At 59.0% G+C, this 57,395-nt stretch carries 51 protein-coding genes and 3 pseudogenes (2 of these 54 only partly in view); 34 read left to right on the forward strand and 20 right to left on the reverse strand.

Annotated elements, in window-relative coordinates:
• Together AC3WLP_RS06730 and purE are read right to left on the reverse strand one after the other, a co-directional pair.
• On the reverse strand, positions 1-242 hold the beginning of the coding sequence (locus AC3WLP_RS06730; RefSeq protein ID WP_010955825.1) for a 5-(carboxyamino)imidazole ribonucleotide synthase. It extends 841 nt beyond the left edge of the window; only the first 242 of its 1,083 coding nucleotides appear in the window; the start codon lies at positions 240-242; its stop codon lies beyond the left edge, outside the window.
• Between the two features lie 10 nt (positions 243-252).
• Positions 253-744: a 5-(carboxyamino)imidazole ribonucleotide mutase gene (purE, locus tag AC3WLP_RS06735; RefSeq protein ID WP_003253304.1), complete on the reverse strand. Its 492-nt coding sequence runs from the start codon at positions 742-744 to the stop codon at positions 253-255.
• 269 nt (positions 745-1,013) lie between these two features.
• Between purE and AC3WLP_RS06740 the strand changes: the two genes are divergently transcribed.
• Positions 1,014-1,640, forward strand: a complete 627-nt coding sequence (locus tag AC3WLP_RS06740) for a zinc-dependent metalloprotease family protein (protein ID WP_088512623.1) — start codon at positions 1,014-1,016, stop codon at positions 1,638-1,640.
• On the opposite strand, the gene AC3WLP_RS06745 is transcribed toward AC3WLP_RS06740, so the two are convergent.
• The gene (locus AC3WLP_RS06745; protein ID WP_003253299.1) at positions 1,632-2,549 is read right to left on the reverse strand and encodes a LysR substrate-binding domain-containing protein; all 918 of its coding nucleotides are present in this window, start codon (positions 2,547-2,549) and stop codon (positions 1,632-1,634) included. The genes AC3WLP_RS06740 and AC3WLP_RS06745 overlap by 9 nt on opposite strands.
• 182 nt (positions 2,550-2,731) lie before the next feature.
• On the opposite strand from AC3WLP_RS06745, the gene aspA reads away from it, so the two are divergent.
• The 4 genes from aspA to AC3WLP_RS06765 all read left to right on the forward strand — a co-directional run bounded on the left by aspA (position 2,732) and on the right by AC3WLP_RS06765 (position 7,822).
• Positions 2,732-4,156 carry an aspartate ammonia-lyase gene (gene aspA / locus AC3WLP_RS06750; RefSeq protein ID WP_003253297.1) on the forward strand — a complete coding sequence of 475 codons (1,425 nt, stop codon included), beginning with the start codon at positions 2,732-2,734 and terminating at the stop codon, positions 4,154-4,156.
• A 230-nt stretch (positions 4,157-4,386) separates the two neighbouring features.
• On the forward strand, positions 4,387-5,379 hold the full coding sequence (locus AC3WLP_RS06755; protein WP_003253295.1) for an AraC family transcriptional regulator: 993 nt from the start codon (positions 4,387-4,389) through the stop codon (positions 5,377-5,379).
• Positions 5,380-5,675: 296 nt separating this feature from the next.
• Complete coding sequence (locus AC3WLP_RS06760) at positions 5,676-6,719, forward strand: histone deacetylase family protein (protein ID WP_012054125.1); 1,044 nt, start codon at positions 5,676-5,678, stop codon at positions 6,717-6,719.
• Positions 6,719-7,822 carry a polyamine ABC transporter substrate-binding protein gene (locus AC3WLP_RS06765; RefSeq protein WP_010955830.1) on the forward strand — a complete coding sequence of 368 codons (1,104 nt, stop codon included), beginning with the start codon at positions 6,719-6,721 and terminating at the stop codon, positions 7,820-7,822. Before AC3WLP_RS06760 ends, AC3WLP_RS06765 begins: the two co-directional genes overlap by 1 nt.
• Before the next feature lie 31 nt (positions 7,823-7,853).
• On the opposite strand, the gene pdxR is transcribed toward AC3WLP_RS06765, so the two are convergent.
• The gene (gene pdxR / locus AC3WLP_RS06770) at positions 7,854-9,383 is read right to left on the reverse strand and encodes a MocR-like pyridoxine biosynthesis transcription factor PdxR (RefSeq protein ID WP_012054126.1); all 1,530 of its coding nucleotides are present in this window, start codon (positions 9,381-9,383) and stop codon (positions 7,854-7,856) included.
• Positions 9,384-9,472: 89 nt separating this feature from the next.
• Between pdxR and AC3WLP_RS06775 the strand changes: the two genes are divergently transcribed.
• Genes AC3WLP_RS06775 through AC3WLP_RS06785 form a run of 3 tightly spaced genes read left to right on the forward strand, consistent with a single transcriptional unit; the run spans position 9,473 to position 11,239 of the window.
• Positions 9,473-10,102, forward strand: coding sequence for an FMN-binding negative transcriptional regulator (locus AC3WLP_RS06775; RefSeq protein WP_003253288.1), 630 nt, complete (start codon positions 9,473-9,475; stop codon positions 10,100-10,102).
• A gap of 11 nt (positions 10,103-10,113) precedes the next feature.
• On the forward strand, positions 10,114-10,560 hold the full coding sequence (locus tag AC3WLP_RS06780; RefSeq protein WP_012054127.1) for a GNAT family N-acetyltransferase: 447 nt from the start codon (positions 10,114-10,116) through the stop codon (positions 10,558-10,560).
• A gap of 7 nt (positions 10,561-10,567) precedes the next feature.
• Entirely contained in the window at positions 10,568-11,239 is a 672-nt protein-coding gene (locus AC3WLP_RS06785) for a GNAT family N-acetyltransferase (protein WP_004575198.1), read from the forward strand.
• A 161-nt stretch (positions 11,240-11,400) separates the two neighbouring features.
• Here the strand turns inward: AC3WLP_RS06785 and oadA are convergent, their stop codons facing one another.
• Both oadA and AC3WLP_RS06795 read right to left on the reverse strand, forming a co-directional pair.
• A complete protein-coding gene (gene oadA, locus AC3WLP_RS06790; RefSeq protein ID WP_003253282.1) occupies positions 11,401-13,209 on the reverse strand; it encodes a sodium-extruding oxaloacetate decarboxylase subunit alpha in 1,809 nt (602 codons plus the stop codon).
• Between the two features lie 11 nt (positions 13,210-13,220).
• Positions 13,221-14,636 carry an acetyl-CoA carboxylase biotin carboxylase subunit gene (locus AC3WLP_RS06795; protein ID WP_003253279.1) on the reverse strand — a complete coding sequence of 472 codons (1,416 nt, stop codon included), beginning with the start codon at positions 14,634-14,636 and terminating at the stop codon, positions 13,221-13,223.
• Between the two features lie 189 nt (positions 14,637-14,825).
• On the opposite strand from AC3WLP_RS06795, the gene AC3WLP_RS06800 reads away from it, so the two are divergent.
• Positions 14,826-15,788, forward strand: coding sequence for a LysR family transcriptional regulator (locus AC3WLP_RS06800; RefSeq protein WP_003253277.1), 963 nt, complete (start codon positions 14,826-14,828; stop codon positions 15,786-15,788).
• Here the strand turns inward: AC3WLP_RS06800 and AC3WLP_RS06805 are convergent.
• Both AC3WLP_RS06805 and hexR read right to left on the reverse strand, forming a co-directional pair.
• Positions 15,730-15,948, reverse strand: coding sequence for a PA3496 family putative envelope integrity protein (locus tag AC3WLP_RS06805; RefSeq protein WP_003253275.1), 219 nt, complete (start codon positions 15,946-15,948; stop codon positions 15,730-15,732). The two genes, AC3WLP_RS06800 and AC3WLP_RS06805, sit on opposite strands and share 59 nt — an antisense overlap.
• Positions 15,949-16,160: 212 nt before the next feature.
• Positions 16,161-17,027, reverse strand: coding sequence for a transcriptional regulator HexR (gene hexR, locus AC3WLP_RS06810; protein WP_003253273.1), 867 nt, complete (start codon positions 17,025-17,027; stop codon positions 16,161-16,163).
• Positions 17,028-17,130: 103 nt separating this feature from the next.
• Between hexR and zwf the strand changes: the two genes are divergently transcribed.
• The 4 genes from zwf to AC3WLP_RS06830 all read left to right on the forward strand — a co-directional run bounded on the left by zwf (position 17,131) and on the right by AC3WLP_RS06830 (position 22,480).
• Entirely contained in the window at positions 17,131-18,573 is a 1,443-nt protein-coding gene (zwf, locus tag AC3WLP_RS06815) for a glucose-6-phosphate dehydrogenase (RefSeq protein WP_003253271.1), read from the forward strand.
• A gap of 214 nt (positions 18,574-18,787) precedes the next feature.
• Positions 18,788-20,974, forward strand: a complete 2,187-nt coding sequence (gene uvrD, locus AC3WLP_RS06820) for a DNA helicase II (RefSeq protein ID WP_004575197.1) — start codon at positions 18,788-18,790, stop codon at positions 20,972-20,974.
• 130 nt (positions 20,975-21,104) lie between these two features.
• Positions 21,105-21,959 (forward strand): Tim44 domain-containing protein, encoded by an 855-nt coding sequence (locus AC3WLP_RS06825; protein ID WP_041168564.1) that lies wholly within the window; start codon positions 21,105-21,107, stop codon positions 21,957-21,959.
• 113 nt (positions 21,960-22,072) lie between these two features.
• Entirely contained in the window at positions 22,073-22,480 is a 408-nt protein-coding gene (locus AC3WLP_RS06830) for an SMI1/KNR4 family protein (RefSeq protein ID WP_003253266.1), read from the forward strand.
• A gap of 158 nt (positions 22,481-22,638) precedes the next feature.
• Here the strand turns inward: AC3WLP_RS06830 and AC3WLP_RS06835 are convergent, their stop codons facing one another.
• Positions 22,639-24,399, reverse strand: coding sequence for a cation:proton antiporter (locus AC3WLP_RS06835; protein ID WP_003253264.1), 1,761 nt, complete (start codon positions 24,397-24,399; stop codon positions 22,639-22,641).
• Positions 24,400-24,738: 339 nt separating this feature from the next.
• Here AC3WLP_RS06835 and AC3WLP_RS06840 point away from each other — a divergent pair, with 339 nt between their 5' ends.
• The gene (locus AC3WLP_RS06840) at positions 24,739-25,224 is read left to right on the forward strand and encodes an acyl-CoA thioesterase (protein WP_003253263.1); all 486 of its coding nucleotides are present in this window, start codon (positions 24,739-24,741) and stop codon (positions 25,222-25,224) included.
• Here the strand turns inward: AC3WLP_RS06840 and pdxY are convergent.
• A complete protein-coding gene (gene pdxY / locus AC3WLP_RS06845) occupies positions 25,221-26,093 on the reverse strand; it encodes a pyridoxal kinase PdxY (RefSeq protein WP_003253261.1) in 873 nt (290 codons plus the stop codon). The two genes, AC3WLP_RS06840 and pdxY, sit on opposite strands and share 4 nt — an antisense overlap.
• 120 nt (positions 26,094-26,213) lie before the next feature.
• Here pdxY and AC3WLP_RS06850 point away from each other — a divergent pair, with 120 nt between their 5' ends.
• A complete protein-coding gene (locus tag AC3WLP_RS06850) occupies positions 26,214-26,606 on the forward strand; it encodes a DUF3301 domain-containing protein (RefSeq protein WP_003253259.1) in 393 nt (130 codons plus the stop codon).
• Here AC3WLP_RS06850 and AC3WLP_RS06855 read toward each other — a convergent pair whose 3' ends face one another.
• Genes AC3WLP_RS06855 through zigA form a run of 3 tightly spaced genes read right to left on the reverse strand, consistent with a single transcriptional unit; the run spans position 26,607 to position 29,450 of the window.
• On the reverse strand, positions 26,607-27,578 hold the full coding sequence (locus tag AC3WLP_RS06855) for a CobW family GTP-binding protein (protein WP_012054129.1): 972 nt from the start codon (positions 27,576-27,578) through the stop codon (positions 26,607-26,609). It abuts the gene before it with no gap.
• Positions 27,579-27,618: 40 nt separating this feature from the next.
• Entirely contained in the window at positions 27,619-28,245 is a 627-nt protein-coding gene (locus AC3WLP_RS06860; protein WP_012054130.1) for a DUF1826 domain-containing protein, read from the reverse strand.
• Positions 28,242-29,450 carry a zinc metallochaperone GTPase ZigA gene (zigA, locus tag AC3WLP_RS06865; RefSeq protein WP_012054131.1) on the reverse strand — a complete coding sequence of 403 codons (1,209 nt, stop codon included), beginning with the start codon at positions 29,448-29,450 and terminating at the stop codon, positions 28,242-28,244. The genes AC3WLP_RS06860 and zigA overlap by 4 nt, the downstream gene beginning before the upstream one ends.
• Before the next feature lie 114 nt (positions 29,451-29,564).
• On the opposite strand from zigA, the gene AC3WLP_RS06870 reads away from it, so the two are divergent.
• Complete coding sequence (locus AC3WLP_RS06870) at positions 29,565-29,945, forward strand: hypothetical protein (protein WP_004575191.1); 381 nt, start codon at positions 29,565-29,567, stop codon at positions 29,943-29,945.
• Between the two features lie 272 nt (positions 29,946-30,217).
• Here the strand turns inward: AC3WLP_RS06870 and AC3WLP_RS06875 are convergent, their stop codons facing one another.
• On the reverse strand, positions 30,218-30,745 hold the full coding sequence (locus AC3WLP_RS06875; RefSeq protein WP_003253248.1) for a DUF3617 domain-containing protein: 528 nt from the start codon (positions 30,743-30,745) through the stop codon (positions 30,218-30,220).
• Positions 30,746-30,877: 132 nt separating this feature from the next.
• On the opposite strand from AC3WLP_RS06875, the gene cls reads away from it, so the two are divergent.
• Positions 30,878-32,317, forward strand: a complete 1,440-nt coding sequence (cls, locus tag AC3WLP_RS06880) for a cardiolipin synthase (protein WP_012054132.1) — start codon at positions 30,878-30,880, stop codon at positions 32,315-32,317.
• Positions 32,318-32,479: 162 nt separating this feature from the next.
• On the opposite strand, the gene cfaB is transcribed toward cls, so the two are convergent.
• Complete coding sequence (gene cfaB / locus AC3WLP_RS06885; RefSeq protein ID WP_088512624.1) at positions 32,480-33,664, reverse strand: C17 cyclopropane fatty acid synthase CfaB; 1,185 nt, start codon at positions 33,662-33,664, stop codon at positions 32,480-32,482.
• A gap of 207 nt (positions 33,665-33,871) precedes the next feature.
• On the opposite strand from cfaB, the gene lpdA reads away from it, so the two are divergent.
• The gene (gene lpdA, locus AC3WLP_RS06890; protein ID WP_088512625.1) at positions 33,872-35,272 is read left to right on the forward strand and encodes a dihydrolipoyl dehydrogenase; all 1,401 of its coding nucleotides are present in this window, start codon (positions 33,872-33,874) and stop codon (positions 35,270-35,272) included.
• 111 nt (positions 35,273-35,383) lie between these two features.
• Here lpdA and AC3WLP_RS06895 read toward each other — a convergent pair whose 3' ends face one another.
• From AC3WLP_RS06895 to AC3WLP_RS06910, 4 genes are all read right to left on the reverse strand, one after another.
• Positions 35,384-36,391, reverse strand: a complete 1,008-nt coding sequence (locus AC3WLP_RS06895; RefSeq protein WP_088512626.1) for a transketolase family protein — start codon at positions 36,389-36,391, stop codon at positions 35,384-35,386.
• On the reverse strand, positions 36,388-37,236 hold the full coding sequence (locus AC3WLP_RS06900; protein ID WP_019752825.1) for a transketolase: 849 nt from the start codon (positions 37,234-37,236) through the stop codon (positions 36,388-36,390). Before AC3WLP_RS06900 ends, AC3WLP_RS06895 begins: the two co-directional genes overlap by 4 nt.
• Positions 37,237-37,254: 18 nt before the next feature.
• Positions 37,255-38,556, reverse strand: coding sequence for an MFS transporter (locus AC3WLP_RS06905; RefSeq protein WP_064491862.1), 1,302 nt, complete (start codon positions 38,554-38,556; stop codon positions 37,255-37,257).
• 67 nt (positions 38,557-38,623) lie between these two features.
• Positions 38,624-39,373 carry an SDR family NAD(P)-dependent oxidoreductase gene (locus AC3WLP_RS06910; RefSeq protein ID WP_014754902.1) on the reverse strand — a complete coding sequence of 250 codons (750 nt, stop codon included), beginning with the start codon at positions 39,371-39,373 and terminating at the stop codon, positions 38,624-38,626.
• Between the two features lie 195 nt (positions 39,374-39,568).
• On the opposite strand from AC3WLP_RS06910, the gene AC3WLP_RS06915 reads away from it, so the two are divergent.
• The 16 genes and pseudogenes from AC3WLP_RS06915 (at position 39,569) to arsJ (ending at position 56,495) form a co-directional block, all read left to right on the forward strand.
• Entirely contained in the window at positions 39,569-40,486 is a 918-nt protein-coding gene (locus AC3WLP_RS06915; RefSeq protein WP_088512627.1) for a LysR substrate-binding domain-containing protein, read from the forward strand.
• Positions 40,487-41,430: 944 nt separating this feature from the next.
• The gene (locus AC3WLP_RS06920) at positions 41,431-42,759 is read left to right on the forward strand and encodes an IS110-like element ISPpu9 family transposase (protein ID WP_004577239.1); all 1,329 of its coding nucleotides are present in this window, start codon (positions 41,431-41,433) and stop codon (positions 42,757-42,759) included.
• Between the two features lie 175 nt (positions 42,760-42,934).
• Entirely contained in the window at positions 42,935-43,117 is a 183-nt protein-coding gene (locus AC3WLP_RS06925; protein ID WP_088512629.1) for a hypothetical protein, read from the forward strand.
• Positions 43,118-43,146: 29 nt separating this feature from the next.
• On the forward strand, positions 43,147-44,064 hold the full coding sequence (locus tag AC3WLP_RS06930; protein WP_088512630.1) for a PstC family ABC transporter permease: 918 nt from the start codon (positions 43,147-43,149) through the stop codon (positions 44,062-44,064).
• A gap of 37 nt (positions 44,065-44,101) precedes the next feature.
• Positions 44,102-44,929 (forward strand): helix-turn-helix domain-containing protein, encoded by an 828-nt coding sequence (locus AC3WLP_RS06935; protein WP_088512631.1) that lies wholly within the window; start codon positions 44,102-44,104, stop codon positions 44,927-44,929.
• A 186-nt stretch (positions 44,930-45,115) separates the two neighbouring features.
• On the forward strand, positions 45,116-46,690 hold the full coding sequence (locus AC3WLP_RS06940; protein ID WP_223843574.1) for an ABC transporter substrate-binding protein: 1,575 nt from the start codon (positions 45,116-45,118) through the stop codon (positions 46,688-46,690).
• Positions 46,691-46,862: 172 nt separating this feature from the next.
• The gene (locus AC3WLP_RS06945; RefSeq protein ID WP_088512633.1) at positions 46,863-47,879 is read left to right on the forward strand and encodes an ABC transporter permease; all 1,017 of its coding nucleotides are present in this window, start codon (positions 46,863-46,865) and stop codon (positions 47,877-47,879) included.
• Positions 47,876-48,760: an ABC transporter permease gene (locus AC3WLP_RS06950; protein WP_088512634.1), complete on the forward strand. Its 885-nt coding sequence runs from the start codon at positions 47,876-47,878 to the stop codon at positions 48,758-48,760. Before AC3WLP_RS06945 ends, AC3WLP_RS06950 begins: the two co-directional genes overlap by 4 nt.
• Entirely contained in the window at positions 48,760-49,791 is a 1,032-nt protein-coding gene (locus AC3WLP_RS06955) for an ABC transporter ATP-binding protein (protein WP_088512635.1), read from the forward strand. Before AC3WLP_RS06950 ends, AC3WLP_RS06955 begins: the two co-directional genes overlap by 1 nt.
• Positions 49,792-49,815: 24 nt before the next feature.
• The gene (locus AC3WLP_RS06960) at positions 49,816-50,772 is read left to right on the forward strand and encodes an ABC transporter ATP-binding protein (RefSeq protein WP_088512636.1); all 957 of its coding nucleotides are present in this window, start codon (positions 49,816-49,818) and stop codon (positions 50,770-50,772) included.
• A gap of 5 nt (positions 50,773-50,777) precedes the next feature.
• Positions 50,778-52,016 carry a serine hydrolase domain-containing protein gene (locus AC3WLP_RS06965; protein ID WP_088512637.1) on the forward strand — a complete coding sequence of 413 codons (1,239 nt, stop codon included), beginning with the start codon at positions 50,778-50,780 and terminating at the stop codon, positions 52,014-52,016.
• 247 nt (positions 52,017-52,263) lie between these two features.
• Positions 52,264-53,445: a hypothetical protein gene (locus AC3WLP_RS06970; protein ID WP_088512638.1), complete on the forward strand. Its 1,182-nt coding sequence runs from the start codon at positions 52,264-52,266 to the stop codon at positions 53,443-53,445.
• 140 nt (positions 53,446-53,585) lie between these two features.
• Positions 53,586-54,209 carry a trimeric intracellular cation channel family protein gene (locus AC3WLP_RS06975; RefSeq protein ID WP_207238204.1) on the forward strand — a complete coding sequence of 208 codons (624 nt, stop codon included), beginning with the start codon at positions 53,586-53,588 and terminating at the stop codon, positions 54,207-54,209.
• Between the two features lie 434 nt (positions 54,210-54,643).
• Positions 54,644-54,984: pseudogene (locus AC3WLP_RS06980) on the forward strand (arsenic resistance protein); the annotation flags it as partial.
• Positions 54,970-55,254 (forward strand): annotated as a pseudogene (locus AC3WLP_RS06985) (type I glyceraldehyde-3-phosphate dehydrogenase); the annotation flags it as partial. The pseudogenes AC3WLP_RS06980 and AC3WLP_RS06985, both read left to right, overlap by 15 nt.
• A 9-nt stretch (positions 55,255-55,263) precedes the next feature.
• Positions 55,264-56,495, forward strand: a pseudogene (gene arsJ / locus AC3WLP_RS06990) (organoarsenical effux MFS transporter ArsJ).
• 23 nt (positions 56,496-56,518) lie between these two features.
• On the opposite strand, the gene AC3WLP_RS06995 reads toward arsJ, so the two are convergent.
• A protein-coding gene (locus AC3WLP_RS06995) for an ArsO family NAD(P)H-dependent flavin-containing monooxygenase (protein ID WP_088512640.1) crosses the window boundary here: on the reverse strand, positions 56,519-57,395 show its 3' portion. It continues 200 nt past the right edge of the window; only the last 877 of its 1,077 coding nucleotides appear in the window; the start codon falls outside the window, past its right edge — the gene reads right to left on this strand; the stop codon is at positions 56,519-56,521.

The raw sequence follows: 57,395 nt of genomic DNA on the forward strand, positions 1-57,395 counted from the left end.
TGCGAGAGGAAGGCCACAGTCTCGGCCGGGACGCTTTCGAACTCGAAGGTGACCAGGTCGACTTCGTCGGCCAGCTGACGCAGGTGGTCCTGATCGCCGTAGTCGGCACGCAGGTGCTCGCCCAGGGGCGCAGCGCAGGCGTCCGGTGCCGGGTCGAGGAAGGCGAAGTTCATGCCCAGCGGGGTACCCGCCAGGGCCAGCATGCGGCCCAGCTGGCCGCCACCGATTACACCGATCTTCATGGGTTGAGCCTCAAGCCTGGCGCGGGTCTGGGTTGTCCAGCACGGTGTCGGTCTGTTCCGTGCGGAACTGCTTCAACGCCGCGTGGTACTGCGGGTACTTGGCGCCCAGAATGCTGGCCGACAACAGGGCAGCGTTGACCGCACCGGCACGGCCGATGGCCAGGGTGGCAACCGGCACACCGGCTGGCATCTGCACGATCGACAGCAGCGAATCGACGCCCGACAGCATCGACGACTGCACCGGCACGCCCAGCACCGGCAGGTGGGTCTTGGCGGCGCACATGCCTGGCAGGTGGGCTGCGCCACCGGCACCGGCGATGATCACCTCGATGCCACGGCCCTCAGCCTCCTCGGCATACTGGAACAGCAGATCCGGGGTGCGGTGGGCGGAAACCACCTTCACTTCGTAGGGAATGCCGAGTTTTTCCAGCATATCGGCGGTGTGGCTAAGGGTGGACCAATCGGACTTGGAGCCCATGATCACGCCAACCAGTGCACTCATCGTCGAGCCTCTCCTGCAAGCGCCTTCTGGCGCGCTAAAAGCAACAAGCCACGCAGGTGGGCCGGCGTGGCTTGTCATACGGATTCTGAATCGACCAGGTCGGCCGAAGGCGCGGGATTGTAACGTATTTAAAGGCTGGCCGCCCACCCCTACAAGCACATGCCGGATCAAAGGGCAAGCTGTCTCGTGGGACAACTTTTTCCTGCTGCCTCGGGGTCGACGAGTGCTGCACGCTCGCAGCCCTTACTCGCGCACTTTGGTACGTCTACATGAAAACTCCATGCTTTTTCGCACTTTCGTTTGGCCTGGTACTCGGCTTGCAATTGCCAAGTGCTTCGGCGGCCCACTCGCTCACCGTCACCGTCTATGTGCACGACGACCTGGCCGATATGCACGACGGGAAATTGAACGAAGACTTCTTCCAGCATTGGCTGAACGAAATGCGCAGTTTCAGCCAACATCCCATCGAAGTGATATTTCAACGCAATGTAAAACACATAACCGATATTGCTTATGCAGGAATGCCGTCCGAAAAGCTCCTGGAAGCTTTCAGCCAGCAGGTGTATGCACAACAGCGACACCGGCTCTACTCTCTCATGGACAAACATCTCCTGCTCACTCGCAACAGCTACGATCATAGCGGCCTGAACTACAACGCCGGCTTGGCCTATTTCAAGCAGAAAACGGCCATTGCCTCTGTGGCCGCATACGGTGCTGCAGCTCATGAAATTGGCCATCTGCTAGGCGCCACGCATGAAGACGCCGAACTGAAGTTCAATGGCTGGGTGTGCGAAACGTACACGCACCCCCGTGTACCGGCACGATCCAACTGCTACCGCTACAGCGACAGGAATCGTGCAAATATCACTGATTACCTGAAATACAACTCAAATTGACGCTTCACCTTGTGCGCCAGACGACTCCAGCTTGCGCCATAGCAAGCGGACGTTAGCCTTACGAACCAAAGCACAGCGGTACAGGCGGATTTCCAGCGGCACATGCCATTGGCTACCGCCGCAGATCGCCAGCTCACCGCGTTCGAGCTCGCCACGCATCGACAGGCGCGGCACCCAAGCGATGCCCATCCCCTCCAGGGCCATGCTCTTGAGGCTGTCGGCCATGGCGGTTTCGTAGACGGTGGTATAACGCAGGTTGCGCTGGCGCAACAGCAAGTTGACCGAGCGGCCGAGGAATGCGCCGGCGGTGTAGGCTAGCAACGGCACACTGCCCTCGCCCTCCAGGTCGAACAACGGCTTGCCATCGGCATCCACGGCGCACACCGGCAGCATTTCAGTGGTGCCCATGTGCAGCGACGGGAAGATCTCGGCATCCATCTGCAAGGCCGCGTCCGGGTCGTAGAACGCCAGCATCAGGTCGCAGCCGCCTTCGCGCAGTGCATGTACGGCATCTCCGACGTTAGTCGCAACCAGGCGGGTGGCGATGTTCAAACCGTCGTTGCGCAGCTGGGCCACCCAACGGGGGAAGAAACCCGACGCCAAGGAGTGCGCCGCAGCTACCTGCACCACTTCGCCCTGCCCGCCTTCCAAGTGATGCAAATGGCGGAGAATTTCGCTCAACTGGTCGACAACAGTACGTGCTGTGACGAGAAATAGCTGACCCGCCTCGGTCAACTCGATGGGTGTGCGAGAGCGGTTCACCAGTTGCAGGCCCAACGCCGCCTCAAGGCTGCGAATGCGCCGGCTGAAGGCCGGTTGGGTCACGAAACGCCGCTCTGCGGCCTGGGAAAAACTGCGGGTAGCGGCCAGAGCACTGAAGTCTTCCAGCCATTTGCTTTCAAGGTTCACGAAGCACATCTCCCGGCGCGCACCAAAATGGAACACGCTCGAATATCAATTGGCGTCACATGAAACACTATGCCGTTTGTGCATAGGTTAGCGTGCAATAGCATTGGCCGCAAAAACACCTTCAGGCCTAGGATTGGCGCCATTCCGGCATGTGCCGGGTCAAAATCGAGATGATATACATCATGTCCTCTGCTGCATCGTTCCGCGTCGAAAAAGACTTGTTGGGTACCCTTGAAGTTCCTGCAGATGCCTACTACGGCATCCAGACCCTGCGCGCTGCCAACAACTTCCACCTCTCCGGTGTTCCGCTGTCGCACTACCCGAAGCTGGTCGTGGCCCTGGCCATGGTCAAGCAGGCCGCTGCCGACGCCAACCGTGAGCTGGGTCACCTGAGCGATGCCAAGCATGCTGCCATTTCCGCAGCCTGCGCCCGCCTGATCAAAGGCGATTTCCACGACCAGTTCGTGGTTGACATGATCCAGGGCGGCGCTGGTACTTCTACCAACATGAACGCCAACGAAGTCATTGCGAACGTTGCGCTGGAGGCCATGGGCCACCAGAAGGGTGAGTACAAGTACCTGCACCCTAACAACGACGTGAACATGGCGCAGTCGACCAACGACGCCTACCCGACCGCAATCCGCCTGGGCCTGTTGCTGGGTCACGACGCGCTGCTGGCCAGCCTTGATAGCCTGATCCAGGCCTTCGCTGCCAAGGGTAAAGAATTCGACCACGTACTGAAGATGGGCCGTACCCAACTGCAGGACGCCGTACCGATGACCCTGGGCCAGGAATTCCGCGCCTTCGCCACCACCATGACTGAAGACCTGCAGCGCCTGCGCTCGCTGGCTCCGGAACTGCTGACCGAAATCAACCTGGGCGGTACCGCCATCGGTACTGGCATCAACGCCGACCCTGGCTACCAGGCCTTGGCCGTACAGCGCCTGGCCACCATCAGCGGCCATCCGCTGGTACCCGCTGCCGACCTGATCGAAGCCACCTCCGACATGGGCGCCTTTGTGCTGTTCTCCGGCATGCTCAAGCGCACCGCGGTCAAGCTGTCGAAGATCTGCAACGACCTGCGCCTGCTGTCCAGCGGCCCGCGTACCGGCATCAATGAGATCAACCTGCCAGCGCGTCAGCCAGGCAGCTCGATCATGCCAGGCAAGGTCAACCCGGTTATTCCAGAAGCTGTGAACCAGGTGGCCTTCGCCATCATGGGCAACGACCTGGCCCTGACCGTCGCCGCCGAAGGTGGTCAGCTGCAGCTGAACGTGATGGAGCCGCTGATCGCCTACAAGATCTTCGACTCGATCCGCCTGCTGCAACGCGCCATGGACATGCTGCGCGAGCACTGCATCGTCGGCATCACCGCCAACGAACAGCGCTGCCGTGAACTGGTCGAGCACTCGATCGGCCTGGTTACCGCACTGAACCCGTACATCGGCTACGAGAACGCCACCCGTATCGCCCGCGTTGCCCTGGAAAGCGGCCGCGGCGTACTGGAACTGGTGCGCGAAGAGAAGCTGCTGGACGACGCGATGCTCGACGACATCCTGCGTCCGGAAAACATGATCGCTCCACGTCTGGTTCCGCTGAAGGCGTAATCAGGCCGCTGTAAACAGTCTCACCAGGTCGAGGGACTAGACACCTCTCAACCTTTCCAAGGCCCGAGCGCTTGCTTCGGGCCTTTTTTTTGCCTGAAGGTTTTGGAGGCCGCTATGCAGGCCTTCGCAACACCCGGCCGCGCCGGCAGGGTATGTGGTTTGCCTGCAGCCCCGGATATCGGCACACAACTTGCTCCATAATGCGTCCCAGCCCAACGGGATTACCCAGCATGCTGCACAGCCACCTGACCACCCTCAACGCAGTTTCGCTGATCCTCAACGTCTTCCAGGCAGACGGTTGCGAGGCGTCGGCGTTGCTGGCCGGCAGCGGCATTGGCCCGGCAGACCTGGGGCATGCCGATGCGCGCATCACCACCCAGCAGGAGCTGCAGGTTTGCGCCAATGCTGTGGCCCGGCGCGAGGACATTGGCCTGGAACTGGGCCAGCGCATGCGTGTGTCGTGCTACGGCATGCTCGGTTACGCGCTGCTCTCCAGTGCCACTTTGGGTGACGCCTTACGCCTGGCACTGCAGTATCCGGCACTGCTGGGAACAGTCTTCAAGCTGCGCTTGCTCGACGACGGCCAACGTGTCTGGTTCAGCGCCAGCGATTACCAGGACAGCCCGGCGCTGAGCGCTTTCAACGCCGAGTTCTGTCTGGTGTCACTGAAAGTCATCTGTGACGACCTGCTTGGCCGGCCATTGCCGCTGCTTGGCGCACGCTTCGAACACCCTCGCCCTGGTTACCACGCGCTCTATGCCGAAGCGTTTCAATGCCCGATCGGTTTCGCCGCCGAGGACAATGCCTTTGCCTTCGAACGGCGATGGCTGGATATGCCGCTGCCGCTGGCCGACCCGATTACTCACAAAGCCATGAGCGAGCGCTGCCGGCGCCTGAACCTTGAATTCACCGGTCGCCAGGCATGGCTGGGGCGGATTCGCCAGCTGTTGGCGCAGCAACTGGACGCAGCACCTGGGCTGGAAGGGCTTGCGCGGCAGATGAACTGCTCGTCGCGCACCCTGCGCCGGCATTTGCAGGCGCTGGGCAGCAGTTATCAACAGCTGCTGGATGAGCTGAGGTTCGAGCGGGCCAAGCAGTTGCTGGCCGATGAGCAGATGCCGATCTACCGGATTGCGGAGACTTTGGGGTTCAGTGAGACGGCCAGTTTTCGGCATGCCTTCCAGCGCTGGAGTGGCGTGGCGCCCAGCCATTTTCGTGGTTGACCTGTTCTGGCCTCTTCGCGGGTAAACCCGCTCCTACAGGGGCGTCACAACCCCTGACGCCCTGGTGGCCATTGTAGGAGCGGGTTCACCCGCGAAAGGGCCGGGCCTGCCGGCCAATGTCCAAAGGCCGTTCACCGTTGCCGCCGCTGCCTTACCCGCGACGAGGCTGGGATAGGTCACCACCCATATGGCCAAAGACCTTGGCCATATCGATCCCCTTTTGGCCGTTTGCGTCGTTCTCCCCTGCTGATCAGCCCATGACAATGGACCCACGCCAGTCCCACCGGAGAACAACAATGCTGACGATCTATTCCGATGACCACCGCCTGCACCACGGCCGCTGCGAGCTGATCGATGGCAAGCTGATGCCCTGTTTCGAAATGCCTTCGCGCGCCGACCATGTGCTCGACCAAGTGAAAACCCGCAACCTCGGCGACATCCAGGGCCCGACCGACTTCGGCCGTGCGCCGCTGTTGCGCGTCCACAGCGCCGATTACCTGGATTTCTTCGAAGGCGCCTGGGCGCGCTGGGCTGCACTGGGCCAAGAGGGTGACCTGCTGCCCTTCACCTGGCCAGCCCGCACACTGCGCCAGGTCAAGCCGACCGGCCTGCATGGCGAACTGGGTTACTACAGCTTCGATGCCGGCGCCCCCATCACCGCGGGTACCTGGCAGGCGGCCTATAGTGCTGCACAAGTTGCCCTGACCGGCCAGGCAGCGATTCAGCAAGGCGCCCATGCGGCGTTCGCCCTGTGCCGTCCGCCAGGGCACCACGCTGCCGGCGAAGTGATGGGCGGCTACTGCTATCTGAATAATGCCGCCATCGCTGCCCAGGCCTTCCTCGACCAAGGCCGACGCAAGGTCGCCATCCTTGACGTCGACTACCACCACGGCAACGGTACCCAGGACATCTTCTACAGCCGCGATGACGTGTTCTTCGCCTCGATCCACGGCGACCCGCAGGACGAATTCCCGTTCTTCCTCGGCTATGCCGATGAAACAGGCGAAGGCGCAGGCCAGGGCTACAACATCAACTACCCCTTGCCGGCCGGTAGCGACTGGGCCGCCTGGAGTGCAGCCCTGGAGGATGCCTGCAAGCGCATCGCCAGCTATGACGCCGACGTGCTGGTCATCTCACTGGGTGTGGACACCTTCAAGGACGACCCCATCTCGCAGTTCAAGCTGGACAGCCCGGACTACCTGGAAATGGGCAAGCGCATCGGCCAACTCGGCAAGCCGACCCTGTTCGTGATGGAAGGCGGCTACGCTGTGGAGGAAATCGGCATCAACGCGGTCAATGTGCTGGAAGGCTTCCAGCGCGCCCAGCCAGGAGCCCGATAATGGTCCGACTCAAACGTCTGCTCGCCCCGTTCATCGCTGCCACCCTGTTCGCGGGCGCCCTGCATGCGCAAGCCGAGCAGCGAACCCTGCGTGTATATAACTGGTTCGATTACATCACCCCGCAGACCTTGACTGCCTTCCAGAAGGACAGCGGCGTGAAGCTGGTGTACGACATCTTCGACACCAATGAGGCATTGGAAGCCAAGCTGCTAACCGGCAACTCCGGCTATGACGTGGTAGTACCGTCCAACGTGTTCCTCGCCAAGCAGATCGAAGCCGGGGTGTTCCAGCCGCTGGATCGCAGCAAGCTGCCGAACTGGCAACACCTGGACCCGGCACTGATGAAGCTGATCGAAGCTAACGACCCGGGCAACAAGTTTGCCGTGCCGTATATGTACGGCACCGTGCTGATCGGCTTCAACCCGGCCAAGGTCAAGGCTGCGCTCGGCGACAACGCACCGGTGGACAGCTGGGACCTGATCTTCAAGGAAGAGAACATCGCCAAGCTCAAGCAGTGCGGCGTGGCCCTGCTCGACTCGCCGTCGGAGATTCTACCGCTGGCCCTGCAGTACCTGGGCTTGCCGCCGAACAGCGACAAACCGGCTGACTACAAGAAGGCCGAGGAGCTGATGCTGAAGATTCGTCCGCATATCACCTACTTCCACTCCTCGAAGTACATGGCAGACATCGCCAATGGCGACATCTGTGTGGCAGTGGGCTACAGCGGCAGCTTCTCGCAGGCAGCCAACCGCGCCCGTGAGGCGAACAACGGCGTGGTGGTGGACATGCGCCTGCCCAAGGAAGGCGCGCCGATCTGGTTCGACATGCTGGCGATTCCAAAGGGTGCAGCGAACCCGGAGGATGCGCATACGTTCATCAATTACCTGCTGCGGCCAGAGGTGATTGCGCCGATCAGCGACTTCGTGGGGTATCCGAACCCGAACAAGGATGCGACCGACAAGGTGAATCCGACGATTCGCAACAACCCCAACCTGTATCCGACGGCAGAGGCGATGGCCAAGCTGTATACCCTCAAGCCTTTGACGCGAAATGCCGAACGGGCCAGAACCCGCGCCTGGACGCGGATAAAGTCCGGTACCTGATGTTGAACCGGGGGCTGCTTTGCAGCCCCCTTCATTTTCTCCAGACTTTGCGTAGTTTCATCAAGGCTTCAGCAATCTCGCCCTCCGGCACTGCCGCAAAGCCCAGTACCAGCCCTGCCCGCTTATCCACAGGCACCTCGCAGTCCGCCAACCAGAAATTGCTCAGTGGTGTCACTTCCACCCCCACCGCTTCAGCCGTGGCCACCAACTCCTGCTCCCGAGCAAAGTTATCCACATCGACCTTCACATGCAGCCCAGCCGCCACTTCCGGCATTGCGCCCAACCCCGGAATATCCACAGGCCAACCGGCCTTGAGCACATCGCGCCGCTTCAATGCCGCCTTGCGCATACGGCGGATATGCCGCTGAAAATGGCCACGGGCCATGAACTCGGCCATCACGCACTGACTGCTGACCTCCGAATGCCGCATTACCAACGCTTTGCCTTGGCTGAAAGCCTGCACCAGCTTCGACGGAAGCACCAGGTAGCCCAGACGCAACGCCGGGAAGGCGATCTTGCCGAAGGTGCCGACATACAGCACCCGCCCGTGCCGGTCGAGCGCTGCCAGCGGGGCCAGTGGTGCACCGCTGTAGCGATACTCGCCGTCGTAGTCGTCCTCGATGATCCAGCCGTCACTGCGTTCAGCCCAGGCCAGCAATGCCAGGCGACGTGCAAGGCTCATGGTCACCCCGGTCGGGTATTGGTGCGCAGGCGTGACATAGGTCAGTCGGCAATCCGTCAATTGTTCCAGCCGGCTGCAGTCCAGCCCGTCTTCATCCACAGGCACGCCACACACCCGGCCGCCCGCGAGCGTGAAGGCATGAGCGGCCGCCCGATAGCCTGGGTTTTCCACAGCCACACCGTCGCCCGGTTGCAACAGCAACTGTGCACAAAGGCTGATGGCCTGCTGCGCACCGCCTGTGATCACAATTTGTTCAGCCGTACAGCTCAGCCCCCGCGAGCGGCGTAGATAGGCCGCTATCAGATCGCGCAAAGCCGGCTCGCCAGCGGGGTCACCATAGCCCAGTTGCGCAGGGGACGGGTTGCGCCAGAAACCCGCCTGTAGCTTGGCCCAGACGTCAAACGGGAACAGGTCAAACGCCGGAATGCCAACGCGAAAAGCACGCGGCGCACCGCTTCTGGGCGGTGGCAAATGGTTGTTTTTCAGGCGCTGCAGAGGTGCGCCTAAAAGCCTCCCGCTGGATAAATCCTCAGTATTTTCTTCACGAAATGTGGATAACCCTGTTGATAAGCCCAGGGATAACCCTGTGGATACTTGTGTGGACAGTTTCGGCAGCCGGCTAACGTAGGTGCCATCACCGACCCGGCTTTCGATGAAGCCCTCGGCATACAGTTGATCGTAGGCGCGCACCACGCTGTTGCGTGAAAGCGCCAACATGGCAGCCAGGTCGCGCGTAGCCGGCAGGCGAGTACCACTGCTCAGGCGCCCATCCAGTACGCGCGCTCGCAACACCTGATACAGCTGCTGGCTAAGCCCGCGGCTGCGATCCAGGGCGATCCCGGCAGGGTCGAAAGGCAGGATGAGGGGCGACTCGCGCATGATATTGGACCTATGAAAACAGGCATTAATGGATCTTACACAGAACCAATAGCCTGCCTAGGATGGAGCCATTCGACAAGGATCCCGCCATGTACAACAGTAAGCCGCACCAGGAACACGACCTCACCCGCTTGCACCAGCACATGCTAGACACCCGCCTGGCCGTTCTGGTCAGCCAGGGCGAACAGGGCCTTCTGGCCACGCACCTGCCGGTGCTGGTCGATACCGCCGAGGGCGATTTCGGCACTGTGTATGCCCACCTGGCCCGGGCCAACCGCCAATGGCAAGACCTGCAGCACGGCGGCGAAGCACTGTTGGTATTCCCCGGCGCCGATGCCTATGTCAGCCCCGGTTTTTACCCAAGCAAGGCCGAAAACCCAAAGGTGGTGCCGACCTGGAACTACCTGGCGGTGCACGCTTATGGCCCGGCCGAAGTTATCCATGAGGCCGAGCCGCTACTGGCTATCGTAAGCCGCCTGACCGACCGCCACGAACAGGGTCGCAGCGAACCCTGGAAAGTCACCGATGCCCCTGCCGACTACATCGAGGGCATGCTCCGCGCCATCGTCGGTATCCGTCTGCCCATCGCACGCCTGCAAGGTGCGCGCAAACTCAGCCAGAACCGCTCCGGGCACGACATCGATGGCGTGCGCGAGGGCCTGAGCGCCAGCCCCGATCAACGGGACAATCAACTCGCGGCGCACATGCGCCAACTCTGAAGGAATAGCCCATGCCCAACCTTACCCTGCGCCCTGTCACTGCCCAAGATCACGCGGCCTGGCACGCCCTGTGGCAGGCCTACTTGCACTTCTACGAGACCGAGCTGGCCGATGCCGTCAGCCTGAGCACCTGGCAACGCCTGCTCGACCCCAGCGAGCCAACCCATTCGACACTGGCCTGGGTCGACGGCAAGGCGGTGGGGATGGTCAACTTCATCTACCATCGTTCCAACTGGAGCATCGAGAATTCCTGCTACCTGCAGGACCTGTATGTGGACAGCACGCAACGTGGCCTGGGCATTGGTCGACAGTTGATCGAGCACGTCTACACCACTGCCAAGGCCGACAACTGCATCAAGGTGCACTGGCTGACCCACGAAACCAACGCCACCGCCATCAGCCTGTACCAGCAGGTTGCCGAGCGCTCGGGCTTCATCCAATTCCGCAAAGGCTTGTAGGCCGCACATGACAGACGCATTGAACTGGAAACCCGCCGCAACCCCCAAGGCCGAGCCCATTGAAGGCCGCTTCATCCGCCTGGAGAAACTCGATCCAGGGCGCCATGGCGAAGACCTCTGGGAAGTGCTGCAGGGTCCGGCCTCCGACCCGGTGCTGTGGGACTACCTGCCCTACGGCCCGTTCGCCGAACGTGCCGCCTTTGACCGCTGGCTGGAAGGCAACGCTGCTGGCCGCGACCCGCTTTTCTACACCGTCATCGACCGCGCCAGCGGCCAGGCCCAAGGCATCCTCAGCCTGATGTCGATCGTGCCTGACCACGGCCGGATCGAGATCGGCCACATTGCCTTCGGTGCCGCCATGCAGCGTACGCCCAAAGGTACCGAGGCGGTGTACCTGCTGGGCAAGCTGGGCTTCGCGCTGGGTAATCGACGGCTGGAGTGGAAGTGCAATAACGCCAATGCCCGCTCCAAACGTGCGGCAGAGCGATTCGGCTTCGTCTACGAAGGGGTGTTCCGCAAGCACTTGGTGGTGAAAGACCATAACCGCGATACGGCGTGGTATTCGATTACCGATGATGAATGGCCGGCGGTGGCTGCCGGGTTTGAGCGGTGGTTGAGTGAAGAGAACCAGCAGCCGGGTGGCCAGGTGGAAAGCCTTGAGGTGTGCCGCCGAGGTTGAACGGTGTGCTGAATCAGCTGGCCTCTTCGCGGGTGAACCGCCCCTACAGGGATGCGCGTTGCGAGTTGCGGGTCTACCCGCGCAGAGGCTAGTGATTCCGGCACAAAAAAAGGGGAGCATCCGCCCCCCAGAGGTTAACCACTTGTAGATGAGGGCTTAAATCAGCCCTCGATCTCGATCAGGATTTCACCCGGCGTCACGCGATCACCCTTGGCCACATGGATGGCCACAACCTTACCGGCGATGGCCGCCTGCACTTCGGTTTCCATCTTCATGGCTTCGGTGATCAAGACCGCCTGGCCGGCCTTGACCATGTCACCTTCCTTGACCAGCACATCAACGATGTTCCCCGGCATGGTGGTGCTTACGTGGCCAGGGTCAGTAGCTTGCTTGCGCTTGCTGCCGCCACCACTGACGAACTCGTTGAGTGGCTCGAAGACCACTTCCTCCGGCATGCCGTCGATCGACAGATAGAAGTGACGCTTGCCTTCGGCCTTCACGCCCACACCGGTGATGTCGACGCGGTAGGTTTCGCCGTGTACGTCGATGACGAACTCGGTTGGCACGCCTTCACCGCCTGGGGCAGCCACGGCACCGGCTTCCGGAATCGGCAGCAGAACTTCAGGCGTCAAGGTGCCAGCTTCGCGTTCTTCGAGGAACTTGCGGCCAATGTCCGGGAACATGGCAAAGGTCAGCACGTCTTCTTCGCAACGGGCCAGGGCACCGATGTCGCTACGCAACTTGGCCATTTCCGGCTTCAACAGGTCAGCCGGGCGCACATCGATCACTTCTTCGCTGCCGATAGCCTGGCGACGCAGTTGCTCGTTGACCACACCCGGGGCCTTGCCATAGCCACCTTGCAGGTACAGCTTCACCTCATTGGTGATGGTCTTGTAGCGCTCACCCGCCAGCACGTTGAAGAAGGCCTGGGTGCCGACGATCTGCGAGGTCGGGGTGACCAGCGGTGGGAAGCCGAGGTCCTCACGCACACGCGGGATTTCGGCCAGCACTTCGTTCATGCGGTTGAGGGCGCCCTGCTCCTTGAGCTGGTTGGCCAGGTTGGAAATCATGCCGCCCGGTACCTGGTTCACCTGCACCCGGGTGTCCACCGCGGTGAACTCGCTTTCGAACTGGTGGTACTTCTTGCGCACGGCGTAGAAGTACAAGCCGATCTCCTGCAGAAGCTCCAGGTCCAGGCCGGTGTCGAACTCGCTGCCCTTGAGCGCAGCAACCATCGACTCGGTACCCGGATGGCTGGTGCCCCAGGCGAAGCTGGAGATGGCGGTATCGATGTGGTCCGCGCCATTTTCCACAGCTTTGAGCTGGCACATGGCAGCCAGGCCGGCGGTATCGTGAGAGTGGATGAACACCGGCAGCGACTGTTCAGCCTTCAGCGCCTTGACCAGCTCGCCAGTGGCGAACGGGGTCAACAGGCCAGCCATGTCCTTGATCGCCACCGAGTCGCAACCCATGGCTTCCATCTGCTTGGCCTGGTTCACGAAGGCTTCGATGGTGTGTACCGGGCTGGTGGTGTAAGCGATAGTGCCCTGGGCGTGCTTGCCGGCGGCCTTGACCGCTTCGATGGCCACGCGCAGGTTACGCACGTCGTTCATGGCGTCGAAAATGCGGAACACATCGATACCGTTGACTGCCGCCTTGGCGACGAAGGCCTTGACCACGTCGTCGCTGTAGTGGCGGTAGCCCAACAGGTTCTGGCCGCGCAGCAGCATTTGCAGGCGGGTGTTTGGCAGCGCTGCGCGCAGCTTGCGCAGGCGCTCCCACGGGTCTTCCTTGAGGAAGCGCACGCAGGCGTCGAAGGTGGCACCACCCCAGACTTCCAGCGACCAGTAGCCAACCTTGTCGAGCTTGTCGCAGATCGGCAGCATGTCTTCGGTACGCATGCGGGTAGCCAGCAGGGACTGGTGAGCGTCGCGCAGGATCGTGTCGGTTACGTGAATTTTCTTGGACATTATGGGGTTCCTCACAGGCCTGCGTGGGCGGCGATGGCGGCGGCGATGGCCAAGGCCAGCTCTTCGGGTTTGCGCTTGATCGAGTAGTTGGTCAATTCAGGGTGGCTTTCGACAAAGCTGGTATTGAACTGGCCGCTACGGAATTCCGGATTGCGCAGGATTTCCTGGTAGTACGCGGCGGTGGTCTTCACCCCTTGCACGCGCATGTCGTCCAGGGCCCGCAGGCCGCGGTCCATGGCTTCTTCCCAGGTCAACGCCCACACCACCAGTTTCAGGCACATGGAGTCGTAGAACGGTGGAATGGTATAGCCGGTGTAGATCGCCGTGTCGGTGCGCACGCCCGGGCCGCCGGGGGCGTAGTAACGGGTGATCTTGCCGAAGCTGGGCAGGAAGTTGTTTTTCGGATCTTCAGCATTGATACGGAACTGCAAGGCGTAGCCGCGGTGCTGAATGTCTTCCTGCTTGACCGACAGTGGCAGCCCCGAGGCGATGCGGATCTGCTCACGCACGATGTCGATACCGGTGATTTCCTCGGTAATGGTGTGTTCCACCTGCACCCGGGTGTTCATTTCCATGAAGTACACTTCGCCATCGGCGAGCAGGAACTCCACGGTACCGGCGTTCTCGTAATTCACCGCTTTGGCCGCACGCACCGCCAGGTCGCCGATGTAGGCGCGCTGCTCAGGAGTGAGCTGTGGGCTCGGGGCAATTTCGATGAGCTTCTGGTTACGACGCTGGATAGAGCAGTCGCGCTCGAACAGGTGCACTACGTTACCGAAGCTGTCACCGAGAATTTGCGCCTCGATGTGCTTCGGGTTGACGATGCATTTCTCCAGGAACACTTCGGCCGAACCGAATGCCTTGGTCGCCTCGGAAATGACCCGCGGGAAGTTCTGTTCCAGTTCTTCGCGGCTATTGCAACGGCGAATACCACGGCCGCCACCACCGGAGGTAGCCTTGAGCATCACCGGATAACCGATGCGATCACCTTCGCTCAGGGCTTCATGAATATCGGCAACGTTGCCTTCGGTGCCCGGGGTTACCGGCACACCGGCGGCGATCATGGTGCGGCGCGCTTCGGTCTTGTCGCCCATACGGCGAATCACGTCGGCGGCCGGGCCAATGAACTTGATCCCGCGCTCGGCGCAAATTTCTGCCAGTTCGGCGTTTTCCGAAAGGAAACCATAGCCCGGGTGCAGGGCATCACAGCCGGTTTCCACAGCCAGGTTCACCAGCTTGCGCGGGTTCAGGTAACCGGCCAGCGGCTCGGCACCGATGCTGTGTGCTTCGTCAGCGCGCTTGACGTGCAAGGCATGCCGGTCGGCGTCGGAAAAGATCGCTACCGAGCGAATGCCCATCTCGGCGCAAGCACGCACGATCCGAACTGCGATTTCACCTCGGTTGGCGATCAGGATTTTTTTTATCACTGGAGTCTTCCCAAAGCCGTAGGAACAGTCGAGCCGGTTCTACCGGTCGGCGCGTGACCAGACGATGCTGGCCAGTCGCGTATTCACCCTAGCGCTGTAGGTCGATAAACAAAAATCAATATTTGTTAGAGGCTGTATTAGCAAAAGCTTATAGTTGGGTAACAAGGTGTTGCCGAAGAGCTGATTAAAATGCGTAAGTCCTTGATGCGTATGACATTGCGTCAACTCCAGATCTTCAATGAGGTGTGCGATTTGCGGTCGTACAGCCGTGCTGCGGAGGAGATGGCGCTGACGCAACCCGCCGTTAGTCTACAGATCCGTCAGCTTGAAGAGCTGATCGGCCAGCCATTGTTCGAGTACGTGGGCAAGAAGCTCTACCTGACCGAGGCGGCCGAAGCCCTGCAGCGCGCCAGCCACGATATCTTCGGGCGCCTGGAGAGCCTGGACATGCAGCTGTCGGACATGCAGGGCTCACTGCAGGGTCAGTTGAAACTGGCGATCGAGTCCAGTGCCAAGTACTTCGTGCCACACCTGTTCGCCGCCTTCAAGCAGCGTCACCCGGAAGTCAACCTGACCCTGACGGTAGTCAACCGTGCCCAAGCCATCCGCCGCCTTTCCGATAACCGCGACGACCTGATCATCATGTCGATGGTGCCGCAAGACATGGGCCTGGAGTTTCTGCCGTTCCTCAACAACCCGATCGTTGCGGTTGCGCCGCCACAGCACCCGCTGTGCAAGCTGGACCAGTTGCGCATGCAGGACCTGGAGCCTCATACGCTGCTGGTCCGCGAGCAAGGTTCGGGAACACGCAAGGCGTGCGAAGAGTACTTCAAGGACAAGCGTGTGCATTTCGCCCAAACGCTTGAAGTGGCCTCGGCCGATGCCCAGCGCGAATGCGTGATTGCCGGGCTGGGGATCGCCCTGTTGACCCGTCACGCAGTCAACCTGGAGCTGGCTACCGGGATGCTGAAGGAATTACCGGTCGAGGAGCTACCGCTGTACCGTAGCTGGTGCGTGGTGCAGGCCAAGGCCAAGCGGCAGTCGCCGGTGGCCTTGGCGTTTCTTGCATTCATCCGCGGTGAACGTGCATTGATCAGCGCGCTTGTTGAACGTTTTTCGGGGAAACTGCCGCCGACGACTGCCATACCGTGAGTGCTTGCAGCTCGGGGTAGTCCGCCAGGTCGCGGAGCAGTTGACGTTGGTCGCAATAGCTCTCGATCGCGCGGCGGTATTCCATACGTCGCTGATCTTTTTCCTGCTGCTTGCGAGCCTTGGCGTTGGGTTGGTACGTACCGTCGAAGTCACGAGCCATTGCCTGTCTCCCAGATAGTATGCGGGAGTTTCAGACTGGCCTTGATGGTTTACCGTTTGGCGGTGGAATGGTGACAGAATCGTGAATTTTCACCTGCCTGGACCGGCCTCTTCGCGGGCTTGCCCGCTCCCACTGGAATTGCACCGATTTATAGAGGTGCACAGTACCTGTGGGAGCGGGCAAGCCCGCGAAGAGGCCAGTGCAGGTTGAATTCAGTCGTCGGTAGCCTTGATCGACTTGGGCGACAGACGCAAGCTGCGCAGGCTGCGTTTCACGCTCTTCAGGTGGTTGACCAGGCTAGGCCCGCGCGCCATGGCAACGCCCATGGCCAGCACGTCGATCACCACCAGGTGGGCAATACGCGAGGTCAGTGGGGTGTAGATCTCGGTGTCTTCATGCACGTCGATCGCCAGGTTGACCGTCGATAGCTCGGCCAGCGGCGTCTGGCTGGGGCACAGGGTAATCAGGTTGGCGCCGCTCTCACGGACCAGGTTGGCAGTGATCAGCAGGTCCTTGGAACGGCCCGATTGGGAAATACACACCGCCACATCACCCGGTTTCAGGGTAACGGCCGACATCGCTTGCATGTGGGGGTCGGAATACGCTGCCGCGCTGAGCAGCAGGCGGAAGAACTTGTGCTGGGCATCGGCCGCAACGGCACCGGACGCGCCAAAGCCATAAAACTCTACCCGTTGCGCCTGGGCCATGGCGCTCACGGCTTGTTGCAGTGCTTGCGGATCAAGGTGCTCGCGCACTTCCATCAGGGTGTGCAGGGTGGTGTCGAAGATCTTCAGACTGTAGTCGGCGACCGAATCGTCTTCGTGGATAGCGAACTGGCCGAAGCTGGCCCCGGCAGCCAGGCTTTGCGCCAGCTTCAGCTTCAGGTCCTGGAAGCCCGAGCAGCCTATGGCCCGGCAGAAACGCACGATGGTCGGCTCACTGATACCCACGCTGTGCGCCAAATCGGCCATGGAGCTGTGCATGACGGCAGCCGGGTCGAGCAGCACGTGGTCGGCCACTTTCAGTTCCGATTTGCGCAGCAGGTGGCGCGATTGGGCGATATGTTGCAACAGATTCACAGGCTGGACTCGGTTATGATCGGCGTGCCGGGTTGTAGCTTTCTTGTAGTTATACTACATGGACGCCAACCCGCCCAGTTAAACGAACGTGGAGAGTGGTGGTTTGACTATTCCTTGCGACATTCTGGTCTTCGGCGGCACCGGTGATCTGGCCCTGCACAAATTACTTCCGGCGCTCTACCACCTGTTTCGCGAGGCCCGTCTGAACCCTGCCGTGCGGGTCATCGCACTGGCCAGACGCAACCTGCCACGCATCGACTATCTCAAGCTCGCCGAACGCCATTGTCGGGCGCAGATTGCCCGCAGCGACTTCGACGAAGAGGTGTGGCAGCGGTTTTCCGCGCGGGTCGACTACTTCCCGATGGATGCTTCACAGAGCGCCGATTTTGGCCGCCTGGCACGCTACCTGGGTGAACCCGGCGGGCTGACGCGCATCTTCTACCTGGCCACCGCCCCCAACCTGTTCGTGCCAATTGCCAACCACCTGCGCATTGCCGGGCTGGCCGACACCGAAGCGCGCATCGTGCTGGAAAAACCGATCGGCCATTCCCTGGAATCCGCCACTGCCATCAATGAAGCCATTGGCACGGTGTTCGAAGAAAGACAGGTGTTCCGCATCGACCACTACCTGGGCAAGGAAACCGTGCAGAACCTGATGGCCCTGCGTTTTGCCAATGCCCTGCTGGAGCCGGTATGGCGCAACAACCAGGTCGACCATGTACAGATCAGCGTTTGCGAGACACTGGGCGTAGAAAACCGCGGTGCCTACTACGATCGCGCCGGGGCTATTCGCGACATGCTGCAGAACCACCTGCTGCAACTGCTTTGCCTGGTGGCCATGGAGCCACCCGCGCAGTTCGAGGCAGAAGCGGTACGCGACGAAAAGGTGAAAATCCTGCGCGCCCTCAAGCCGATCACCGGCCAGGATGTGCAGGACAAGACGGTACGCGGCCAATATGGTGCCGGGCGTATCGGCGGCCAGGAAGTGCCGGCCTACTACTTTGAAAAGGACGTCGACAACGACAGCGATACCGAAACTTTCGTTGCCATCGAGGCGCACATCGACAACTGGCGCTGGGCGGGCGTGCCTTTCTATCTGCGCACCGGCAAACGCATGGCGCGGCGCGCTTCGCAGATCGTCATCCAGTTCAAGCCAGTGCCTCACGAACTGTTCAGCGGCGGCCAGGTCAACCAGTTACTGATACAGCTGCAACCGGACGAACGCATCAGCCTTCGCATGATGACCAAGAGCCCAGGCAAAGGCATGCGCCTGGAACCCGTGGACCTGGACCTTAATCTGGCCCAGGTGTTCAGCCAGACTCGCCGCTGGGAAGCCTACGAGCGTCTGCTGCTGGATGTGCTCGAAGGTGATTCGACGCTGTTCATGCGCCGCGATGAAGTGGAAGCAGCCTGGGCCTGGGTAGATCCAATCATCAAGGGCTGTGAAGAGCACTTCCAGGCGCCCCGCCCCTACCCGGCTGGCAGTTTCGGGCCCGAGCAAGCCAACAGCCTGCTCGCCAGGCATGGCAGGCACTGGCATGGCTGAATGACCTGCGCGATGGCGCGACCTTTAATCTGAAACAGCAGCAGATGAAATTCGCAGGTGCGAAATCCATAACGGGAAGGCCTTCGACTAACGATGCCTCAGCCAGCTTGCGCAGGCCGTGACCTGGCCCCGGACCGATGAGCGGGATGCCGCCAGGTGAATATTCATACAGTAGATATTTGCCCCTTACCCGGCATCGCCCTAGAATGGCCCGATGCGCACAGACGACCTCTCTCTCCTGCTGAATTCCCTCAACGATGCCCAACGCCAGGCCGTAGCGGCCACGCTCGGGCGTCAACTGGTGCTTGCCGGCGCCGGTTCCGGTAAAACCCGCGTGCTGGTACACCGCATCGCCTGGCTGATCCAGGTCGAGCAGGCATCACCGCACTCGATCCTGTCGGTGACGTTCACCAACAAGGCCGCAGCAGAAATGCGCCAGCGGATCGAGCAACTGTTGGGCATCAACCCGGCAGGCATGTGGGTCGGCACCTTCCACGGCCTGGCCCATCGCCTGTTGCGGGCCCACTGGCAGGAAGCGCGGCTGGTGCAGAACTTCCAGATCCTCGACAGCGACGACCAGCAGCGCCTGATCAAGCGGGTCATGCGCGAGTTGGGCCTGGACGAGCAGAAGTGGCCGGCACGCCAGGCCCAGTGGTTCATCAACGGGCAGAAAGACGAAGGCCTGCGCCCGCAGCATATCCAGGCGGGGGGCGACCTGTTCCTGGCGACCATGCGCGAGGTCTATACGGCCTACGAGCAGGCGTGCGAGCGCGCCGGTGTCATCGATTTCTCCGAGCTGCTGCTTCGCGCCCTGGACCTGTGGCGTGACCACCCGGGCCTGCTGGAGCACTATCAACGACGCTTCCGCCACGTGCTGGTGGACGAGTTCCAGGATACCAACGCCGTGCAGTACGCCTGGTTGCGCCTGCTGGCACGCGGTGGCGACAGCCTGATGGCGGTAGGCGATGACGACCAGTCGATCTACGGCTGGCGCGGCGCCAAGATCGAGAACATTCACCAGTACACCGCCGACTTCCCCGACGCCGAAATGATCCGCTTGGAGCAGAACTACCGCTCCACCGGCGGCATCCTCAAGGCGGCCAACGCGCTGATCGCCAACAACAGCGGGCGCCTGGGCAAGGAACTGTGGACCGACATGGGCGAAGGCGAACCACTGACCCTGTACGCGGCCTACAACGAGCACGACGAAGCGCGCTATGTCGTGGAAACCATCGAGAGCCTGGTCAAGCAGGGTAATGCGCGCAACGAGATCGCCATCCTGTACCGTTCCAACGCCCAGTCGCGCGTGCTGGAAGAGGCCCTGCTGCGCGAACGCATCCCCTACCGCATCTATGGCGGCCAGCGCTTCTTCGAGCGCGCCGAAATCAAGAATGCCATGGCTTACCTGCGCCTGATCGAAGGGCGTGGCAACGATGCCGCTCTGGAGCGGGTGATCAACGTGCCGCCGCGTGGTATTGGCGAAAAAACCGTCGAAGCCATCCGCGAGCACGCCCGTCACAGCCAGCTGTCCATGTGGGAGGCCATGTGCCAGCTGCTCGCCGCCAAAGCCCTGAAGGGCCGCGCCGCCAGTGCCCTGGGGGCCTTTATCGAGCTGATCGAGGGGCTGGCCGCCAAGGTTGTGGACATGCCGCTGCATACCATGACCCAGACCACCATCGAACAGTCCGGCCTGATCACCTATCACCAGGAAGAAAAAGGTGAAAAGGGCCAGGCACGCGTAGAAAACCTTGAGGAACTGGTCAGTGCGGCACGCAACTTCGAGTCCACCGACGAAGACGCCGACCTGTCCCCGCTCTCGGCCTTCCTTGGCCACGCCTCACTCGAAGCTGGCGATACTCAGGCTGACGAGCATGAAGACAGCATCCAGCTGATGACCCTGCACAGCGCCAAAGGCCTGGAGTTCCCCTATGTGTTCCTGGTGGGCATGGAAGAAGGCTTGTTCCCGCACAAGATGAGCCTGGAAGAACCCGGCCGTCTGGAAGAGGAACGACGCCTGGCCTATGTAGGCATCACCCGCGCCATGCGCCAGCTGGTCATGACCTATGCCGAAACACGCCGCCTTTATGGCAGCGAGACTTACAACAAGGTGTCGCGTTTCGTGCGTGAAATTCCGGCCGGCCTGGTTCAGGAAGTACGCCTGTCCAACAGTGTCAGCCGCCCGTTCGGCGGGGCCAAGACGGCCACCAACAGCAACCTGTTCGCCAATGCCAGCATTCCGCAGACCGCGTTCAACCTTGGCCAGCGTGTGCAGCATGCGGTATTCGGCGAAGGCGTAATCCTCAACTTCGAGGGTTCTGGCGCTCAGGCGCGGGTGCAGGTGAATTTTGCCGAAGGTAGCAAATGGCTGATGCTGGGGTATGCCAAGCTCGAGGCTGTCTAAGCCCACAAGGGTCGGGCCTGCCAACTTTGTAACATCAGGCAAAAGCTCGAAACACTATGTCGCTGGTCATGTGCCCGGGAACCTGTGCACCATGACGCGCGTGCAATCCACAACAGGGGATATCCCACTTATGCAACGTTTTCTTAGCATCGCACTGGCGCTCTGCGTCGGCCTGACGCTGAGCCTGGACGCCAGCGCCAAGCGTTTCGGCGGCGGCAAGAGCTCGGGCTCCGCGCCTATCCACCAGACCCGCCAGGCTACGCCAACCACGCCTGCTGCCGCGCCGACCGCACCTGGCCGTGCACCGGCTGCCGCCAGCGGTGCTTCGCGCTGGTTGGGCCCACTGGCCGGCCTCGCCGCCGGTGGCCTGCTGGCTTCCATGTTCATGGGCGACGGTTTCGAAGGCTTCCAGATCATGGACTTCCTGATCGTGGCGCTCATCGCCTTCCTCGTGTTCCGCTTCATCGCCGCGCGCCGCCGCCAACAGCAGCCACAAATGGCCATGCCAGGCCATGCGCCGATGCAGCGTGAGGCTCACGCGCAGCCTGCCCAGCCTTCGATTTTCGGGGGTTCGGCCGCACCTGCTGCCGCAGCCGCACCGGTGATCAACGCCCCGGCCTGGTTCAACGAGCAGAGCTTCCTGGCGGCAGCCCGTAACCACTTCCAGTCGCTGCAGCAGCACTGGGATGCCAATGAAATGGACAAGATCAGCGAGTTCGTTACCCCGCAAATGCTTGAGTTCCTCAAGCGTGAGCGTGCTGAACTGGGTGATGGCTTCCAGTCCACCTACATCGATAACCTGGAAGTGCAACTGGACGGTGTCGAAGACCGCGCCGACCGCACCGACGCGACCCTGACCTTCCGTGGCGTGTCGAAGAATTCGCGCTTCGACCAGGGCGAAGTGTTCAGCGAAAGCTGGCACATGGTTCGCGCCCAAGGCGAGAACCAGCCTTGGCTGGTAGCCGGTATCCGTCAAAACGGCTAATCGCTGCGTGCTAAACAGAGAACCCCGGGCTTGCCCGGGGTTTTTGCTTTTGCCAAAGTGGGCTACTAGGGTATAAGGCGCAGCGTTGTCATCTAGGTCAGAGGAAGTGAACCGTGGAAGAAGTGATCGAACAACTCCGTGAAGCGAATGAGCCAGTACCAGTGCCCCTGGAGCTTCCCGATGAAGACCAGCTGGTAGAGATCGAAGAACAGCTGTTCATCAATATTCCATTCGTGTTCAAAGAGTTTCTGCTGACCGTAAGTGATGTGGTTTACGGCTCCCTTGAGCCTGTTACCGTCACTGATCCGCAGTCGCACACCTACCTGCCAGATGTGGCCTCCAACGCCTGGGATGCCGGCGTACCGCGTGACCTGATTCCGCTGTGCCAGGACGGCGACAATTACTATTGCGTCGAAGAGGACGGCACCGTGGTGCTGTGGGATGCCGAAGAGGAAATTGTCGGCGAAGACAGTTGGGAATCGGTGTGGCACTGGGCGCGAGATGTTTGGCTGGAGAGCTGATCGCTAGCACTTATAGAGAAGCTCGCGATCTGAGTCAGTAACAATGACGTCTCAGCGCCTCAAGATCGTTAAAATCGCCAGGCCTTCTGCGCCTGGCGACATCGCTGTAGCCCCATCTCCTCGGGCGGGCGGGATACCTTGCCCAAGGCGTAACCCCCTCAGTGCGAGTTTTCGCGACTGTTCTCCAGCGTCTCTAGCAACGCGATCTGCATGCGCGTGTGCACGCGGATAAACCAGCGCCACAACAACGCCACCACCACCGCAGCTACCACGGCAATCACCAGCAGCAATTCGCTGGTGGGCAGAATGCTGGCGGACAATGCCGACAACAGCAGGAAAATCACCAGCAGCGACAACAGCGGGATCACTTCGGCGATCACACGGCGCACGCGCTGGGTATGTCGCCCGGCCATTTCCGGCTTCACGCCCATCTCTGCCAGCAGCATCGAGAGTGCCTTTAGCTTGCGGTACGCAGCGATCAGGAATGGCAGTGACAGCAACAAAGCAGCCCCCCATATGACGGCCTTCTGCTGGCTGACATCGCTGACCCACTCACTGAGCCAATTGCCGATACGCCCTGCAAAGTAGCCGCCACTGAAGAAGATGGCGATCACCAGCGCCAGGTTCACCCCAACCTGCAACAGGATACGCCGGATCATCGCCGCCAGCATGGCACTCTCGCCCTGCGGCTGGATGTTGCGTAACCACTCGCCATACAACGACAACACGCGTGCGAGGCGGGCGGGCACCACATTGCCCAGTTTCTGCGACAACGGGTCAGCCGCGCGGATCAGATAGGGTGTCAGCAACGTGGTGATTGCCGATACCGCCACCGCCACCGGGTAAAGGAAGTCGCTGGTCACCTGCAGGGTCATGCCCAGCGCGGCAATGATGAAGGAGAACTCGCCGATCTGCGAAAGCCCCATGCCCACACGCAAAGACGTACGCCCGTCATTGCCGGCAATGAACGCCCCCATGCCGCAAGACAGCATTTTGCCCAGCACCACCGCCAGGGTGATGACAACGATAGGCCAGGCATAGTCGATCAGTACCTGAGGGTCGATCATCAGGCCGATGGCGACAAAGAAGATGGCACTGAACAGGTCGCGTACAGGCTCGATCAGGCGTTCGATCTTCAGCAACTGGCGTGATTCGGCCATGATCGCGCCAATCAGGAAAGCGCCTAACACCATGCTGTACTCCAGCTTCACAACCAGCAGGCAGAAGCCGAAACACAGGCCCAGAACAGTGATCAGCAACATTTCGTTGCTTTCGAACTTGGCGACATAGGCCAGTAACCGCGGTACCAGCAAAATACCGATGACCAAGGCGACAATCATGAACAGCGACAGCTTGCCGACAGTGGAGAACACTTCGCCCGAACTGACCGTGCCGCTGACCGCGATGCCCGACAGCAGGGCAATGATACCGATACCCAGAATGTCCTCGACGATCAGCACGCCGAAGATCAGCTGGGCAAAGCGCTCGTTCTTCATCTTCAAGTCGTTGAGCGCCTTGACGATGATGGTGGTGGAGGAAATGGCCAGAATGGCGCCCAGGAACAGTGAATCCATGGTGCTCCAGCCAAACCAGCGGCCAATCTCGAAACCGATCCAGATCATCAGGACGATTTCCAGGAACGCTGCGATGAACGCCGTGGCACCGACCTTGAACAGCTTGCGCAAGCTGAACTCGAGCCCCAGGCAGAACATCAGGAAGATCACCCCCAGTTCGGCGAGGGTCTTGATGGTGTCTTCGTCATGAATCAGGCCGAACGGCGGAGTGTGCGGGCCAATGATGAAGCCGGCGACAATGTAGCCCAGCACCACCGGCTGCTTGAAACGGTGAAAAAGAATGGTGACCACGCCAGCGACCAGCATGATGACTGCCAGGTCCTGGATGAAGCTGATGGCATGCATGGCGTGATACTCCTTTTCTCGTCTTGTGAATGCCTGGGCAGACCGCTCCTCTGCCGAGGCAAACCTGAGCGAGCAGCAAGTACATACTGTATTGAATCTGGGAACACCCATGTTGCATGGGCGTACTCAGGTTAACATCGCGCTCCGCCGCAAAAAGCCAGTGCAATATGCAGAAACAGATCGGCTGGAAAAGCGCCGCTGATGGCATGATCAGCGTGACGATGATGCGCCAGCCAACGTCCCGTATCAGCAAGGCACATTCAAAAGAGGGGAACAGCAGTGTCAGCAGATAACGCCCTCCATTCGCCCGATTCAGCGCAACCTCACCGTGAGCACACTATGGAACCTGGAAACGCCCAGCTGAGCATGACCGTCCTGATGACCCCGGACATGGCCAACTTTTCTGGCAACGTACATGGCGGCACCCTGCTCAAGTACCTCGACGAAGTGGCTTATGCATGCGCCAGCCGTTATGCCGGCAGTTATGTGGTGACCCTGTCGGTCGACCAGGTGATCTTCCGTGAACCCGTGCACGTGGGTGAACTGGTGACCTTCCTGGCGTCGGTCAACTACACCGGCAACACTTCGATGGAAGTTGGCATCAAAGTCGTGACCGAGAACATTCGCGAGCGCTCGGTGCGCCATTCCAACAGCTGCTTCTTCACCATGGTCGCGGTCGACGACAACCGCCGCCCGGTGCCGGTGCCACCACGCCAGCCGCACAGCAGCGAAGAAAAGCGCCGCTTCCTGCAAGGCCAGCAGCGCCGGCAGATCCGCCAGGAACTGGAAAAGCGCTATCAGGACTTGAAAACCGACGCCATTTAAAGCGCCAGTAACTGCGCTTCGAAGCGCACCCGTGGGTGCGCAATGCGGTCCTGGGCCCGTACCAACTGCAATTCGTAGCTGGCGCAGGCCTGGGTTTCCAGCAGCACTTCATGCACTGCCGCAGCCGTGAATTCGAATGCCTGCACCCAGCTGTCGCCGAGCAGCACACGCGCCAGGAACAAGCCTGAGGTCAGGTCACCCACCCCCACCGGCTGACGCGGAAACGCCAGCAGTGGGCGGCGCAAGTGCCAGCTGTGCTCGGCGGTCACCAGCAACATTTCGAACTGTTCTTCGGCCCGCCCGGGGTACGCCAGGTGCTTGACCAGTACAACCTGCGGCCCACGCTGCAGCAGGCTGCGCGCCATGTTCACGCAATCCTCCAGCGACTGGGCGCGGCGCCCACAGAAGCTGTCCAGCTCCAACTGGTTGGGGCACAGGATGTCCGCTGTGGCTGCAGCCTCGTCAAGCAGAAACTCACTGACTTCGGGCGGCACGATGCAGCCCTTTTCCGGGTGCCCCATGACCGGGTCGCACAGGTATAACGCTTTTGGGTTTACCGCCTTGATCCGCTCGACGCCGGCCAGGATCGCTCGCCCTTGTTCGGCACTGCCCAGGTAGCCGGAAAGCACTGCATCGCAGTGGCCCAGCTCGCCGATATTGGAAATGCCTTCCACCAACGCAGGAATTTGCGCTGGGGCAAGCACTTCACCCGCCCACTGGCCATACTGTGTGTGATTGGAGAACTGCACGGTATTGAGTGGCCAGGCATTGACCCCGATACGCTGCATGGGGAATACCGCGGCGCTGTTGCCGGCGTGGCCGAACACCACGTGGGACTGAATGGCGAGCAGGTGCGGGGTACGTTTCATGCGGGAGGTTTCCAAAGCTGTTTCTAGGATTGTGCGCAGCGCAGTATGAACTCGATTGCTACCTGTACGACAGGCCAGGAACGCAGTTAAGCTGGATCTACCTGTTTGGAGCATATGCAAATGTTGACCCTGGAGAACCTCTTCGTCCTGATGCTGGTAGCCACGGCAGGCGCCTGGTTGTGGCACAACCATGGGTTGCGTGAAAAGGCCCTGGAACGGGTCAAACAGCATTGCGCCAAACTCGACCTGGAGTTGCTTGACGATGCCGTAGCGCTCAAGCGCATCGCCTTTGTCCGGGATGCCAATGGCCGCAAGCGCCTGGCACGCGTCTATGCCTTCGAATTCACCGTCACGGGTGAGCAACGTCACCCCGGCACCGCGACCCAGTTCGGCGCCCACAGTGTGCAGATCGAGCTGGCGCCCTACCCGTTCGAAATCAAGACCCCACCGCGCGCCGACAACGTCATAGAGATGCAGCAATGGCGCCAGGAGCATAACCGCTGGCGCAACTGATCAACTGACGCGACATTCATCCAACCCGGCTTGCAATGCGGGTTGCGGTTGCGGCTGATCGAAAATCAGCTCGATACGCGTGTCCTTCCGCCAGTCGCTGGGCTCCCAAGCGGGCATATCCCCATTCAGCCCATTGAATGACCACCATCCCTCCATGCTGTGGATAACTCCCTTGGCCCGTCGCCATGGCCAAGCACACAAGAAAGCCTTTAGCCGCTGTGGATAAAACTGTTGGCCGGGGTGCCACCGCCAGCCAATACTCCAACCACCCTCCCCCTGCTGGGCAAGGCAAATCGGTTGACTCGGGTCAGCCCACAGTGCTGCTGGATCGATTCCAGGATTGTCGACAATCCTGTTTTTCAAGAATGGGCTGTCAACAATCTGTGGGGATACCGTCGGGAGGCCGGACAAAGGCAACTGCCCCTGCACGGTCCACATGATCTTCTTTTCTTTAAATTTATTACTTATCAACAACTTATGTATTTCATCCACAGCCTCTGACTTATTGAAAACCACGCTTTCAGAGGCGTTGAAAGCCTGCTGTTGAGCCTCTGGCAGAGGCTCGTTTCGAGCCATGGCCTGGGCATCCACAACCATCATGAGTGGCTGAATTGTCAGCACTCCAACCCAAGGCGCTTGTTGCAGCTGAGCCAGCAGCTGCAAGGGATGGCCCAGGCCGGAAGGTTCGATAAACAGCCGGTCAGGCCGCGATTTGCGCAGCAGTCGTCCCAGGCCCACCTGGAACGGCATGCCGTTGACGCAGCACAGGCAGCCCCCTGCGACCTCGCCGATGGCGATGCCGTCTTCGTCACGGCTGAGTAAGGCCGCATCCAGGCCGACAAGGCCGAACTCGTTGATCAATACCGCCCAGCGCTCGTTGGCTGGGCGCTGAGCCAGCAAGTGACGGATCAGCGTGGTCTTGCCAGCACCAAGCGGGCCGGCAATTACATGGGTGGGAATGTTCTGCAGCATGGGGTGGCTTCAGGCGGCGGTGATGCCTCACTATGCGCCGTCAGGCCAGCCAGTCAAGGCTGAGCAGCAAACGCCCCCGCTGCGTAGAAGGGGACCGATGCACCAGGCCTGCCCCTTCGTTACCCTGCCATTTTTCGCCTTTAAGTACCGCAACCTCGGCGGCCTGCAGGTGTTGGATGTTATCCACAGGTGGCTGAGCTGTGTGTAACTCTCCACGACAGCTATCCCGCTCTTGCAACCACTCACTACCTGGGCCGACGTAAGTGGTGAGCAAGCGCAACGGTACGTTATCCACATGGAAGCGTGGGCACATCGGAGCGTTCAACACGCGCAAGCGCAAACCGACCCGTCGTGCGCCAACCAGACAGGTATAAGCCGCCACCAACCACGTCACATCAGCAACGAAAGCTTCATACCCATGCAAATCCGCCGCTTCACGCAGCAGATCTGGCAATACCGGCTTCTGCTCCTCGTTCACATCAATCACCCGCTGATCAGCCAAGGGCTGGCCAAGGCTGATCACCAGTGCGGCAAAGTCCTCCAGTTGTGCCGGCAAGCGCCGCCGCCAGACGGCCAGGTTCACGCCATCCTGCAGCACTTCGGCCAGCACTTGAGGCGTCTCGCCAAACACCTGAAAGATATCCACAGGTCGGTGAGCCAGGTTCATGCTGCCGCTTCCTCATGCCATGGGCCAAATGGGTCAGGTAAACGCAGCCAGCCCATGTGACCCAAGCCCATTTCTTGATCCGTCAACAGGCATGCATCCAGGGCTGTGGATAATTTTTCGACGTCGATATTCTGCCCAATAAACACCAACTCCTGCCGGCAGTCACCGGTGTCGGTGGTCCAGTGTTTCAAGATCGCATTCGTGTTATCCACATCCTGTGGCCACTGCTCGCGTGGCACGAAGCGCCACCAGCGGCCAGCCAGACCATGGCGCATCATGCCGCCCGCTTGCGACCAGCTGCCAGCTTCCTGATATTTGCTGGCCAACCAGAAAAACCCTTTGGAACGCAGCAGCCTTCCGTTTTCCCAGTCCTTGTGGATAAAGTCGTAAAAGCGCTGTGGATGAAGCGGGCGTCGGGCCTGCCAGGTCATGGCCGCGATTCCGTACTCTTCGGTTTCTGGTACATGTTCACCGCGCAGCTCCTGCAACCAGCCTGGTGCCTGGGCCGCTTGATCGAAGTCGAACAGCCCGGTGTTGAGGATCCGTGCCAGCGGCACTTGGCCCATGACCATGGGTACGATCTGCGCCCGGGCATTGAGGCTGCGCAAAATGGCGATGAGTTCTTCGCGCTCATGTTGGCTGATCAGGTCGATCTTGCTCAGCAGCAGTACATCTGCGAACTCGACCTGTTCGATCAGCAAATCACTGATCGACCGCTCGTCTTCTTCGCCCAACGTTTCACCACGGCTGGCCAGGCTCTCTGCTGCTTGATAGTCGCGCAGGAAGTTCAAGCCATCGACCACGGTGACCATGGTGTCCAGTCGCGCCATATCGGACAGACTGCGACCCAGCTCGTCACGGAAAGTGAAGGTCTCAGCCACTGGCAGTGGCTCAGAGATACCGGTGGATTCGATCAACAAATAATCGAAACGTCCCTCTTCGGCCAGCCGTGCAACCTCCTCAAGCAGGTCTTCGCGCAACGTGCAGCAAATGCAGCCGTTGCTCATCTCGACCAGTTTCTCCTCAGCGCGGTTGAGGCTGACATTGCGCTGCACCTCACTGGCATCGATGTTGATTTCACTCATATCGTTGACGATTACCGCCACCCGCAGGTTGTCGCGGTTGCGCAGCACATGGTTGAGCAGCGTGCTCTTGCCGGCGCCCAAAAAGCCGGACAGCACGGTGACGGGAAGACGATTGGACATGGCGAACCCCTTCAGGCAGACGCATTCGAAGCGATGCATTGCACAATGTTATAAAGTAACAATACAATTTCGCCAAGTGGTTCTCGACGGACGAGTGCTCACAGGGGATGAAAAATGAATCTGCCACGCGTCATGGCATTGCTGGTGCTCACCATGCCTGCCTCGCTGTTGGCCATGCCGCAAAACGGTGCATTGGCCCTTTGTACGCGAAGCGCGACGCTGCTCGCTTGCCAGGACGGCAAAGGCAACTACTACAGCGTGCGCACCGAAGGCAGCACGTTCTACCTTCGCGGCTATGACTTCAGCAGCCGCCGACTATGGGCGCAAACCAACAGCCGCTATGGCACGTTGACTTTTTTTACCGGCCTGGCCAGCAATGGTGAGGCCTGGGTGGGTTACAGCCGCCGAGTAGGCTGGACCACCTTGAACCGCGTATCGAGTTCCAGTGGGGAGCGCTTCAAGCTGCATTGCAGCTTGATCGAGGGCTGCCGTTGATGCCTTCTTTTGTTTTGAAGGCTTTGCCTCTACTGCCGCCTATTTGCACATCAGCTTCGAGCGCTAGCTGAAAACGCCTGCCTTGATCAGCCGTTCTCAGGCCGAAAAGCTATGCCTTAACCGCGTCGAGGCAAGGATTGAAAACGAAATGTTCCACGTGGAACTATTCGTTTCCCTACCGACTTCTGGAACTGGCCATGCTCGGCTGCTCGAACGGCAACAGAGGCTGCATGCCCACGACGCGGTTGCCACCAGCCAGTGGCAATGGAACTTCAGCTGCGCGGTTTGACTGTCCCGCAGTCATTGCCTAGCCACACCGCACGCGTGTTCATGCTGCCTTGCTGCTGCACACCCGAAGCGTTGAACGTGCCACTGACCTGGGTGGTGAATTCCCGATCACTGAGAAATGTAGCCTGGCCACTACCCTGTGCCTTCGGGCAGCTGAACTGGAATTTCCACACGTTACCGGTACGGTCGGTAATCTTCTGAGTGCAGCCCGATTTCGGGTCCTGCAGCGGAATGTCATTCGTTGCCACCTGTTCTGGTGTCAGGCACGAACGCACACCCTTGCCACCTACACTGACCCCTTGTTTGGCCAACACCCCCTCCATCATTGCGCGCTGCTCTGGCGGCAGGTTCTTCAACTGGCCAAGCATGAATTCCATGTCGGGTAGCGGCTTGCCATCGACCTGCATGTTGCTGGTGGTCAGCTCCCACAACCCCGGTTGCAGCATCTGGGCTTGCACCAGCGGACTGCTCATGCCTAGGGCCAACGCCAACAGTGGCAGACGAATCTTCATGGACGAACGCTCCTGGAAAAAAACCGGTCAAACGGGCCGGACTGAGCCTTAGACGCCAAATCCGCCTGCGGGTTGCAGGCGGACCGGGAACGTGTTCTGTTACCTCAAGTGTACTCGGCAAGCAGGATGCATATGGATTACCACAGCCCCTACTTCTTTGGTTACCTACTCGGCATGATCCATCTGCTGGGTATAGTCGCCGCACTGCATGCGCTGTTCACCGTGCGGACAGCTCAGGGAGCCATTGCGTGGGCGATGCCCTTGCTCTTCATCCCCTACCTCACCTTGATCCCCTACCTGATCTTCGGCGCCCGCTCGTTCTACGCCTACATCAAGGCTCGGCGTCAGGCCAACCAGGAAATGCACGTGGCCATGGCCAACCTCAACTGGCGACCTTGGGTTGAAGAAGCCCTTACCGCCCGCGAGTCCGAAAGCTACGCAGCGTTGCGGGCGATGCCCAAGCTGGGTCGCATGCCATGCCTGGCAAATAACCAGGTAAAACTGCTGATCAATGGCAAGGCCACCTTCGATGCCATCTTCGCAGCCATCGAAAAAGCACGCGATGTGGTATTGGTGCAGTTCTTCATCATTCATGACGACACCCTCGGCAAGGCACTGCAGCAACTTTTGCTACGCAAAGCCGCCGAAGGCGTGCAGGTGTTCGTGCTGTACGACCGTGTCGGCAGCCACGCCTTGCCGGCCAGCTACAGCCAGATGCTGCGTGACGGCGGCGTGCAGATCCATGCATTCGCCACCCGTCGCGGCTGGTTCAACCGCTTCCAGGTGAACTTCCGCAACCATCGCAAGATTGTGGTGGTGGATGGCTTGCTCGGCTTCATTGGCGGTCACAACGTGGGAGACGAGTATTTGGGTGAACACCCACAGCTTTCACCCTGGCGTGACACCCACGTACAGATCAGCGGGCCGGTACTGGCCTGCCTGCAAGAGTCGTTCGCCGAGGACTGGTACTGGGCCACGCGCCAGCTACCGCCGCTGATCCTGCCCGATACGTACCCGGATAACGGCGTACTGTGTCAGGCCCTGGCCAGCGGCCCGGCAGACCCACAAGAAACCTGCTCGCTGTTCTTCCTTGAAGCGATTCATTCGGCCACCCGCAGGGTGTGGATCACCAGCCCCTACTTCATCCCTGACGAGGCCGTGTTCGCCGCCTTGCGGCTGGCGGTACTACGAGGAGTCGATGTGCGGGTGCTCATCCCGTCACGGCCGGACCACCGCATCGTCTACGCCGCCTCCAGCCTGTTTGCCTTCGAAGCGGTGCGCGCGGGGGTACGTATGTTCCGTTACCAACCCGGGTTTCTGCATCAGAAGGTGGTGCTGGTGGATGATGACGTCAGCGCGATTGGGAGTGCCAACCTGGACAACCGCTCGTTCCGCCTGAACTTCGAGATTACCCTGCTGACAGTCGATCGCGGCTTCGCTGACCAGGTCGAGCACATGCTCCACGAAGACTTCGAACACGCGCGGGAAATTACTGCAGAAGACACCCAAGACACCCATCGACTACAGCAGTTGGGGATGCGGATTGCGCGGCTGATATCGCCGATTCTTTAAGGTGAGCACGCCCGTTGTGAGAGCGACCTTTACCGCGAAAGGGCCGTAACGCGGCCCCAGCAATATAGGCTGCACAGATGAAATGCAGGGGCCGCATTGCGGCCCTTTCGCAACACAAGGCCACTCCTGCAAAGCCATATCAGCGCTGTGACACTTACGATTTCAGCGGTACAGGTCTTCCCGCGTCCAAGGCAGGTCATGATGCCCGTCGGCGTATGGCTTCACGGCCAATATCTGGTGCAGGTTGATCCAGCCCTTCTGAAAGGCGTAGGCACACCCGGCCAAGTACAAACGCCAGATCCGCAGGGTCTTCTCAGGCACCAGCGCTGCCGCCTTGTGCAATTGGTTCTCCAGGTTCTCGCTCCAGTGGTGCAAGGTTTTAGCGTAGTGCAGGCGCAGGCTCTCCACGTCCACCACCTCCAGCCCGGCTTCACAGATACTGGCGCTGATCATCGACAGGTGCGGCAGTTCGCCGTGGGGGAATACATAGCGATCGATGAACTCACCCGCCCCGCGCCCGACCGGTCGGCCATCGACGTGCTTGGCAGTGATGCCGTGGTTCATCACCAGCCCACCTTCCCTCACCGCCCCGAACAGCTTCTGGCAGTACAGCGCCAGGTTGGCATGCCCGACATGCTCGAACATACCCACGCTGACAACCTTGTCGAAGCGACCATCCTGGGGTAGATCGCGGTAATCGAGAATCTGCAGGTCGACCTTGTCGGCAAGCCCTTCCGCTTGCACACGCTTGCGGCCGAGCTTCAATTGCTCATTGCTCAGGGTAATGCCGAACACCTTGGCGCCATATTCACGGGCAGCGAACCGCGCCAGCCCGCCCCAGCCACAGCCAACATCGAGCAGGTAGTCACCGGCATCCAGACGCAGCTTGCGGCACAGGTGGTCAAACTTGTCCTGCTGCGCCTGGTCGAGCGTATTGTCCGGCTCACGGAAGTAGGCGCAAGAATAGGCCATGTCCTGGTCCAGCCAAAGCTGGTAGAACGCGTTGGACACGTCATAGTGGTAGGAGATGGCTTTGGCGTCGGTGCTCTTGTCATGAGACACACGTGGCGGCGGCGTTTCATCCTCATCCGCCAGCAGCGCTTCGCTCAGCTCGTCGCACACGCGGATGGCCTCACCGATATTGCCTTCCAGCTCCAGCTTGCCTTCGACGAATGCGGTGCCTAGCTGGTCCATGCTTGGGTGGGTCAACTGGCTGATCAGCTGCGGCTCCTTCACCAGAATGGTGACCTGAGGACTAGGCCCAAGATCAAACTGGTTACCGTCCCACAGCTTCAGCCTCAGCGGCAGATGCAAGCTCTGCAATGCAGGTGGAAGTTGAGCAAGCATGAAACACCCCTCCTGTCCGTAATTGGCCACGACGCCTAATATTTCGAACGTCACCGGATCAGAGTAGTTCATCTGTAGGATGTTTCCTCTAAGCAAGACCTTGGTCTAGAACCAACTGATCTTATCCACACAGCAGATTGTATACAATCACTGCATCTCAGCTTAACCTTGTGCCCTCTCGCGCTTCTACATCCTGGAGTTGAACCCATGAAATCCTATGACGTGGTGATCATCGGCGGTGGCCCTGGCGGCTACAACGCAGCCATCCGTGCTGGCCAGTTGGGCCTGAGCGTTGCCTGCGTGGAAGGCCGCTCGACCTTGGGCGGTACCTGCCTGAACGTCGGCTGCATGCCATCCAAGGCGCTGCTGCATGCTTCGGAGCTTTACGAAGCTGCCAGCGGTGACGAGTTCGCCCACCTCGGTATCGAAGTAAAGCCCACCCTCAACCTCGCCCAGATGATGAAACAGAAGGACGAGAGCGTGACAGGCCTGACCAAGGGCATCGAATACCTGTTTCGCAAGAACAAGGTCGAGTGGATCAAAGGCTGGGGCCGCCTGGATGGCATCGGCAAGGTCGTGGTCAAGGCCGAAGACGGTAGCGAAACCGCGTTGCAGGCCAAGGACATCGTCATTGCCACCGGCTCTGAGCCCACCCCTCTGCCAGGTGTGACCGTCGACAACCAGCGCATCATCGACTCGACCGGCGCGCTGTCGCTGCCGCAAGTGCCCAAGCACCTGGTCGTCATCGGTGCTGGCGTGATCGGTCTTGAGCTGGGTTCGGTCTGGCGCCGCCTGGGTAGCCAGGTCACTGTCATCGAATACCTGGACCGCATCTGCCCAGGCACTGACACGGAAACGGCCAAGGCCCTGCAGAAGGCGCTCGCCAAGCAAGGCATGGTGTTCAAGCTGGGCAGCAAAGTGACTCAGGCTACCGCAGGTGCCGATGGCGTCAGCCTGACGCTGGAGCCTGCCGCCGGTGGTACTGCAGAATCGCTGCAAGCCGATTACGTGTTGGTGGCTATCGGCCGCCGCCCTTATACAAAAGGGCTGAACCTGGAAAGCGTGGGCCTGGAAGCCGACAAGCGCGGCATGCTCAGCAACGAGCACCACCGTACCTCAGTGCCGGGTGTCTGGGTGATTGGCGACGTCACTTCGGGCCCGATGCTGGCGCACAAGGCCGAAGACGAAGCGGTGGCCTGTATCGAACGCATCGCCGGCAAGCCCCACGAGGTCAACTACAACCTCATCCCTGGGGTGATCTATACCCGCCCGGAGATGGCCACTGTGGGCAAGACTGAAGAGCAGCTCAAGGCCGAAGGGCGTGCCTACAAGGTTGGCAAGTTCCCCTTCACCGCCAACAGCCGTGCCAAGATCAACCACGAGACCGAAGGCTTCGCCAAGGTCATCGCCGATGCCGAAACCGATGAAGTACTGGGTGTGCACCTGGTGGGCCCAAGCGTCAGCGAGATGATTGGTGAGTTCTGCGTGGCTATGGAGTTCTCGGCCTCGGCAGAAGATATCGCCCTCACCTGCCACCCTCACCCGACGCGCTCCGAGGCCCTGCGCCAGGCGGCGATGAATGTGGATGGCATGGCCATGCAAATCTGACGAGCCCCATTCGCTGCGTCAGGCCATGCCCTTGCCTTCGGCATTCGCTTTGCGGGCATACAGGGATAGAGCCGCCTTCAATTCCGGCCGGCTCTATCTTCAGGTATCAAGTCACAGCCAAGCCTTGATCTGCGCGCTCACTGCATCGGTGGAGATACCGTAGCGGTCATGCAGCGTCGGCAGAGCGCCGGCATCGAGGAAGGCATCGGGCAAGGCGATCTGGCGGAATGTCGGCGTTACTCCGTTGCGCAGCAGCAGGCCCGCCACCGCCTCGCCCAGGCCGCCGATGATCGAATGGTTTTCGGCGGTGACCACCAACCGTCCGGACTTGCGTGCCTCAGCCAGAATCGTCTGTTCGTCCAGTGGCTTGATGGTGGGTACGTGCAGTACTGCCACATCGACGCCATCCTTCTGCAACTGCGCTGCGGCCTCTAGCGAACGCATGGTCATCAGACCGGTGGAAATGATCAGCACGTCCTTTCCGGTTCGCAGGATCTTGGCCTTGCCGATCTCGAACTTGTAGCCATATTCATCCAATACCAGCGGCACGTTGCCGCGCAGCAGGCGCATGTACACCGGTCCCTGATGGGCGGCGATGGCAGGCACCGCCTGCTCGATTTCCAGAGCGTCGCATGGGTCGACGATCATCAGGTTCGGCATGGCGCGGAAGATTGCCAGATCATCCGTTGCCTGGTGGCTGGGGCCGTAACCGGTGGTCAAGCCCGGCAACCCGCAGACGATCTTGACGTTGAGGTTCTCCTCGGCGATGGCCATGCAGATAAAATCATAGGCCCTGCGCGAGGCGAATACCGCGTACGTGGTGGCGAACGGCACGCAGCCTTCGCGTGCCATGCCAGCGGCTGCACTCATCAGCAATTGCTCGGCCATACCCATCTGATAAAAACGGTCCGGGTGCGCCTTCGCGAAAATGTGCAGGTCGGTGTACTTGGACAGGTCCGCCGACAGGCCGACGATGTCCGAACGCTGTTCGGCCAGTGCCGCCAACGCATGACCGAACGGCGCTGAGCGGGTGGCCTGGCCCTCGGCAGCGATCGAAGCGATCATGGCCGAGGTTGTCAGGCGCTTCTTGCCGGTTTCGGTGGTGTTTAGGCGGCTCATACAGTTCTCCCGACCTGAAGGTTTTGCAATGCCAGATCCCACTCGTTTTCATCGACGCGGATGAAGTGGGTTTTTTCACGTGACTCGAGAAAGTCCACACCCTTGCCCATCTTGGTATCGCAGATGATGACCCGCGGCTGTGCCCCTTGATGGTTGCGTGCGGCGTCGAACGCGGCGACCAGGGCGCCGATGTCGTTGCCGTCCACGCGCTGGGTAAACCAGCCAAACGCCTGCCAACGGTCAACGATGGGCTCGAAGGCCAGCACTTCGCTGGAGTAGCCGTCGGCTTGCTGGTTGTTGACGTCGATGATTGCGATGAGGTTGTTCAGTTTCCAATGTGAGGCCGACATCGCGGCTTCCCAGGTTGATCCCTCGTTCAATTCGCCGTCCGAAAGCAGGTTGTAGACAAACGAATCCGATTTCTTGCGCTTCAGGCCCAGGCAGGCGCCGACCGCTATGCCCAAGCCGTGGCCGAGCGACCCCCCGGTTATTTCCATGCCCGGCGTGTAGGCGGCCATGCCCGACATCGGCAGGCGGCTGTCGTCCGAACCATAGGTTTCCAGTTCCTCCAGGGGGATCACGCCGGCTTCGATCAGCGCTGCATACAGGGCGATGGCGTAGTGACCGATGGACAGGTAAAAGCGGTCGCGTTGCTCCCATTCGGGGTTGTGGGGCTGATAGCGCAGCGCATGGAAGTACGACACGGCCAGCAAGTCAGCGGCGCCGAGGGCCTGGCCGACATAACCCTGGCCCTGGACCTGCCCCATGCGCAGGGCATGGCGGCGAATGTTGTAAGCGCGTTCGGCGAGCGCCGAGAGCGAAGTGTCGGGTGCGTTGACAGTCATGGTGACTACTCCAGCGAGTTAACGATTGACCGATGCGGCGGGAATGCGCAGGACCAGCGTGGCCCCCGCGATCAGCACTGCGGTGATCAGGTACATGCCGATGGCACTGGAACCGGTGGAAGTGGTGATCCAACCGATCAGGTAAGGCGAGCAGAACCCGGCAAGGTTGGCGAAACTGTTGATACCGGCGATACCTGCTGCGGCTGACACACCGCCGAGCAGCGTAGTGGGCAGCATCCAGAACAGTGAGGAAGCCGAGAGCACGCCAGCTGCTGCAAGGCACAGGCTGAGTACCGACAGCAGCAGGTTGCCACCCAGCAGCGCCGCCAGTGTCAGGCCGATGGCGCCTGCGATCATCGGAGCAACCAAATGCCAGCGACGTTCGCGATGCTTGTCGCCGCTACGGCCCATCAACAGCATGGCGACGATGGCGCACATGTAAGGCAGGCTGGTCAGCATGCCGATGTGCAGTGGGTCCGATACCCCGGCATTGCGGATCAGGGTCGGCAGCCAGAAGGTGATCGCGTACTGGCCCATGACTACACAGAAGTAGATGCAGGCCAGCAGCCATAGGCGGCGATCGCGGATGAATTCCCGAGGTGAGGCATGAGTGACCTTGTGGGCGTTGTCCTCGGCGAGCTCCTTGGTAACCAGTTCCTTTTCTTCATCGGTCAGCCAGGTGGCCTGATGCACGCCATCTTTGAGATAGGTCAGTACCAACAAGCCGACGATGACGGTTGGAATTGCCTCGATGACGAACATCCACTGCCAGCCCGCCCAGCCATGAAAACCTGCGAACTGATTCATGATCCAACCTGACAGTGGGCCGCCAATCATCCCCGACAATGGAATCGCGACGAACCAAAGCACGGTCATCTTTGCGCGACGGTAGGACGGGAACCAGTAGGTCAGGTACAACAACAGGCCCGGAGCCAGACCCGCTTCAGCGATGCCAAGCAGAAAACGCAGGGCATAAAACTGCCAGGCGGTTTCAACGAAGGCAAAGAGGGCGGAAATGATCCCCCAGGAAATCATGATCCGGGCGATCCAGCGGCGTGCGCCGACCCTGTGCAGGATCAGATTGCTGGGCACTTCGCAGAGAAAGTAGCCAATGAAGAACATGCCGGCGCCCAGGCCATAAACGGCCTCGCTTAGGGCCAGGTCGCTCATCATCTGCAACTTGGCGAACCCCACGTTTACCCGGTCCAGATAGGCACACAGGTAGCACAGCATCAGGAACGGCATCAGTCGCCAGGCAGTCTTGCGGTATGCGTTGGAGCGCACGGCCGAAACCGCGTCCAATGACAGGGTGGTAATCATGATGGTCTGATCTCTTGTTTTTATCGATTCAGAACAGCGTCAGCCGCACGGGCTGACGCAATGTGCATCAGTGAATGAGCATGCCGCCGTTTACATCCAGGGTGATTCCGGTCAGGTAGGTCGACAGATCGCTGGCCAGGAACAAAGCGGCGTTAGCGACGTCTTGCGCTTCGCCCAGACGGCCCAGTGGAATACCGTCGATGATTGCGTGGCGACGATCGTCCTGCATCAAACCGCCAGTGATGTCCGTGTGAATCAGACCCGGGGCGATGGCGTTCACGCGCACGTTATCCGGCCCCAGCTCTCGTGCCATGGCCTTGGCCAGGCCCAGTACCCCCGCTTTCGCTGCGCTGTAGTGCGGGCCACCGAAGATGCCGCCGCCACGCTGTGCCGATACCGAGGACATGCAGACAATGCTGCCCGAACGTTGCTCGCGCATCAGGGGAATGACGGCCTGAGACATCAGCAGAGTGCCGCGCAGGCTGACGTCGAGTACCTTGTCGTAGTCGCTGTGCTTGATGTCCAGGGTCTTGAGGGGTTGGGTGATGCCAGCGTTGTTGACCAGCACGTCGATGCGGCCAAAGTGCTCGATGATCTGCGCAACGGCCTGGTTTACCTGTGCCTGATCGGCGACGTTGGCGGCCAGGCCGAGATGCCCTTCGCCAAGAGACGCTGCGGCATCGCGGGCAGCGGCTTCATCCAGATCGAGGATCACCACGCGGGCACCTTGAGCAGCGAATGTGGCCGCAGTTGCCCGGCCGATCCCGCGTGCCGATGCGGCGCCAGTGATGATTGCGACTTTGCCTTGAAGAAGCATGGGTGTGACCTCTGATTGTTTTTATAGGGTCGATTCAGCGGAATCGATGGGCCTACTTTGGTCTCGGCCCAGGCCCTGAGCAATAACGCAAAAATCATTGGGTGCTGAAAAAAATTCAGCACTCGTCACCCTGATTGCTAAATGATTGAATGAAGGTCCCCAATAAAAATATGCGCTGCGAGCGAAGTGACTGATATGCGATCTGTTGACGATACCGCGCCGGCCCTTCCACCCCTGAGAGCGATTCAGGCCTTTGAGCAAACTGCTCGCTTCGGTAATGTTGCCCGCGCAGCGGAAGTGCTAGACCTCACCCCTTCGGCTGTCAGTCATCAATTGGCCAAGCTCGAAGCAATGATTGGTCGACAACTGTTCTTTCGCGCGGCGCGAGGCGTCAGCCTGACCCCCATTGGCGAGCAGTATCTGAAAGACGTTTCCGGCATTCTGCACAGTCTTTCCGTCGCCACAGAACGGGCCAGCAGCGACGTCAGCCTCGATTGCCTGCGTTTGCATTCGTCACCGAGTTTCGGCCTGCTGTGGCTAATGCCAAGGCTGGAAGCATTTCGGATGGCGCACCCGGATATCCAGATCAACTTGTCGTGCTCTTATGAATCTCTGCATTTCAGTCGAGACAAGATTGACGTAGACATTCGCCATGGCGAACCCAATTGGCCTAGCTACGAGGTGCGCACCTTAGGCAATGAGGCATTTGCCGTGCTGGCCTCACCGAAACTGCTGGCCCGGCATAGGATCGACGACGCGTCGGATCTACTGCGTCGGGACTTGATTCTCTCCGAGGCCACATTGTTGAAATGGCCGGCCTGGTTCGCCCGACACGGTCTCGCCCGCCCGGAAAAGCCCTACGCGTTGAGCTTCGATCGTTCCTACATGTCCCTGGAGGCCGCCAGTCACGGGCTGGGTTTTGCACTCGAAAGTACGTTGTTAGCGCAGAAGTACCTTGCGTCCGGAACACTGGTGGAAGTCGTACCACACATCTTCAGCGCGCCTGTGGCAGCCCATCATCTGGTGTTTCCGAAAGCGCATTCAGGGTTCGAAAGGGTCAGGCGTTTCTTGGCGTGGATGGAGAGAGAGCTCGGGCATGGCTTCGTGTTTTAAGCATGCTGATGATCGCGTGCATGTTGACGTCATTGCCCAAAAGCCAGCGTCGAACGAGTGAGGCAACTTCAAGGAGCAGGAACATTGCAGGCGGCGGCGCGGTGGACTCACCGCCTCCTGCGACAGTTTTAATTATCCTGCGTCAGCTTTAACTCTCTAAATCCACAAGCTGTGGATTTAGAGAATTAAAACTGTCGCATTGGGTCCACGATTCTCGGGCCTTGCAGCCCATCTCAGAGAAAGCGCAAAACTGTCGCAACACTCAAAAATATTGGTTTACTCAAATGCGTTAGAGAATTAAAGCTGTCGCAGCCAGCAACGGTGCGGGCTGGGACGCTCTAACGTGGCATTGGGATTTGGGATAGGAGCTTCTTGGAGCCTCGGGGCGAAGGCCGTCGTCACCGAAATCAAACCGCCAGCACAGCAGCGCTGCTATCGAACCGTTCGATGGTGGCCAGCGGTGAAATCTCGGTCATGCCCCAGCCACGATGGTTTTGACGCCCTCTACGTCACTCCGACGCTTCGTGGAGCTGATCACGACGAACAATAGGTGGTTATTGCTGATCGGCGTTGCATCGATAGCAAAGCGCCTGCCCAACGTTGGCTCCTGTAGGAGATCACCCAGCCCTTCCGGGCTGCGCTGTCGCGCAGCAAACATGAGGTGTACGGCTTCAGTTCCGCAGCGACGCTGACATTTTGAAAAAGAAAAGGCGGTTGGCCCGGTAGGGCCAGCCGCCTTTTGCTTTGTTAGGGTTCGTGTGCGCGGGACAGAGATCGTAGCCAGCACTGGTGTGTGTCCGCACACCCGCGTAGGAGAGTGATCCGCACGGTATCGGCGTGAAGTCCCTGTAGGCATCAGCTGATTCAGCTGTGACCACGTATGAGAGAGTGAACCCTTTCGCCACCGTGTGCCCCGCGCGCCCTTTATCCTGCGAGGATTCATCATGGCGCGCAAGCCTTCCAAGCAACGCTTTACCGTCGTCCATCCCGATTGCGCGGCGATCGATGTCGGTGGTCGAGAACATTTCGTGGCGGTCGATCCCCGGCACGAAAATCCCGTCCAGTCGTTCACGTCCTTTACTGACGACCTACTCAAGATGGCTAACTGGCTTGAAAGCCTGGGGATCAAGGTCGTTGCCATGGAATCCACAGGGGTTTATTGGATTCCAATTTACGAGATTCTCAGCGAGCGCGGTTTTGAGGTTTATCTCGTCAATGCCAGAGCAACTCGGCAAATCACGGGCCGTAAATCAGATGTGTTGGATTGCCAGTGGATTTGGCAGCTGATGACTCATGGACTGCTCAGAGGCGCATTCCGCCCCGATGATCTGACCTGCTGCGTCCGGTCATTGGTCAGGCAGCGTGCTTCCAAAGTGAAAGACCAGGCGCAGACGCTGAACCGTATGCAAAAGGCCATGAGCCAAATGAACATCCAGCTGGCCAATGTCATCAGTGATATTTCCGGTGTAACTGGCATGAAGATTTTGCGAGCCATCTGCGCAGGTGAACGGGACCCAGTGCAACTGGCTGAACTGACCGACCGCCGCATCAAGGCAGGCAAGGAGGCTGTCGCTCGGAGTCTTCATGGCAATTGGCGGCGCGAGCATTTGCATGCGCTAACTCAGGAATTGGCTGCCTATGACTTCCTGGAGCAGCAAATTGCTGATTGTGACGACGCCATAAAAGCCGCGTTAGAGCAGTTGCCGGTGCTGCAAAACAAGCCAGAGCCATCCAATAAGCCTTTACGGAGCCCACACCGAAACGGTGTCCAACAGACTGAATTGCATCAGACATTGTGGAAAGTTCTTGGCGTGGACCTAACCGCAATTCCAACCATTGGGGTGGACACTGCATTGGTGCTGGCAGGGGAGATCGGTACAGATCTATCACGCTTCCCGTCCTCACAGCACTTCTGCTCTTGGTTGGGACTGGCTCCCCCTACCCGAATTTCCGGCGGTCATCGACTGGCAGGTGGCGGGCCCAAAATAGTCAATCGAGCAGCTCAAGCACTCAAGCAGGCCGCATCCAATGCCCGTAACGACAAGGGTTTCATTGGTGCATCACACCGAGCCAGACTGACTCGAATGGATACCAGCTGCGCCATCAAGGCCACTGCGCATCAGTTGGCACGTCTGGTGTACAACCTGTTAACCAAGAAGCAGGCTTATGTTGAACAAGGTCTTGAGGAGTTCGAAACCAGAAGCCAAGACCGGCAGGTCCGGGCTTTGCTTCGCAAAGCCCGGAAACTGGGGTATCAACTGGTGGCCGCTTGAGTGTTTAGAAAACAATGGGTTGCATTTTGTTTGATAGAAGCAGGCGGCGGCCTATGCAGGTGCATTTCCCTAGGTCAATCAATGAAGGGGCTCGGACGGCAGTCCAGAGGGCTATGTCTCCATCGGCTCGGCGGAATACGAAGCTGGGCACGGCGCGGCCATTCGCCAGATCCCCATGGGTGACCTGGTTCCTTCGACCGCTTCCATGGCCTCAGGGCAGTATGCGATCAGCCGTGACCTGAATCTGGTCTACAAGACGCCGTTGAATGAGCAGGTCCAGGACTTCGTGGGCTATGCGCAATCGAAGCAGGCCGATGACTTCGTCACGCGGATGTACTTCATCCCGGTCGCGAAATAACGACCGGCGTTGCTGCCCAGGGCCGATTCATGACACTACCTATCGTTGAGTCCATCTCACCGCCGCCATCGGCGCTGCGCGGATGGGTGTTCTGGTCGGCGATGACCATGCTGGCCTTGCTCGGGGCGGCGATCGTGTTCCTGATCGTTGCGTTTCTACTGGGTGAGGCGCTCCCCTTGATCAGCAAGGGTGGCTTGACCCGGTTCTTCACTGACGAAGGCTGGTGGCCGAGGGATGCCAGTTTCAATATGACGCCGATGGTCGTGGCCAGCCTCTACCTGACGATCGGGGCGCTGCTGGTGGCTACGCCGTTGAGCCTGGCGATATCGCTGGTCACCACGTTCAAGGCACCCACCGGACTGGCGCGGTTGATGCGCAATCTGGTGGAACTCAGTGCGGCGGTGCCGACGGTGGTCTACGGCCTCTGGGGCGTGAGTGCCATCGTTCCGATCATCAACCTGTGGAGCCCTCCGGGAGCCAGCCTGCTGGCTGGTGTTCTGGTGGTAGCCCTGATGATCATCCCGACCATTTCCGTCCTGACCCAGTCAGCCCTCCAGGGGGTCCCGGTCGCCTATGTGCAGGGCGCTGCGGAACTAGGTGTTTCCGAGAATCAAACCCTGCTGCGCATTGTCGTGCTTGCAGCGAGGCAAGGCATTTTCTCCGCCATGGTGCTCGGTGCAGCCAGGGCCATTGGGGAAACCATGGTGGTCCTGATGGTCTGCGGCAGTATTGTGCAGGTCCCCACTTCGTTGTTCGAACCCGTTGGCATGTATGCGGGAAGCGGTGTGGCGCTTCATGAGGAGGCTTTCAATACCGGCCAAGAGAGTCCACGGCCCGCGGGGGGGACGCGCTTGAAGCTCGCATCGATCACGGGATGGCAAAGCGGAGCCTCTGCACCAAGTGTCTTACATTCGTTTTTTGAACCCGTGACCCCAAGCGGGGAATAGTATAGCGTGTTGTCAATGTGGCGTGAGGGTATTCTTAGTGGCCAGTTCCAACTCATCTCAGTCGATGCAGGACTTCAGTCAAAATTTGCGACTTCTCTGCGGATATTATAAGTCGGTGGCAAAGGTGTGTCGCTCACTAGATATAAATCGTCAGCAGTTTAATAAGTATTTGGGGGCGCAAGCGACTCCCTCACCTTTTACGCTGCGTAAAATCTGCAATTTTTTTGGCGTGGATGAGGAAGAAATATTTTCCGAGCATGAATCCTTTCGTGCTCTTCTCACCACACAAAATACAGTGCGAGATTCAGACGGTGCAGTACCAGTAGATTTTTTTCCCAGCTCTGCGCACGAGTTGTCGAAGTATCAGGGTTACTACTTTGTTTATTTGATGTCTCCCGCCGCGCCGGGAGAGGTGATCAAATCGATTACCCGCTTGACTCGCTCGGGCGAAAAGATCCTTAGCAAAACCTTCGAGAGGATGAGGTTGGGCGATGACCAAGCGAAGACTTTTGGTATTAATAAGTACCGTGGGTTCTGCTTTGCCTCCTCCGATCTGATCTACCTCGTCGAGCGCGAGTATCTGTCATCCCGGGGCTATATATGGTCGGCAATCTATCCCTCCTACCGAAGTCGTTTTCGTTTTCTCAACGGCTTGGTAATCGGCGTTTCGGGTGACAATTTCCGGCGTCCTTTTGGTGCCCATGTAGTATTTGAGTACCTAGGCGAGTCGATCGACCTGCGTAGCGCTCTCAGCAGCTGCAGCTGTTTTCCGATTGATGCTCCTCAGATTCCCGTCGAGGTGAGAGCGCGGCTACTGGTTCATCCATCAGAAGGTGAATTCAACCTTATCCCTCCCCTGTTCTAAACCTCCAAAGGTGACGCTAGCTGACGCTCATGGGCGTCACCTAGCGTTTTTTTTTTCGTGTTCGCGAAATTGAGATGGCCTTCAGGCAGATCGATAATTCATACACCATCCAGAAGTCAGTTTCGTTAATGGCCAACCACACGTGCATTCCACTTGAAGGAATGCTGGCTTTACAAACGATTCGCTGTGCCCACCATAAAAATAAGAGGAAAATTTATGAAAGTAAGAAGAGCATTAATGGCGGGCTTGATGGCGCTGTCTGTGACTGCGTCATTAACCAGTGGTTCGGTGTGTGCGGCAAACAATACCTTGGTTGTCGCTGATCGAGCCTCATTCAAGGATTGGGATCCAGCTTCGGCTTTTTCGGAAGAAGTACGAGTGCTGGGGAATATCTACGAGACACTAGTTTTATATAACGCGCCAGGCAGTGCAGAGGAGTTTTCCCCCGGTCTCGCGACGTCGTGGGAGAGCAGCGACAGTGGCAAAACCTGGACCTTCAAACTGCGGCACGGTGTGAAGTTCCATGACGGTTCGGCCTTTAACGCGGCAGCGGTCAAAGTCTCCATTGATTACGTCAAGCAGCTGAACCAGGGCGCTGCATTTGTATGGAAAAATCTGGATGCCGTCGAGGTCCTCGCTGACGATACGGTAGCGCTCAAGTTTAAAAGTCCCACGCCGGCCAATCTGATCGCGGCAGGTCAGTATGCCGCTTATATCATTGCCCCGGCGGCAGTGGAAAAAGGGCATAGTTGGATGATGGCTCCCAACGCCATCGGTACCGGCCCCTACAAACTTGGGCAGGTCGAACAAGGCCAGCAAGTAGTGCTTGAGCGATTCGATGGATACTGGGGTGGGTGGAAAGAAGGGCAGTTTGATCGGGTCATTGTGAAGGTTGTATCCGAAGCCTCCACCCGTACTCAGATGATCAAAAATGGCGAGGCTGGGGTCGCCTGGGATATTCCTCTTGATCAGCTCAAGGTGTTGGGAGAAGACCCCTCAATCAAGGTGAGCACCGCGCCTTCTTGGAAAAATTTCCAGTTTTTGATCAATACCCAGAAGTATCCTACGAATAACCTGAAGTTTCGTCAGGCATTGCAGTATCTCTGGGACTATGAAAGTGTCACCAAAGACATTTTGCATGGCTACGGCAGTGTTCCCAAGGGGCCTTTGCCCACCAGTATTTGGGGGCATGCCAGCGTGCCTATGGCCACTTACGATCCGGACAAAGCCCGACAATTGTTGGAGGCCTCCGGTGTGCCTAAGCAGGACTGGAAGGTCTCGATGCAGTATATCAGTGGTGTCTATTCAAACGCAGCCGAACTGTTTCAGGCTACTGCGTCTCAGGTAGGCGTTGAGGTTGAGTTACGCCCCGGCGAGTGGGGCGTCCTTTGGGATCGGGCAAAGAAGCTGGAAACCGCTCCCAACATGCAATCTATGGCATGGTGGCCGACATATTCGACACCTGGCGATTGGCTTGTAAGTGAATTCCATACAGAGAAAACGACGCTGTTCAATCTTTCTCACTACAGTAATAAAAAATTTGACCAGTTGATAGAAGAGGCGGGAGATCTAGAGGGCAGTGATCGGGCCAAATCAACTGAAAAGTATGTGCAGGCACAGCAGTTATTAGCCCAGGACGCTCCTGCGATCTGGTACGCCGACGTTCAGCAGATACGTGTCTCCCGCAAAGACATAAAGGGTATGGAAAAAAGCCTGAATCCAGCTTACGAAGCAGTTCTCTACTACAACCTGAGTCATTGAGCGTTGACTCGTACTTGTTGAAGTGGAGCGTGTCGTAGCTGATATGCCAAGTAAATATATGGCCAGATATTTAATCTGTCTGGTCAGATCACCAAGGGTCAATCCGCTTTTGGGTGTTTACGTAAGGTGTAAGCGGTTCGGGTCTAGCTTTTAGCCACAAAGGGTGTTCCAAATGGTGAATTATATAACCCAGCGATTGATAGTGATGTTCTTCATTCTTCTAGGAGTGTTGACTATCACCTTCGTTCTGAGTCGAGCTCTTCCGGGTTCCCCGGTGGAAATGATGCTAGGGAACCACCCCACGGTGGAGCAGATTTCCGTCGCACGTGAAAAACTCGGGTTGGATAAACCTCTGCCAGTCCAGTACTTAAATTACATCGGCGATCTTCTCCGAGGTGATTTTGGCACTAGTCTGCGCACCGGACGGCCGGTCATGGAGGAAGTGGTCAGGCGGGTTGGAGCGACCTTTGAACTGACATTCCTCGCGATGTTCTGGGTTGTAGTGCTAGGTGTGCCGATCGGTGTTATCTCAGCTGCGAGGCAAAACCGGGTGGTCGACAATGCCGCACGAGCGGGGTCCATCGCCGGGACGGCGTTTCCAGTGTTCATCCTGGCCATGGGCTTGCAGTTGCTGTTCTACGGGAAGCTTAACTGGCTACCCCTGCAAGGTCGTATCGATGCCTCCATTCTTCTCGATAGCCCGTTTGAGCGAGTGACGGGCTTTTACCTGATTGACACGCTGCTGGCCGGTAATTTCGTAGCACTGTGGAGTGCCATTAAGCATCTGACGCTACCCGTGCTCACCTTGGTCATAGTGACCTTGGCCACTGTCACCCGGATTACCCGCAACATGATGGTTGAGGTGCTATCTGAGGAGTACATCCGTACGGCGGTTTCTTACGGTGTACCCAAGTGGCGTATCCATTACGCCTATGCACTCAAGGCGACAATGATTCCGCTCCTGACGGTGGTGGGCCTGACCTTCGGTTACCTACTCGGTGGTGCGGTAGTTGTTGAGTTTATTTTCGATTGGCCAGGCCTAGGCGGCTTCGTGGTGTTTTCGATTGCCCAGAATGATTTCCCCGCTGTTATGGGAGCCACTCTGGTGCTGGCCACGACATATCTGTCGATCAACCTAATCGTTGATCTCTTGTATCACCTTGTTGATCCGAGGCTGCGAGTCCAATGAGTACCCAAGACATATCACAGTCCATGCCTTCACGAGCCCCATCATGGCGTATCAAGGCCTTGGCTTTTGCCAGCGAAAACAAACTATTCGTATTCGGTGCGCTGTTGTTACTGCTGATCATACTGGCAGCAGTCTTCGCGTCCTGGCTTGCCCCTTATGAGCCGAACAAGATTGTCTTTTCTCAGAAATTGCTGGCGCCCAGCTGGGCACACTGGATGGGCACCGACGAGTTTGGGCGTGACATTCTTTCACGGGTGCTTTATGGCGCACGCACCTCACTGGTTATCGGGGTGAGCGTAACTTTGATCGCGATGCTAATCGGAATTCCTATTGGGCTTGTTTCCGGTTACTTCGGTGGGCGAGTTGATACGCTGCTGATGCGTTTATCAGATGTGTTTCTGGCCTTTCCGCCGTTGTTGCTACCGATCGCTATCACCGCTGCTCTCGGATCGGGATTGGCCAATGCCATGTTAGCGCTCGCTGTGTCTTGGTTTCCCTGGTACGCGAGGATCATGCGCGGTGCAGTAGTACGGGTTCGTTCAGAAACCTATATCCAGGCAGCCCGTTCTATGGGCGTCAGTCACGGACGTATCTTGCTGCGACATGTACTGCCAAATGCCACCACCCCTGTAATCGTGCAGGGCTCCATGGATTTTGGTTACACCATTCTCGCCGCTGCCTCGTTGAGCTTTATCGGGCTGGGGGCCAAGCCGCCCATGATCGAATGGGGGCTGATGGCCGCGGCGTCGCGCTCGCAGTTGCTCGAGAACCCCTGGACTGTGTTGTTCCCCGGAGTGGCGATTTTTGTCCTGGTGCTGGCCGTCAATCTGGTGGGTGACGGGCTGCGCGATGTGCTCGACCCAAAGAAGGGGACACGCTGATGATCGATGAATCCTTGCAATATTCTGCCGTCGAGCGTCTCGCCGCTTCGAGTACAGACGCAGCGCAAGCTCTAGTGCTAGAAGTGGAAGGGCTGACGGTGTCTTTCCCTGGTTTGTTCAAGACCGTAAAGGCCGTACGTGGCATCGACCTCAAGTTAAAGCGCGGCGAAATCCTGGGCTTGGTGGGGGAGTCGGGCTCGGGTAAGTCAATGACCGCTATGTCCTGCCTTGGATTGGTGCCTGAGACCGCTCGGCTGGGAGGCACTATCAGGGTCGCCGGACAGCAGGTTAACGGCGCATCAGCCACGCAGCTGGCGGCGTTGCGTGGCGGTGGCGCGGCGATGGTCTTCCAGAATCCGATGAAGGCGCTCAACCCGTTCTTCACGGTCGGGCGGCAGATGTTCGATGTCATCGGCTGCCATCGGCAACTGAATAAGGCACAAATCCGCGCCGAGGCGCTGAGCTCCCTGGAAGCGGTCAGCATGCCAGACCCTCCTCTGGTGTTGGCTAAGTATCCGCACCAGTTGTCTGGCGGCCAGTTACAGCGAGTCGTGATTGCCATGGCGCTGGCCTGTCGACCGAAACTGCTGATCGCCGATGAGCCGACCACGGCGCTAGACGTCACAGTGCAGGCGCAGATCATAGCCCTCCTGCGCAAACTGGCACGGGAGCAGGATCTAGCGATTCTGTTTATCACCCACAACCTTGGGGTAGTCGCTTCGCTCTGCGACCGGGTGGCGGTTATGTATGCCGGCGAAGTGGTGGAGAGCGGCCCGGTGGGCCAAGTGTTCAAGCAACCTGCACACCCCTACACCATGAAGTTGATGGGTACCGTGCCCACGTTGGGGCAGGGGCCTCAGCCGCTGGGTTTCATCCCGGGGCAAGTGCCGAACATGGCGGCTCCCCCAGCGGGCTGCGCATTCCGCCCACGTTGTGAGCGTGCCACGGGACGCTGCGTTCACGCTGCGCCAAGGGTAGAAATTGGCGAGGGACATTGGGCCGCTTGCCACAACACGTTAGTCAAGGTGTGAGGCTTTTTTGAAAGGTAAACGGCTATGAACAACAACAAACAGCCCGCACTGCTGAGTGTTAACCAGTTGCACAAGACCTACGCCAGCCGCGACGGCCTCGTGACTGCCATTGACCACATCAGCCTGGAGGTTCAGGTAGGTGAAACGGTCGCGCTGGTGGGAGAGTCCGGTTGTGGCAAAAGCACGGTTGCCGCGACCTTGCTCGGCCTGTTAGCAGCCGATAGTGGGCAAATTTTAGTCGAAGGTCGGCCGTTGCCCACTGATGCCAAGGCGAGGGGCCGGAGCTTGAGTATGGTGTTCCAGAATCCCTACGCCTCGCTGAACCCGAAAATGAAAATCAAGGCGATTGTTGCCGAGCCACTGAAGGTCGCCTTTGGTTTGCACGGGAGCGCCTTGCACGAGCGTATTCTTCAATTGCTTGGAAATGTGGGGATGGGCGAGGAGCACATGGATCGCTATCCCCATGAGTTTTCCGGTGGACAGTTGCAGCGTATCGCTATCGCTCGGGCCCTGGCGTTGGAGTCGAAACTGCTAATTCTCGATGAACCTACGGCTGCGCTCGACGTGTCGGTTCAAGCCCAAGTGCTGCAATTGCTCAAGACGCTGCAGGCCGCTAATGGGCTGAGCTATCTGTTTATCAGCCACGACCTGGCGACAGTCGAGTATCTGGCGCAGCGGGTGCTTGTGATGTATCTGGGGCGCATCGTCGAGGCAGGGCCTGTGGAGCAAGTGTTCGGCCAACCGCGTCATCCCTATACCCGCGCGCTGCTCAACTCAGTGCCCTCCATCGACCCGGACCGTCGGGACCAGTTGCAGATCCTTAGCGGCGAGATCCCCAGCCCCTTGAACCGACCTGCTGGGTGCCACTTCGCGCCCCGTTGTCCGCGAGCCAGTGAGCGTTGTCGCCGAGAGGTGCCAGCCGAGACTCGGGAATACGGCCATCGTTTTTCTTGCCATCACCCACTGAACGACGAGATCTGAACCCCATGTACGACAAAAAGGACATGACTGCTCCCGGCATTAGTTATCAGGACTTAAGGCTGATGCAGGGCTATCCGCCCTCCCGCGAAAAGCAAGTCGGCCAGCATAACTGGGACAGTCCGCCCTATAACCGCTGGTCGTTCCAGCACATGAGTCAGCTGTTTCCGGTAGCAGCTATTCATCGCGGTCCCGGGCCGGTCAGCGAACTTGAGCGCAATGAACGCTCACTGGACGCCGTACTTTTCCAGCGGGTCGACGGCGGGCAAACCGACCTGGCGACCTTCTTGAACGATAGCTACACCGATGGCTTTTTGGTGCTTCATCAAGGCAAGGTGGTTACTGAGCAATATTTTAACGGTATGCAGCCGTACACGTTGCATCTGCTGCAGTCGGTATCCAAGACTATTATCGGCAGTCTGGTCGGCAGGTTGATCGGCCAAGGCAGAATCGATCCCCAAGCGCGGGTCAGCACCTATGTGCCCGAGCTTTCGGAAAGCGGATACGGCGACGCCCGTGTACAGGATCTGCTGGATATGCGCACGGGCGTAAGATTTAGGGAGGATTACACCGATCCGGATGCTGAATTCATCCAGTTGGATGTCGCCTCGGGTTGGCGTGAACGGGGTGAGCTGAAGTCCCCCGACAGTATTTACGGTTTGTTGAAGTCGCTGGGTAAAGACCGTGAACATGGGAAGTTCTTTGAGTATCGCTCAGTGGATACCGACATGTTGGCCTGGGTCTGTGAGCGGGCTTGCGGCGAGCGGCTCCCCGTTTTACTAAGCCGGGAGATCTGGTCCAAACTGGGGGCAGAACAAGACGCGAATATCACCCTCGATTGCGTTGGAACCGCATTAGCCGATGGCGGGATGAGTGCCACGTTGCGTGATCTGGCGCGCTTTGCTCAGATGTATCTGCAGGGTGGATATTTCAACGGCCAGCAGATTGTTCCGGAGGAATTCGTACGCGCATGCGGCAGCGGTTCCACACCGGCGTTTGAAGTCCTCTATGGTTTCTATGTCAAGCACTTTCCTAACGCAGCCTACAGCAATCAGTGCTGGGTGCTAGATAGCGAACAAGGTAATTATTCGGCGCGTGGAGTGTTTGGGCAGAGTATTTATTGGCATCCGGCTTCTGAAGTAGTCATTGTAAAACTCTCTAGTTGGCCGGACTTTATCAATGCGGAATGGACGTTGAATACCTTCCGTGCTTGTGACGCAGTGGTTGAAGAACTGCAACGCAGTTGACCCGGGAATGTGAATGACTGCGGTTTTTTAGGTGCCTCCTAACTTGGTGGAGAAGTGCTAGGTTCAGCCTCGGACAACTTCACCCAGACCCAACAGACCGTGTTCCATTTAGCCTATTGGCCCTCAGTTTGACGCTGTTCGCAGCTTTCGTTCTGGTGGGCCCTACCCCATTCATCTAGACCGCGATTTTATCGTGGCCGAGATGACTGTTGCCAACAATAAGATCTAGAAAAGAGACGGAGCGACTATGAACTTTAAGACTAACCGGCCCTTGCGCACATTGGCCTCTCTTGCGCTGTTGTGTGCACTTTCCACTCCCGCGATGGCGATACAGGTTACCGACAATCTCGATCTCGGTGGCGCCGTCCGGGCGCGTTGGGACTATGATCCAGATCGCGATATCCAGAAGTTTAACTTCGACACCGCGATCCTCTCCGCCAAGTACAAATCCGACACCTGGATTGGCGAGGCCAAATACCGGTTCTACGGTCGAGCTTACCCTTACCAGTACACCAAGAACGTCGGGGACATCCAGTTCGCCGAACTTGCGTGGATCGGCTACAAGTTCAACCCCGACCAGCAGGTCCAGGTGGGCCTGAACCAGCTACCGTTCGGGTTGCAGCCGTACTTCGGTAGTACGTTCTACCAAACTCTGGGGGCCGTCATGGGACTCGAAGACGTGGAAGAAGTCGGCGCCAAGTACATCCACCAAAGCGGCGACTGGAATATTCAGGCCGGTTACTACCTGCGCCCGGCGTGGCAGGGCAAAGGCACCAGCAACGGTGAAACCTACTCCACCGTGGTCTCCGAAGCGGACAGCTATGTCACCGACGGCAGCAACAACCAGGAACGCAACACAGTGGTCCTGCGGGTGGCCAAAGCGCTGGACCTGGGGCCGTGGAAGTCCGAAGTCGGGATCTCAGGCCTGACCTCGTCCCTGGAGAACCGCGACACGAACAATGATGGTCGGCGCAATGCCATGGCGGTGCACTACATCGGCAAAAACGGCCCGTGGGAAGTGCAACTGCAAGCCGCGCGACAGCAGATGTCTCCGCGCAACCCCGGTACCGATGAACTGGTGACTTTCGGAGGTTACGACGGCACCTTCAATGTCGCCAGTCGCGGTAACTTGTACGTCGCGGATGTGAGCTACGATGTAAGCGGTAAGTATCTGTTCGATCTGATCAGCGGTGTGAAGCTGTACGCTAACTACAGCGCTTTCGACAAAACCGCTGATGATTTCAAGACCTCGCAACGGATGATTGTCGGCACATCGTTTTCCCTCAGTAAACTGTGGATCGCCACGGAATGGCTGCACGGAAAGAATGATCCGGTCATCGGTGGCAGCAGCCTCACCCAGAGTTTGGGCGCTGGAGGAAGTAATCAGTGGGAAAACCAGTTGTACATGAATATCGGTTATTATTTCTGACCCAGATTCATTTGCTGCCGCTCTAACAATCACGTCATAAGCGGGCTCGCTTCTATTGGTTTAGCGCATAACCTTTAGGAACGAGCCCGCTCGCGATTAGCCGAAGCAGTACCTTCATGAGCCCGGATAGGAGTTTCATCTTGTACGATCTTACCGCTGTGGTGAATGTCATGGGGCTCTGCGCGGTGGCAGTCTTTGCCGTTTCTGGTGCACTGAGTGCGGCGCGCCTCAAGATGGATATATTGGGGTTTATACTGATTGGAACAGTCACAGGGCTCGGGGGCGGCACGCTGCGTGATGTGCTGATAGGGAATCTACCTGTTTTCTGGATCAGGGAACCTACTTGGATTGTAATCTGCCTTGTTTCCTCTGCCGCGACCTATTACATCGCCCCCAGACTTACGTCGCTTGCGGGAGCTCTTCTTTGGATGGATGCAATTGGCATAGCATTATTCGCGGCAGTTGGTACTGAAGTGGCTCTACTTGCTGAAGCTTCACCCCTGATCGCAATTTGTATGGGGGTGGTGACAGCCACATTTGGCGGGATTACGCGTGATGTGTTATGTGGTAGCAATCTGACTCTCATGAATGAAGAGCTGTACATCACCACGACCTTGGGAGGTTCTATTGCCTACTACGCTCTAAGCACTCTGGGCTATTCGAATAGCTACGATTTGCTTGGCGGTTTTATTGTCGCGTTTACACTGCGCGCATTGGCGATCAGATTTAACATCAAACTGCCTAACCGCTATCGAGCGAGCTAATCTGGTGCTTATTCTGTGTCTAATCCAATTACCCGTAGCGCGTGCACCTGCGACAGCCTAGCGACTGAATATCTTCATTTACGCAAAAGATGATTTTCGCGCCAACGAACTTGCAGATGATGTGGAGGTCACCAGTCCTGATTCGACCGCAGCTCGCAAGAACACCACTCTACGCCTGACCAGCCCTATACCGTTCTCCTGCAGTGGTTCCCCGCCAAAAAGTCTCGCTCTTCCGTCACGCGCTTGAGTTCAGCGCGTAGCTTGCGCAGTTCGGCCTGCTGATCGTCGTCTTGCTGACGCTGCTCTTGGGGCTTGCTGTAGACCTTGATCCGCCCGAGTAAATACCTTCCCCCAAAAGGGGCAATTTTTGAGCAATACTGTGTTGTGCTTGTAGCAGACAGACACATTGGCCCTGACGTTTAGGGAGATCCACCATGAGCAAAAGCCGACTTTCCTTTCTAGACCGCTACCTGACGGTGTGGATCTTTCTGGCCATGGGCCTGGGCATTGGTCTGGGCAGCCTGTTCCAGGGATTGCCTGCGTGGCTGAATAGCCTGTCGGTAGGCTCGACAAACATCCCCATCGCCATTGGCCTCATCGTAATGATGTACCCACCTCTGGCGAAGGTGAAATACGAGGAGTTGCCACAGGTATTCAAGGACAAGCGCATCCTTGCCCTGTCGCTGATCCAGAACTGGGTGTCGGCCCGGTCCTGATGTTCGGGCTGGCCGTTGTCTTCCTTTCCGACAAGCCTGAGTATATGACCGACTGCGTGTTCGAAGTGGAACGTGAGACAACGACTGAAGAGGTCAACGCGCTGCTGAAAGCCGCAACCGAAGGACCGCTGAAGGACATCCTGGGCTACGAAGAACGCCCCTTGGTGTCCATCGACTACCGCACCGATCCGCGGTCCTCGATCATCGATGCGCTGTCCACCCTCGTAGTCAACGGTACCCAAGTGAAGATCTACGCCTGGTACGACAACGAGTGGGGCTACGCCAACCGTGCGGTTGAACTGGCACGCCTGGTCGGCGCAGCGGAGTAAATGGCAATCATGAAGGCGTTGTCAGCTCTGTCTGCGGAAGTGCGTCAGTACCTGCTGGTTACCGGCAATTACTGGGCCTTCACCCTTACCGACGGCGCTTTGCGCATGCTGGTGGTACTGCACTTCCATTCGCTGGGATACACGCCGCTGCAGATCGCGGCGCTGTTCCTGTTCTACGAAGTGTTCGGCGTGATCACCAACCTCGTGGGCGGCTACCTCGGCGCCCGCCTGGGGCTCACCGCACCATGAACATCGGTCTTGGCATGCAGGTTGTCGCCCTGCTGATGCTCACGGTACCAGCAGCCTCGCTAACGGTGCCGTGGGTGATGGCCGCCCAGGCGCTCTCCGGCATCGCCAAGGACCTGAACAAGATGAGCGCCAAGAGCTCCATCAAGCTCCTGGTACCGGACAGCCAGCAAGGCACCCTCTACAAATGGGTGGCCATCCTAACGGGCTCGAAAAACGCCCTCAAAGGTGTGGGTTTCTTCCTCGGGGGAGCATTGCTAGCGCTGCTCGGTTTCACCCTGGCAGTGCTGGCCATGGCAGCAGCCTTGGCCCTCATTTGGATCTGCAGCTTGATCCTGCTGAAAAAGGACTTGGGCAAAGCCAAGGCCAAACCGAAGTTCCGCGACATGCTGTCCAAGAGCCGGGCGATCAACATTCTCTCGGCCGCACGGCTGTTTTTGTTCGGTGCGCGGGATGTCTGGTTTGTTGTGGCACTGCCGGTGTACCTGAGCTCTACGTTTGGCTGGGACTTCTGGCTGGTCGGCGGTTTCTTGGCCGCGTGGGTCATCGGCTACGGCATCGTCCAGTCGTTTGCTCCCCATATCACCGGCAAGAAGCGCGGACATGTGCCCGATGGTCGAGCAGCCTTCATCTGGGCAATCGCCCTGGCCGGGCTACCTGCGCTCATTGCCGTGGGCCTGTCGGCAGGCTGGTCGGCGCAGGTAGTTCTGCTCGGTGGGTTGATGCTGTTCGGCGTGCTGTTCGCCGTGAACTCGTCGCTGCACAGCTACCTGATCGTCAGCTATGCCAAGGAAGACGGCGTGTCCTTGGATGTGGGCTTCTACTACATGTCCAACGCCCTCGGGCGCTTGGTCGGCACATTGCTGTCAGGTTGGGTGTTCCAAGCTTATGGGTTAGAGGCGTGTTTGTGGGTATCCAGCATCTTCGTATTGGCTGCCGCACTCATCTCGATCGCACTGCCCAGGCACAGTGAAATGGCACAACAGACACACTGATCCGTGAGGAAATGCGGAGGCCATCAGGCCTCCGCTTTCACCACAAACTGCTCGATTTCAGCTGCAGTACTGCGGGCAGTGCGGGTCACCCCGATCAAGGTTGCTGATGCAGAACCTGTCCACTCGCCATAGCCCACCAGCCACAGTCTGGGCTCACTCACAGATCGGGTCCCTTCGACCTCTACACGTCCTTGCTCAGTCACAACCCCAAGGCTGACGAGGTGTCCCAAGGCGGGTTTGAACCCGGTGCACCAGATCACTGCATCCACTGCGGTTTCCGAGCCGTCTGCCCAGACCACACCGTCAGGGGTGAAACGAACGAAGGGTCTCACCGCGTGCAGAACGTCTCGCTCACGCGCCTCCACCACAGGCGGGACCATTACCACGTCGCCCAGCCCGCCGACCGGCTGCTCAATGACACGCCCCTCCATCTGCGCTTTCCAGCGCTCTGTGGCCCGCTCGAACAGCACTCGGCCATCTACATCATCAGGGAGGAAAACTGGATCGGTAGGGGTTACCCAGGTCGCATCCGCTACTTTGGAAACCTCTGCGAGAATCTGCGCGCCGGAGTTGCCGCCGCCAACGACCAGAACGCGCTTGCCAGAGAAGGCCTGCGGTTCAACGTAGTGCGCCGAATGCAGCTGTTGCCCACGGAATAGCTCAGCGCCGGGGTAGACAGGTATGTTCGGATTGCTCCAGGTGCCTGTAGCACTGACCACAGCTTTGGCGTCCCAATGGCCAGACTCTGAATGGACACGTAGAGCGTCGGCAACGCGCTCGATCGAGGTGACGCCCACCGGCCGTTCAACTGGAAACTGATAGCGAGCCTCATACTGGGTGAGGTAGTCGATGACGTGCTCGCGAGAAGGATAGCCATCCTCCACAGGCGGCATCATCCAA

This window comes from Pseudomonas sp. FW305-E2, assembly GCF_058782925.1.

Bases quoted from the DNA above. Each gene is read 5' to 3' on its own strand.
- zigA (WP_012054131.1), bottom strand. From the start codon at position 29,450: ATGTCCAATCGTCTTCCCGTCACCGTGCTGTCCGGCTTTTTGGGCGCC.
- AC3WLP_RS06900 (WP_019752825.1), bottom strand. From the start codon at position 37,236: ATGACTGTCAACGCACCCGACACTTCGCTCTCGGCGCTCGCCGAACGC.
- AC3WLP_RS06895 (WP_088512626.1), bottom strand. From the start codon at position 36,391: ATGAGCCGCCTAAACACCACCGAAACCGGCAAGAAGCGCCTGACAACC.
- pdxY (WP_003253261.1), bottom strand. From the start codon at position 26,093: ATGAAACGTACCCCGCACCTGCTCGCCATTCAGTCCCACGTGGTGTTC.
- AC3WLP_RS06920 (WP_004577239.1), top strand. From the start codon at position 41,431: ATGGCGCGCAAGCCTTCCAAGCAACGCTTTACCGTCGTCCATCCCGAT.
- lpdA (WP_088512625.1), top strand. From the start codon at position 33,872: ATGAAATCCTATGACGTGGTGATCATCGGCGGTGGCCCTGGCGGCTAC.
- oadA (WP_003253282.1), bottom strand. From the start codon at position 13,209: ATGTCCAAGAAAATTCACGTAACCGACACGATCCTGCGCGACGCTCAC.
- cfaB (WP_088512624.1), bottom strand. From the start codon at position 33,664: ATGCTTGCTCAACTTCCACCTGCATTGCAGAGCTTGCATCTGCCGCTG.
- pdxR (WP_012054126.1), bottom strand. From the start codon at position 9,383: ATGCGCGAGTCGCCCCTCATCCTGCCTTTCGACCCTGCCGGGATCGCC.
- AC3WLP_RS06970 (WP_088512638.1), top strand. From the start codon at position 52,264: ATGAACTTTAAGACTAACCGGCCCTTGCGCACATTGGCCTCTCTTGCG.
- AC3WLP_RS06780 (WP_012054127.1), top strand. From the start codon at position 10,114: ATGCCCAACCTTACCCTGCGCCCTGTCACTGCCCAAGATCACGCGGCC.
- AC3WLP_RS06855 (WP_012054129.1), bottom strand. From the start codon at position 27,578: ATGCTGCAGAACATTCCCACCCATGTAATTGCCGGCCCGCTTGGTGCT.
- AC3WLP_RS06905 (WP_064491862.1), bottom strand. From the start codon at position 38,556: ATGATTACCACCCTGTCATTGGACGCGGTTTCGGCCGTGCGCTCCAAC.
- AC3WLP_RS06960 (WP_088512636.1), top strand. From the start codon at position 49,816: ATGAACAACAACAAACAGCCCGCACTGCTGAGTGTTAACCAGTTGCAC.
- AC3WLP_RS06965 (WP_088512637.1), top strand. From the start codon at position 50,778: ATGTACGACAAAAAGGACATGACTGCTCCCGGCATTAGTTATCAGGAC.
- AC3WLP_RS06875 (WP_003253248.1), bottom strand. From the start codon at position 30,745: ATGAAGATTCGTCTGCCACTGTTGGCGTTGGCCCTAGGCATGAGCAGT.
- AC3WLP_RS06910 (WP_014754902.1), bottom strand. From the start codon at position 39,373: ATGCTTCTTCAAGGCAAAGTCGCAATCATCACTGGCGCCGCATCGGCA.
- AC3WLP_RS06870 (WP_004575191.1), top strand. From the start codon at position 29,565: ATGAATCTGCCACGCGTCATGGCATTGCTGGTGCTCACCATGCCTGCC.
- AC3WLP_RS06760 (WP_012054125.1), top strand. From the start codon at position 5,676: ATGCTGACGATCTATTCCGATGACCACCGCCTGCACCACGGCCGCTGC.
- AC3WLP_RS06800 (WP_003253277.1), top strand. From the start codon at position 14,826: ATGCGTAAGTCCTTGATGCGTATGACATTGCGTCAACTCCAGATCTTC.
- AC3WLP_RS06765 (WP_010955830.1), top strand. From the start codon at position 6,719: ATGGTCCGACTCAAACGTCTGCTCGCCCCGTTCATCGCTGCCACCCTG.
- AC3WLP_RS06860 (WP_012054130.1), bottom strand. From the start codon at position 28,245: ATGAACCTGGCTCACCGACCTGTGGATATCTTTCAGGTGTTTGGCGAG.
- AC3WLP_RS06775 (WP_003253288.1), top strand. From the start codon at position 9,473: ATGTACAACAGTAAGCCGCACCAGGAACACGACCTCACCCGCTTGCAC.
- uvrD (WP_004575197.1), top strand. From the start codon at position 18,788: ATGCGCACAGACGACCTCTCTCTCCTGCTGAATTCCCTCAACGATGCC.
- AC3WLP_RS06805 (WP_003253275.1), bottom strand. From the start codon at position 15,948: ATGGCTCGTGACTTCGACGGTACGTACCAACCCAACGCCAAGGCTCGC.
- AC3WLP_RS06850 (WP_003253259.1), top strand. From the start codon at position 26,214: ATGTTGACCCTGGAGAACCTCTTCGTCCTGATGCTGGTAGCCACGGCA.
- AC3WLP_RS06785 (WP_004575198.1), top strand. From the start codon at position 10,568: ATGACAGACGCATTGAACTGGAAACCCGCCGCAACCCCCAAGGCCGAG.
- AC3WLP_RS06915 (WP_088512627.1), top strand. From the start codon at position 39,569: ATGCGATCTGTTGACGATACCGCGCCGGCCCTTCCACCCCTGAGAGCG.
- cls (WP_012054132.1), top strand. From the start codon at position 30,878: ATGGATTACCACAGCCCCTACTTCTTTGGTTACCTACTCGGCATGATC.
- AC3WLP_RS06945 (WP_088512633.1), top strand. From the start codon at position 46,863: ATGGTGAATTATATAACCCAGCGATTGATAGTGATGTTCTTCATTCTT.
- AC3WLP_RS06925 (WP_088512629.1), top strand. From the start codon at position 42,935: ATGGGTGACCTGGTTCCTTCGACCGCTTCCATGGCCTCAGGGCAGTAT.
- AC3WLP_RS06955 (WP_088512635.1), top strand. From the start codon at position 48,760: ATGATCGATGAATCCTTGCAATATTCTGCCGTCGAGCGTCTCGCCGCT.
- purE (WP_003253304.1), bottom strand. From the start codon at position 744: ATGAGTGCACTGGTTGGCGTGATCATGGGCTCCAAGTCCGATTGGTCC.
- AC3WLP_RS06950 (WP_088512634.1), top strand. From the start codon at position 47,876: ATGAGTACCCAAGACATATCACAGTCCATGCCTTCACGAGCCCCATCA.
- AC3WLP_RS06840 (WP_003253263.1), top strand. From the start codon at position 24,739: ATGGAACCTGGAAACGCCCAGCTGAGCATGACCGTCCTGATGACCCCG.
- AC3WLP_RS06755 (WP_003253295.1), top strand. From the start codon at position 4,387: ATGCTGCACAGCCACCTGACCACCCTCAACGCAGTTTCGCTGATCCTC.
- AC3WLP_RS06825 (WP_041168564.1), top strand. From the start codon at position 21,105: ATGCAACGTTTTCTTAGCATCGCACTGGCGCTCTGCGTCGGCCTGACG.
- AC3WLP_RS06930 (WP_088512630.1), top strand. From the start codon at position 43,147: ATGACACTACCTATCGTTGAGTCCATCTCACCGCCGCCATCGGCGCTG.
- AC3WLP_RS06835 (WP_003253264.1), bottom strand. From the start codon at position 24,399: ATGCATGCCATCAGCTTCATCCAGGACCTGGCAGTCATCATGCTGGTC.
- AC3WLP_RS06740 (WP_088512623.1), top strand. From the start codon at position 1,014: ATGAAAACTCCATGCTTTTTCGCACTTTCGTTTGGCCTGGTACTCGGC.
- aspA (WP_003253297.1), top strand. From the start codon at position 2,732: ATGTCCTCTGCTGCATCGTTCCGCGTCGAAAAAGACTTGTTGGGTACC.